The following is a 55,569-nucleotide window of genomic DNA, read 5'->3' on the forward strand; positions in this document are numbered from 1 at the left end:
GGACTGGATCAAAGCTGTCGGCGCGAAAACGGCTTACATCGAACCTGGATCGCCTTGGGAGAACGGATACTGCGAAAGCTTCAACGCCCGTTTCCGCGACGAGTTCCTGAATGGCGAAACCTTCTACAGCCTGCGCGAGGCGCAGATCCTGATCGAACAATGGAGGAAACACTACAACACGAAACGACCACACAGCGCATTAGGCTACCGCCCACCGGCCCCGGAAACCTTCGTCACGATGGACCGGAGGCCCGTCATGCACTAACAATCAAATTGGACCACTCAAGTGGGGCTGATCAGTCGACCCGACCTCGGCTTGCCGGATGGATCTGGTTGCCTCGACATCGACGATCACACCATGATCGGTATCGATCAGGTAATTGTCGGAATAACTGAAGAAGGCCGGCCCCTTACGTGCCGCTGTCCATTGACTGGCAGGATCGGAGTGAGAGGTGAACTTGGGTTCAACCTCGCTTGCTGCGCCGAAAGCAGCGTTATCGAGCCTTTCGAGATATTCCCGCACAGCGCGTAGCGCGTCGGCTGGATCAAGGGTCGATGGGTCTCAATCCTCCTTCGGTGTCGAGTTCTGTTTGTTCGCATCCGCTTCGATCAGGCTTGCATCAACCGCCAGTCGTTGGCCGCTGACCAGACCCTCTGCGATACAGCGTGCGACGGTCGTCTCAAACAGGTGCCGCAGCAGTTCGCTCTCCCGGAAGCGCCCGTGCCGGTTCTTTGAGAACGTAGAATGCTCGGGGATCTTGTCCGCCAGATCGAGGCGGCAGAACCACCGGTATGCCAAGTTCAGATGGACCTCCTCGCACAGCCGGCGCTCGGAGCGGATCCCGAAGCAGTACCCCACCAAAAGCATCCGGATCAGCAGTTCAGGATCAGCGGAAGGGCGGCCGGTGTGGCTGTAGAAATCTGCGAGGTAAGCCCGGATGCTGCTCAGGTCGACAAACCGATCAATGGATCTCAGCAGATGGTTTTGTGGGACATAATCTTCCAGCGAGAACTCGTAGAACAGCGCCGGCTGCGCTTCCTGCCTCGGCCCCATCATCGCTGATCCTCCCGCTCCACAAAAGAAGTGAATCAGCGAACGACACCTCAATCAAGCAAGAGTTTTTCAACAAAATACGCCCCCGTTCTGTGGAAAATTACCGTTTTGCGAGCGCAGAAATGGCGGGTTTGACGACGGCATGGGTACCTTTCTTATCAGGCTTCCCGCAGATGCTGCGGTGCGGGAAAGATCTTTGCGAGTTTGCGGAGGTTCTGGGCGGTTGCGGCGAGGAGGAATTCGTCGCTCGCGCCGTATGGGCCGCGTAATCGAAGTCGTCCCAGCCCGAGGATGCGTTTGAGATGGGCAAAGAGCATCTCGACCTTCTTTCGCAGCTTCATCGCGATGACATAGTCGTCGGTCTCGGCCAGATCCCGGGCGATCTGGCGGGCGTCTTCTTGCTCTTCGCGCGTGATCTGTCTGGCATCGGCGTTGGGGCAGCATCTGGCTTTCGAGGGGCACGCCTGACAGACGTCTTTTAGCGCGCGATAGCGGGCGGTGCCCTTGCCCGTCGGCCCCCGGTTCGGATCGGAATAGTTGCGGCGGAATTGCTTCAGCTCCTGACTCTCAGGACAATGTACTGGTCGCTCTCCGGATCCCACTCGAAGTCGGTTCTGGCCCATGTCCCGTCGGGGCGGGCGGCCTTCCCCGACATTGGTCCTGGTCTTGAGACTTGATGACGCCACTGAGGTGATGAACGATGAATGGATCGAGTGGCGGCGATGTTCTCCGTGTGAAGAACCATGGCAACGTGCAAACCAATGCAGGCTGGAGAGCCGCTGCGCTGTCGCGATTACCCGCATCCAAGCGCAAATTTGATGGCGGGGTCTTTGGCGGGTAACGCAGCCTAAATTTGAAATTCGATAATAAAATCGGTGGTATATGGCGGAGAGGAAGGCCGCCATGATATGATACTATAAGTTCCACTGAAGTCCTAATAATACAATGATAACAGTTCGATAATGGCTTCACTTGTGCAGTAACTTCCGGCAAGGTCCAATGCCATCCTCGCATTAGTGGGGGATGTTTTGGGGGATGTATAGTGACTTCAGGCGCCAGAAGGCCCGAACGAGCGTTGACCGCACGTTCCGTCGAATCCGTGACAAAGCCGGGTAAATACTTTGACGGTCAGGGGCTCTTTCTTCGCGTCGCAAAGAACGGCGCAAAGCAGTGGGTGCAGCGCATCACGATCCGGGGCAAGAGATGTGAGTTAGGGCTTGGCGCCCCGCCTGCTGTGTCGCTCGCGGTTGCGCGTAAGATGGCACTCGAAAATCGGGGGATCGCGATGACCGGGGGCGATCCCCTCGCGGAGAAGCGGAAGGCGCAAGGCGCCATGACATTCACCGACGCCACCGACAAGTATCTCGCGACGAAGTTATCGGAGTTCAAAAACGAGAAGCACCGGAAGCAATGGCGCGCCACCCTCGACACCTACGCGCTGTCAGCTATCGGCAATCGACTGGTCTCGGAAATCACGGTCCATGATATTTTCCGAGTCTTAGAGCCGATCTGGACAACCAAGACTGAGACCGCATCCCGGCTGCGTGGCCGGATTGAGAACGTGCTGTCATGGGCGACCGTTGCCGGACACCGCACTGGCGACAATCCCGCGCGCTGGCGGGGGAACCTGTCGGAGATGCTACCGAAGCCCGCGAAGATCGCCAAATCTGGAAACCAGCCCGCTCTATCGCTTGCGGATGCTTCGCGCTGGTGGAGCGATCTGCAAAAGCGCGACGGTATGGCGGCGCGGGCTCTGGAGTTCCTTACCTTAACGGCGGCGCGGTCAGGTGAGGTGCGCGGGGCAGTTTGGTCTGAAATAGAGATGCCTGCCGATGGGCGTGACGGCGGCATCTGGGCGATACCCGCCGAACGAATGAAAAATGGACGTCCGCACCGAGTCCCTCTCACGCAGGAGGCCGTCACGGTATTGAAGGCGCTACCCCACGCCGAAGGCTCACCCTACGTGTTCTGGGCGCCGCGTGGCGGGATGCTGTCTGACATGAGCATATCTGCCGTGATGCGCCGAATGCAGGCCACCGAAGAAAAGGCGGGCGGGACAGGCTATCTTGACCCGACAAGTCAGAGACCTGCGGTGCCGCACGGGTTGCGCTCAACATTTCGGCAATGGGCGGCAGAACGGGGCTATCCGCGAGATATGGCTGAAATGGCCCTCGCGCATTTTATCGGCAGTGAAGTTGAGCGGGCTTATCAGCGATCCGATCTAATTGAGCGGAGGCGCGATATGATGGCTGAATGGGCTCAGTTTCTGGCGGATTGATAGTTGCGAATCACCCTCAATTGCCTCTTTGAAGGTGCCAAGATCGGAAAACTGTAGTCGGAGTCATTGCTCGAAAGCGGGTTCTCCTTAGTTTTCCACAGGGTTGCACCAAGGCCAAACCCGTCAAAATCTCAACGTTAGTTCGTCAAGCCGAATCACGTGTGGAGAACCCTAAATTTTCCATTGCCAGCGCACTAGAGATTGAGTGTTCTAGAGGGAACCAAAGCTGAACACGGCATCGGCTGAGGTGGCTCCGCGATACTGTTGAAGCAGATCGCGAAGCCGGGGTGAAATGTCCTCTCCCGGAATTTCGCCTCTTAGCTAGCCGGACAACGAGCCAAGAGGCAAGCAGATTATGAGTAAGCAGGCAACGAACCAAGCAGAGCGTATTCTGAGGCGTCCTGAAGTTGAGTCACAGACCGGGCTGTCCCGATCAACGCTCTATGCGATGATCGCCGAGGGGACCTTCCCGCGCCCCGTGAAACTTGGGAAGCGCGCCGTCGGGTGGCATCAGTCACAGATCTCCGACTGGCTCAATAGTCGCGTCACGAACATCGCGTAAAGCCATGAAATTCGAACAGATGACCGGCGCGCAGGAATGCGTGACCGGGGCGGCGGAGCCTTGCCCTGCGAATGCGGCGGGCTCAACCGATCAAAGCGAATGGCAAGCCATTGGCGGTATTGCGGCGAAACTGGTCGCAGACGCTGCGCGGAAATATGCGGAGCGGTCCAATGCAGAGCGCTGAGGTAATGACTAAGAGCCTCGGAGGCAATTGGTACGGCAGTTACGGCGTCGCGCCTTGTCCGGTCTGCCAACCCGAACGACGCTCCGACCAGACCGCCTTGACACTTGGCGACGGTCACTCCGGGTTGCTGGCGCATTGCAAAAAATCAGGCTGCGAATTTGGCTCCATTCTTGCGGCAGCGGGAATAACCAAAGATGACGTCTGCCCTCCTGACCCGGCGGTGCGCGCCCGGCGGGACGCGGAGAGGCGCGCCGATATAGAACGGCGCGCGCGGCAGGCTCACGCCCTCTGGTGCGAGGCGAGGCCGATCATAGGCACCATCGCCGAGGGGTATCTGCGTGACGCGCGGGCAATCCATGGTCCGTTGCCTGATAGCCTCCGCTTTCATCCTGCGGCGTGGCATGGGGCAACGGCTTCGCGGTACCCGGCCCTAGTGGCGCGGGTGGATGGCGCCGATGGGTTTGCGGTCCACCGCACATACCTGGGGCCTGACGGTTTGGGCAAAGCGGATCTGACCCCGGCCAAGGCGATGCTCGGCGCAACCGCTGGCGGCGCTGTGAGGCTTCAGGAGGGCAATGACAGACTAGTTGTTGCTGAGGGTATCGAGACGGCACTTTCGCTCGCCTGCGGCCTTTTACACGGTCCTGCGGCGATCTGGGCGGCGCTGAGTACCAGCGGGATGACAGGGCTCAGGCTGCCGAATGAACCCGGACGGCTGGTCATCGCCCCTGATGGCGACCCGGTGGGCAAAAAGGCTGCACAAACACTGGCCGAAAGAGCCGATGCGCTGGGTTGGTCCGTGTCGCTGTTACCGGCGCCTGAGGGGTCCGACTGGAATTCGGTCATTCAGAAGCGGAGGTCTGGCAATGCACACTCCTGAGCCGATCCCGTTCGCGCCGGACTGGCCGGACCCGGCCCCGCGTTTTGTGCGCCTTGACCTACCACCGGCACCAGCATTGCCGCTGCGCGATGTTTTGGCACCGCGACTGGCGCAATGGGTCGAAGACGCTGCCGAAGCAAAAGGCGCGCCGCCGGATTATGTCTTTGCCGCGCTGCTGTCAGTTGCGGGGGCGACTATCGGAAATAGCAGATGGGTTTCGCCTTGGCGCGGATGGACGGAACCGCCGGTCATCTGGTCAATGTGCGTCGGGTTGCCCAGCGCGGGGAAAAGCCCCGCTATCGACGCTGTTTTGCAACCGCTCCGCGCCGCTGAGCGACCGTTGCGAGAAGCGGCAGAAGCTGAATTGCAGGCGTGGGCGGAAAAGGCCGAAGTCGCGAAAATTGCCGAGGCCGCTTGGAAAGAGGGGGTGCGGGCCGCGATGAAAGCTGGCGACAAAGCGCCCGATAAGCCCAACGGTGCCGACGCAGGCCCCATGCCGCACATTCCGCGACTTGTCGTCAATGATGGGACGATTGAACGCCTCGGCGCCATACTTGCGCGGCAACCGCGCGGCACATTGCAGATGCGGGATGAGTTGGCAGGATGGCTCGAAGGGATGGCGCGTTACTCCGGCGGCGGGTCGGATCGACCCTTTTGGCTGGAAGCCTATGGCGGACGGGGTTTCACCGTTGAACGCATGGGGCGGGAACCGTTGACCGTGGACCGGCTGACCATTGGCGTTATGGGAGGCATCCAGCCTGACCGCCTGAAAAGTCTGTTGTTCAAATCCGACGATGACGGGCTCTTAGCGCGCTTCCTCCCGATCTGGCCTGACCCCGCGCCATTGCGGCGCCCGGAAGCATGGGCAGATGAGGTGTTGATTGACCGCGTCTTGGCGCGGCTCCTATCGCTGGAAATGGTCAACGACGACGAAGGCACGCGGCCATGGGTCGTGCCGTTCTCTGAGGGTGCGCGGGGGATGATGGATGACTTCCGCGAGGCGGTTCGGGAATGGGAGGCGGGGACTGATGGGCTTTTGCTGTCGTTTATCGGCAAGTTGCCCGGACTGTCTGCCCGGCTGGCGTTAGTCCTGGCCCTTCTCGACTATGCGGCAGACGACGCAGAAGCCCCGCGCGAGATAACGGTCAACGCCTATGGGCGGGCTTGTCATCTGGTCGAGGCATATCTCCTGCCGATGGCACGGCGCGCCTATGCGGATGCTGCGACACCGAAAGCCGACCGGGCCGCGCGCAGATTGGTTACGCTGATCCGCGATCAAAAATGGCGATCCTTTTCGACGCGGGACGTCATGCGGCTCGACCGCGCGGGGTTGGCGTCCAAGCGGGATCTCGACCCCGCGCTGGCAGCGCTCGAAGATGGTGACTGCATCCGGTCTGTTGAGGCGCCACCGCGACCGCAAGGGGGAAGGCCGCAACGCCTCTATTCGGTCAATCCGGCTCTGCTGGCAGGGACGTCATGACGCGCTGGCTCGACGCTGCCCGGAAGGTTCAACAGACACTGACAGAACCGACAAAACCGACAAAACTCCGATCTGAGCCGGTTCTGTCAGTTAAATCGGTTTTGTCCGGGCAAGATGAGCGCGACGCCTCGCGCCAGATAAGCGACGCTGAAAGCGGGGGACCGGTGAAAGCTGGTTCCCGACCGCCGGACCCTAAGATCACCCTAAGGCTTAAAAAGGTTAGAGTTCAGAATCGACCGCAAGACGGCAGCAACGGCAGGTCGGTTGCGGGCAGGCCGCTCACGTGGACCGGGCGTCCCGTGAGTGAAACCGCTTGGCGCGGGTTGAGCGAATGGCAGCGGCATGGGCCGGGTTGGAAAGTCTGGTGTGCGCTACGGCGCGACTGGCTTGACCCGAATTAGATCAAGACTTGCGCCATCTGCCCGCTCAGGCCACCGCCGAGGCCTGCATGACGCTCAGAAGAACGCACCCGAGACAAAAGCGGCATGATCGTTGCATCTTGGGACTGCCCAAATGCGCCAAAGTCCGAGAAACATGCGGAAAACACAACTGCAGAGCCCTCGCAATCGATGATCTGGCACCCGACGCCGCCGTCAGAGTTGAAAACACCCACCAAAACGGTCAAGCTCCCGCTAAAACCAAGATACTTGGGAAATATCAAATAAAACCTACAATATCAGCAAGCTGGATAAAGCTATGAGCAAAGCAACGAACCACATTTACGTAAAATATTTTGCAGCATTCGCATTATGCTCTTTCATGGGCAACCCGGCTTCCTCTGAAAGCAATAAATTAGATTATTGGATTGAAAGTTTAGTCTATGAAATTAAACAGAATACCGTATTTGAAAAATCTGAACATACACACCCAAAGATTCTAGAAGAAACGGCAAAATTGGCTGGCTTTGAAAACACCGAAGACTTCCTAAATATAGCTAGGTCAGGATATGAAATATCTAAGAAACAAATAGAAATTTGGGACGTGTCTGCAGTTAACGAAAATATCTTGCAGGGAAGCGCAGAAAACTGGGATTGGGCTTTAGTTCCAATCTTGTCTAGGGCAAAAATGGTTCAAAGTGGGGATATGCTTCCAGACAGCTGCAATGTTCATTTGTTTTTTTGGAATCCAAAAGGATGGTATAGAACCAGCATATCTGGTCAAACTAGTAAAATCGCGACCGTGAGCGCAATACCAGAACTGCGTAAAGCGGTATATTCCACGCCCCCAACGTGCTTGGTTTCATCCACCAGTGATGCGGGCCAACAATCGCCCGTAAATGATGATGAAATAAATAAAAAGAAAGAATTATATGAAATCATTTACGGTAACTACCCTACAAACTGTACCCCCAAATTTTTAGTTCAGAAAAACTCGTGCATCGTTGAGCATATTTCTTTCTGCTCAAATGACACTATTTTTATCACACAAGACAAAGAAGGAAGCGCGGAAAAAGTAAATTATACCTATTCCAGTGATGGTAAAATTCAAATGTTGTGGGGGAGTTATCAAGGTTATCCAGTCTGGGTGGATATCCCCATCGAAGAACAAAACGGTTTTATTCCTATCGCCGCATTAAAGGAAAATAGGGATGGTTCTCTCACCGAAAGACGCCGTTTTCTGGCACCAATATCTAACGACGATTTGGAATACACATTAAAAGCCGAGTTCTCTTCAGGAGAGTCTCTAATATTAGATGGTGTCAAACTTTTATCCGTGACTGGAGAATACACCTATAATTACCCAGACAAAATTACCAATATGACCGAAGGCTTTTTCATAATGACTGATTATAATGTGATTATAGAAGGGACTAAATCCATAGGTCCCGTACGGGATGAAACACCTCGAGAAATACTGAGGACATCACAAGCAACATCGCGTGATGAAGCGGGTAAATATCAATGCCGTGATTAAGTGAGTTAGTCGAGGGCGCAGATCCCTTTTCCATTATGCCGCCGCACTCACATCAAACTCGAAGTGGATGCGGTCATAAGGGAACTTTACGCCCTTCTCTGTCCGATTAATCACCCCTTATAAAAAGCACTATCGAACACGAAACGCGACGACAGGCCGAACGGCGGCAATGAGACTAGCTTGTTAATCCATCATAGCGCAGCGAAGGTCTGCAATACCTATTTTTGATTGCCTCCACGGCGCTGGTCAAATTGAAAAATAGAAATTGAAAGGCTGCAAATAATGGAACCTTTTATAGTCTTCGTAATCGCTTGGTTGCTCCTACCCATCATTCTTTTGATATTTTGGCTTCGCGCGCGTGGTGCGAAGAACCGCGCCGAAAAGCGGATTACAGAAGCGGAATTGACTGCCGCATCGCTCAGGGAAAAATATGCGCCAATCACATCTGTTGAGAATGAAGTCTCGGCGCTCAGGGACAAAGCAACACAGTTACAGAAGCAAATCGACGAGACTCGCAGCTCCTATTCCGATAAGCGCGCCACGCTAAAAAAATTGGAGCAACAAGTCGCAATCTATGACGAAAAGCTCTCTTTCGCGGAGTTAGGTGTCTATGAACCCCATTTCGAGTTCAACGATGCTGACGAATACAAGCAAGAGATCAAACGTATCCGCGACCTCCAGAAAGCAATGGTTTCGGCCAAGACCTCGACTCTCTGTCCGACTGACTGGCAAGTAGACGGAAGCCGCGCCAAGGGTCAGACGATGATTAGCCGCCAGACCCGTCTGACCATGCGCGCTTTCAACAACGAATGCGAGGCCGCAATCGCAAACACGCGCTGGAACAATGTCAACGCGATGGAGAAGCGTATCCTCAATGCAGCCAAGCAAATCGACAAAACAAACGAGTCTATGAATCTGTTTATCAGCGAGGATTATGTCGGCCTCAAGCTGGACGAATTGCACGCGACTCACGAATATCGTGAACAGCTCAAGTTCGAGAAAGAAGAACGCGCAGAGTTGGCGCGCGCGGAACGCGAAGAGAGAAAGTTACTGGCGGAAGCCGAAGCGGCGGAACGTGAAGAGGAACGGTATCAGAAGCTATTGGATAAAGCGCGCTTAGAGGCGGGCAGAGATGAAGACCGCATTGCGGAGTTGGAAGCTGCATTGGCTGAAGCCCACGCGACAAGCGAGCGCGCCCGCGCAATGGCCGAGATGACAAAATCCGGCTATGTCTACATTATCTCGAACATTGGTTCCTTTGGCGAGGATGTAGTTAAAATTGGCCTGACGCGGCGGCTTGAACCAGAAGACAGGGTAAAAGAGCTAGGTGACGCAAGCGTCCCGTTCGGCTTCGACACCCACGCCATGATCTACTCGGATGAAGCCCCCACCCTCGAAAGCGCTCTTCACAAAGAGTTCGCGGACCGCCGAGTGAACGCTTCGAACCTGCGTAAAGAGTTCTTCCGGGTTGGCTTGGAAGAGGTCGAGGATGCGGTGAAGCGTCTTGCCCCATCCGCCAGTTTCTTCTCAGACCGTGAGGCGCAGGAGTGGCATGAAACCCTTTCACGCCGCAAAGAGGCGTTGAAGAACATGGTGCGACCATCAGACGAATTACCGCAAGCCATATGACCTTGAAAGCTAACGTTCGCGCAGTTGCAGCGATAGCTCACTTGGTTCGCACTCTTGCCATTGCTGCTACAACTAAGAATGGGAGGTGTCACTTCCGAGAGGGAAGTATCTAAATTTGAGAACAGCAGTAGCAAGCGACCGCAAGCAGTTCGCATATCTCCCCCCCCTAAAAAAAGGGGACATACCGGGCTGTGTAAAACCTGCTGCCCTCCTGCGCTTGCGCAGCCATGCCGCCCTAGCAAGGGGTAGGAATGTCTAGCGGCACGGCTTCCGTGTAAGATGCAGGGGGCGGTCTTACCTCTGAATTGATACCGGGTGAAACCGACTGACTCGTGCGCGGTAGCTAAACCGCAAGAAAATGTTGCGCTTCATATTCACGCAAGCCTGACGAACCGTCCGAAGCATTCCGAGACGATACAGGTCAATGCGGGGGATATTGTGGGGGATGAACCTCTTTGCACGCAAATTTTTCCGTTTGCAATCAGGTAGTTGCTTAATTTGGCTGGCGGAGAGGAAGGGATTCGAACCCTCGAGACGGTTTCCCGCCTACACACTTTCCAGGCGTGCGCCTTCGACCACTCGGCCACCTCTCCGAGGCCGCGTTTAGCGAAGAGTGATGGGGGAGTGCAAGGGGGCCTGTGGGGAATATCTCTCGATCCTCACGAAAAAAGATCAGCGGCCGTCCGCATCACCCTCTGGATCGGCGTGCTGAGCGGTGGACCGTACGCTTGAGATCGTCCCACTCTCAGGTTTTGCGGCGTGGTCACGATCCGACATCTCGCGCATCCAGACATCCCGCTGGGCGTAGGGAATCTCAATGCCTTCTTCAGTGAACCGCAGGATGATCTCGTGGTTCAGATCGGTCTCGACGTTCAGCAGAAAGTTCACATCCCGCAGGATTGTCCGCAGCTCGAATTCCAGCCCGTTCTCGCCCGCTCCTTTGAAATACACGAACGGCGCCGGGTTCAGGCTGACCATCGAGTGCCCTTCAGCGATTTGGGTGAGGATCGCTTCGACCCGCCGCGTATCGGTGCCAAAGGCGACCCGCACCGGAATAATCGCCCGACCCACATTGTTGCCATGGGTCCAGTTGGTGACCGTTCGGGAGACGAGATCTCCATTTGGAACAATCAGGTCTCGGCGGTCGAAAGTCTCGATCCGGGTAGAGCGGACGGAAATGTCGCGGACGTAACCCATCTGGCCGTTCACTTCGATCCAGTCCCCCTCCGTAATCGGACGTCCGATCAGCAGAATGATCCCGGACACGAAGTTCGACACGATGTTCTGGAGACCGAAGCCAATACCAATCGAAAGAGCCCCAGCGACAAAGGCGAGGCTTGAGAGGTCAATGCCGGCGCTGGTAAACGCGACAATGCCGGACAGGGCGATCCCCACGTATCCGACCCCAGCCACGATGGCATTGCGCGCGCCGATATCCAGTCGCGTCCGCGTCAGCACCTGATGGCGCAGGGTCAATTGGACAAAGCGGGTCAGCGCGTAACCGAGGAAAAAGACCAAAAGGATCGCCAGAATGTCCTGCGGCGAGATCCGGGTCTGACCGATTGTGATCCCCGCCCGGAAGGCAGACCAGACATCTGTCAGATCCGACACTCGTGCGCCCCAGATTAACGCCAGAAGCGGGATCGCGGCGAGGGTCAGCAAAAAGCCCAAAAGCACCGGCAGGAGACCTTCACGCTGGCTCTCGGGAACCCGCCGGGCCAGCGCGTACAAGTCATAGCTGAGCTTTTGGAGGATCAGGATCAGAGCGCAAAGCGCCAGAGTTAGGGCCTCGGCGCGCAGGAGATAGCCGGCGGCAGTCGAATAGCCAGCAACCGTCAGCACGGCTCCTCCGACAGAAACCACCAAAGCAGCGCGACCAAACAGCCCGGCAATGGTTTTCAGCAGGCTGCGTTCGTCGTCTTCGTCTTCTTCGTCCACCGTTGCAAAGGTGGACAGGTCCCGCCCGAGACGGATGAGGGACAGAGCCAGCAGTACATGGGGCACAAGCAACAAGGCGCCGGCTGCCGTCGAATCACATCCGCTGATCCGGATGACGGTCAGGGCAACCGCATTGAGGGAAGTTGCTATCGCGACCAGCCAGATGTTGCGCCTCGCGCGTGTGGCGAGACCGGGCTCCACGTCAACCGGGCTGGGGCGACCTTCGGGCAGGAGCATCGGAGCAATCCAGTTGCCCGCGATCAACGGCAGAAGGGTAGCCTGCACGCCCGTTACCAGAACATCCACCGCCTCACCCCGCAAACCACTCAGAGCCACTGCTGAGCCGAGGAGATGCAGGCCGATCAGAGCGGGAATGAGCTGACCCAAAGAGACAACAAAGGCGACGAGTCCCGGACGACGTCTGGCTGCCCCAAACCCGTCCAGCCAGCCCTCAATCCAGCGACGCCAAGTTCCCGCGCGCAACAACAGAATTAGCCCAATCAAGAGCACCGGGAGCGCTAGTATCACGCCGTCAGTCACATTGCTCCGCCAGCCTTCGCTGGAGAAATGAGCGCGAGTGTCCCGGCCAATGGCAGATGCCGTATCGAACACAGCCTGAACTGCACCGGGCCATGAGGTCGGGAACAGCGGCGACGGGGTGCGGTCGAGGAATTGCTCCTTATAGCTCTTGCGGATCTGCTGATCGAGCGCCGCGATCAGCGCGTTCGCGTCCGCAAAGGCCTCTTGCGCGGCCAGAACCGGCTCATAGAGCGTTTCCAGCTCGCTGTTCAGGTAGTCACGTCGTTGCCGGATCTGAGGCAACTCGGGCGCCTGCCCATCCGCTGGCGGAGCGCCGAGGGCGTTGAGCATGCCCCGGAGCACTTCTATCTGTGCATCGTTGATGCTTTGCGCTTCGAGGAAGGCCTCGCGCCTCTGGGCCAGATCCGCGCGAACCGCCTCCAGACGGGCCACGTCCTGCTCCCGGTCGAGGAGATCCCGAACCTGGTCCGCGACCTTCGGCCACTCGCGCAGGCCCGGGATCTGGTCCAGCACAGCCTGCTCGATGGAAGGCGACGCGGCCTCAGAAAGCGGAACGTCCCCCCCCTGATCCTGCGCCACTCCAGCGACCGCCAGAGACAGCCATAAGAGCAGTGCGCCGAGAAACCGTATCATACGTCAGCAAAGACTTTCGGCAGATCCATAGTAGCGGTGTCCAGCAACCAATCAGGCTGCGGCAGGCCCTTCTCCGCAAGGAACTCCGGGTTGAAAATCTTGGACTGATAGCGCGTGCCGTAATCGCAGAGGATCGTGACGATGGTGTGGCCGGGACCGAGTTCACGGGCGAGCCGCATGGCCCCCGCCACATTGACGCCAGTGGATCCGCCCATGCACAGACCTTCGTTCTGCAACAGATCAAACACCACGTTCAGCGCCTCCGCATCGGGGATGCGGTAGCAGAAATCGGGAGTCAGGCCTTCGAGATTGGCCGTGATCCGGCCCTGCCCGATGCCCTCCGTGATCGAATTGCCGGGGTTGTCCTCGCCCGTGTAGATCTTGAACATGCCCGCGCCCTCGGGATCGGCGAGACCGATCTTCACGCCTTTGCCCTGCAACGCCTGCGCCACGCCGGCCAGCGTCCCGCCAGAGCCTACCGCACAGATGAACCCGTCCACCTTGCCGCCGGTCTGCTCCCAGATCTCCGGCCCGGTGGTCTCGGTATGGGCCTGCCGGTTGGCCGTGTTGTCGAACTGGTTGGCCCAGATCGCCCCGTGGGGCGCCGTCTTCGCCAGCTCCGCCGCCAGACGGCCGGAATATTTCACATAATTGTTGTCGTTCTTGTAAGGCACCGCCGGAACCTCAACGAGCTGTGCGCCCGCGAGCCGGACCATATCCTTTTTCTCCTGACTCTGGGTCTCGGGCATCACGATAACCGATTTGAAGCCCATGGATGTTCCGACCAAGGACAGCCCGATCCCGGTATTGCCCGCCGTGCCCTCGACAATGGTGCCGCCCGGCTCCAGCAGTCCCTTCTCCACCGCATCGCGGATGATGAACAGCGCCGCGCGGTCCTTGACCGACTGGCCCGGATTCAGGAATTCGGCCTTGCCGAGGATCGTGCACCCTGTGGCCTCGGAGGGACCCTTCAGCCGGATCAGAGGCGTTCCGCCGACCGCTGCGGCCAAATCGCTGTGAATCTTCATCTCCGGCACTCCATTATCTCAGTTGGACAATATGAGTATGGTGCCCGGAGGCTGAACTCAAGAGAAGGTGCCGTCCTCACGCGCCCGTTGCAACCACAAGGCCGAGACCAGCAGCGGGCCGTTATTGGCCTCCCCGGTCCGGATCAGCTCCATCAGCTGGTCAAAAGAGATGAGGTGCAGCCGCAGATCCTCATTCTCTTCGGCAAGCCCGCCCAGACGCGGCAGCGTATCGGGCAAATCGGCCTCGGCCACGTAAGAGACCAGATATTCGGCCAGCACGCCGGGGCTGGGGTAGTAATTACCGATCTTGTGCAGGCGCGTCAGGGTCAGGGCCGCCTCTTCCCCCGCCTCGCGATGGGCTGCCTCCTCAAAGCTCTCCCCGGCATCGACCCGGCCCGCGATAGGCTCAAGCGACCAGGGATACGTGTCGCCCCGCAGCCAGATCCCATAGCGGAACTGTTCGACCAGCAGCACCCGGTCGCGCTGGGGATCATAGGGCAGCACGGTCACCGCGTCAGCGGCATGCAGCCCCGCCCATTCCACCTCGGTGCCTGCCCCTCCATCGCTGTGAGGGATGCGCATTTGGGTCTGTCCGACCGCGAAATAGTGGCAATAGGGCACCTCGTGTTTGAGGATCTCGACGCTCGCCCGAAGGGCGGGATTGCGGAGCAATTCCGGGCGCGGACTCCGGGCCGCGCGGATCGCCGAGTGCGCGCGGGCGCGGATTTGCGGCATCCGATAGTGCAGGGCTGCGCCGTCGATCTGGCCAAAGAACCGCATCGCCTCACCGGCCGCCAACCGAGTCATGGGTCCGCTTGTTTCCTGCCACTCCGCCAGATCCCAGGGCACCCCGGCCCCCTGCCCCTCTGGCGCGCGATAGAGCATCACCGGGCGTCCGTTGCTGAGCCGTGCGGTGTGCCGGACATAGGCAAACCCGGCCTCATAGTAATCGAGCCGCGCCACCTGTTCGGAAGTCAGCCGCACCACAGCGCCTTGGGCCACCGCCCCGGGGCGCTCCACGAGGATCGGCCAATCGCCAGCTGCGGCGCGCTCAATGGCATGCCATGGCAGCGCACCCACTTCCTGCATTACAGGACCACCGGCCACGCGCTCCAGCAGTTCGGGATCGCGTAACGTCCCGAACAGAAACACGTCGGTCATGCGGGGCGCTCTACGGTGATCTGGGTCACATCACAGTTGCCGCTGTGAAAGGTCGCCGCGCAGGAGGTCAGGTAGAAATTCCACATGCGCCGGAACCGGTCATCGAAGCCCATCGCCGCGACCTGCTCCCACTTGTCGTTGAATGTATCGAACCAGCGCCGCAGGGTCAGGCTGTAGCTTTCGCCGAATTCCAGTGAGCGCAGTACCGTCAGTTCCGCATGGCGAATCTGCTCGCGCAACACCGTGGGGCTAGGCAACATGCCGCCCGGAAAGATGTATTTCTGAATGAAATCAGGGGCACGGCGGTAGGTTTCCCATCGGCTGTCTTGCACGGTGATGATCTGCAGCGTTGCCCGCCCGCCGGGCTTCAGCCGCTCGCGCACCGCGTTGAAGTAGACCGGCCAGTATTTCTCGCCCACCGCCTCGAACATCTCGATGGAGGCGATTCCGTCATAAGTTCCCGTCTCATCACGATAATCCTGAAGCTTGATCTCCACCCGGTCCGACAGCCCCGCCTTTGCGATCCGCTCCACCGCGTATTTATACTGCTCCTCGCTGATCGTCAGGCAGGTCACCCGCAAGCCGCGCTCACTGGCCGCGTATTCCGCAAATCCACCCCAACCGCAGCCGATCTCCAGCACGTGATCGCCCGGCTGTGCCCCCATCTGGTCCACCATAGAGGCATATTTGGCAATCTGCGCGGCCTCGAGGCTCTCTTGTCCACTCTCGAACAAGGCCGACGAATAGGTCATGGTCTCATCAAGCCACAGGGCGTAGAAATCATTTCCCAGATCGTAATGGGCGGCGATGTTCTTCTTCGCCTGCCGCTTCGTATTGCGGTAAAACCAGAACCGCAGCTGCTCAAAGAGACGCACCAGCCCCATCACCGGGAAACCGTCATAGATCTCGTCATTATCGGCGTGGAACAGATCCAGCAGCGCTTGCAGGTCGGGGGTACTCCACCATTCGTCCAGATAGGCTTCGCAGAAGCCCAGATCTCCCTCGCGGATCAACCGGGCAAAGATATCCGAGTTGTGGATCACGAGTTCCGCCACCGGCCCCGGATTACGCCCTTCGGCACGGAATCGGCGCCCGTCCGGCAGCACAAAGTCCAGCCGACCGTGCTCCATCCGATCTGCCATATGGAACACTTGCGTAAAGTAACGTGGCAGATGGGACTGGCCTTCGACGCGCGTCAAAACGGTCATGAAATCTCCCCGGAAACCTCTTTTCAAACAGGTTAACCGGCTCCGGGAGAGGGTGCCACGGTGAATTGCCCAAGCCGTCCATTTGGTCGCGCTCCGAACCCGTGCACAAAGAAAAACGCCGCCTCCCGCAGGGGGAGACGGCGCCGATCCGAAGTGTATCCGTGACTTGGATCAGGCCTTGCGGCGCGACAGCCCAGTGACCGCAACAGCAGCAAGGACCGCCTTGATCGCATCACCGATGAGGAATGGCAGCACCCAGCCCGTCCAGAGCGTCAGAGCCGAGGTCGAAGCCCAGGCGGCCTCGACACCGAAGGCAGAGGCCACTGCAAAGGGCCATGCCACGCCCGGGATATAGAGCATGGCTGTGGCGTAGAGGCTACAGACGGCTGTCGAGATGACACCGCGCGCCAGTCCACGCTCAATCGCAAAGCCTGCGAACCAAGCCATTGCCACGTAACCGAGCAGGAAGCCGCCCGTGGGTCCAGCCATGTAGGCAAGACCCGCGCCACCATTCGCAAAGACCGGCAGACCCATGGCGCCCTCGGCCAGATAGGCCAGAACAGTCATCGCGCCGAGACGCGAGCCGAGCGTCAGGCCCACCATCAGGATGGCCAGCGTTTGCAGCGTCACCGGCACCGGCCAGAGCGGGACAGCCACCTGAGCGGCCACGGCGATGAGGGCCGAGCCCCCCAGCACAAGGGCAGCCTGCTGCCAGAACGCGCGATCCTGACCGCGCAGAAGGGGCGTTGCTTGGGTCATCTTTTACTCCTCATAGGGCTTTGCGCTATTTCTCGGCCTTCCCCGGCCCCACGTCAATCCCTTGCCAATCGATCCCTTTGGTTCCATGACGCTAACATGACAAAGATTGCACTGATCACCGGCGCCTCCCGGGGGCTTGGGGCGGCGCTGGCCGAAGCGCTCAGCCCGGATTATCACATCGTGGCGGTCGCCCGCACCACTGGCGCGCTCGAAGAGCTCGACGACCGGATTCAAGCCAAAGGCGGCGCTGCTACGCTGGCACCAATGGACATAGGCAACCGCGACGCCATGGCCCATCTGTGCCGTGGCATTCACGACCGCTGGGGCCATGTGGATCTCTGGTGTCACGCCGCAATTCATGCTGCCCCCCTGACGCTGGCCTCGCACATCTCGCAAAAGGACTGGGACAAGAGCCTCTTGGTGAACGTCAACGCCACCCAGACCCTGATCGCCATGGTCGAGCCGCTGCTGAAAGCCGCGCCCGAAGGTCATGCGGTGTTTTTCGAGGACCCGCGCGGCGGTCAGAAGTTCTTTGGCAGCTACGGTGCAAGCAAGGCCGCGCAGATGGCGCTGGTCCGCTCCTGGCAGACCGAAACGCAGAGTACCGGTCCGAAGGTGTCAGTCGTCGCGCCCAACCCCATGCCAACGGCCACCCGCGCGCGGTTCTTCCCCGGCGAAGATCGGGACGCCCTGACAGCCTGCACCGATGAGGCCGCGCGTATCGTAGAGCAGCTCGGCCAGACCACCGCCTGACCGATCCTTCGGTCACATAAGACCCAACGCTCTAAAACGCGCCTGCATATCCGCCTGCGGGCGCGGCCCCACATGGCCGATCACCTCGGCAGCACAAGTCACGCCCATGCGTGCGGCCGTCTCCAGATCTGTGCATGTGACATAGCCGTAGAGGAACCCCGCAGCGAATTGATCTCCCGCCCCCGTGGCGTCCACCGGAACGACCCGTTCCACCGGCGCCGCGATCCGGATGTCACCTTGTCGCACCACCACCGGATCGCCTGAACGCGTGCAGACCACCGTCTTGCAGACCTTCGCCGCGCGGATCAGCGCGTCTTCAAGATCGCACTCATAAAGCGTCGTCCACTCCGCCTCATTACCGATCACCAGATCCATCTCATTCTCGATCAGATGCTGGAAATCGGCGCGATGGCGGTTCACGCAGAACGGATCCGACAGAGTAATCGCCGTCTCGCCCCCCGCCTCATGCATCAACTGCGCAGCCCGGCGAAAGGCCGATTTGCCCTCATCCTTGTCAAAGAGATAGCCTTCGAGAAACACCAGCTTTGCGCCCGCGAACACATCCCGCGGGACATCATCGGCGTCGAAATCCGCACCGGCGCCCAGATAGGTGTTCATCGACCGCTCCCCATCCGGGGAGACAAAGATCATCGAGCGCGAGGTCGGCGCAGCCACGTCCCCGGAGGGCGGGTTCGGAAATGCGCCCCCATTGGCCGTCATGTCATTGACATAGAATCGCCCCAGCGCATCGTCCTTCACCTTGCCCAGGAACGCCGTGCCCAGACCCAGATGACCGATCCCGGCGATGGTGTTGGCCACCGACCCACCCGCCGCCTGCGCACGGTCATTCATTGCCGCATAGAGCAACTCGGCCCGATCCTTCTCCACGAGCTGCATGATGCCTTTTTCGATCCCCATATTGTCGAGAAACTGGTCATCGGCATGGGAAATCACGTCGACAATGGCGTTGCCGATCCCGATCACATCGTGGGTCATTCTTGGGTCTTCTCCTCAAAGGGGCAGAGGTCGCGGATCAGACAAGCCGGACATTTCGGCTTGCGCGCGACGCAGGTGTAACGGCCATGCAGGATCAGCCAGTGATGGGCATGGCGCTGAAATTCGGCGGGGACGTTGTCCTCGATGGCACGCTCGACAGCGACGACATCCTTGCCCGGTGCGAGCCGCGTGCGGTTGCCGACGCGAAAAATATGGGTGTCCACCGCCTGCGCCGGATGGCCCCACCACATGTTCAGCACAACATTGGCGGTCTTCCGCCCCACGCCCGGCAGGCTTTCCAGCGCCGCGCGGGATGACGGCACCTCTCCGCCATAGTCCTCCACAAGGATCCGGCTGAGCTTAATGACGTTCTTCGCCTTGTTGCGGTAAAGACCAATGGTCTTGATATGCGCGATGACGCCCTCTTCGCCCAACTCAAGCATCTTTTCGGGCGTATCCGCCACCGCGAACAGCCCCCGCGTGGCCTTGTTCACCCCGACATCGGTCGCCTGCGCAGACAGCGCCACAGCCAGCACCAGCGTATAGGCGTTAACGTGCTCTAGCTCGCCCTTCGGTTCCGCCTCAGCGGCCTGAAAGCGGTGAAAGATCTCGACCTGGGTCTGATATGGCAAGGCTTTGGACATGGGCTCAGCTTCTGCCTCCGAACGCGCCCCGATTGCAAGCACCCTTCATCTTTCCACAAATACCCCGGGGAGCCGCGTCAGCGGCGGGGCAGAGCCCCAAATTGCGCAAGCTTCGGGTCGCGCGACACGTATGCTGCGGCTAAACCGAACCCATGACCGACTCTATCGACACCAGCTATCATTGGCATCTCATGCGCCGGGCCATCGACCGGCTCGATTCCGGGCGCGACCTCACCCTTGAGGAGATCGCCACGGAGATGAACCTCAGTCCGGCCCATTTCCAGCGGCTGTTCTCCCGCTGGGCCGGGATCAGCCCCAAGCGGTTCCAGCAGTTCCTCACGCTCGGCCATGCAAAACGGCTGCTGGCCGAGCGCCATTCCCTGCTCGACACCGCCGATGCGGCGGGGCTCAGCGGCACCGGGCGGCTCCACGACCTGTTCATCCGCTGGGAGGCCATGACCCCCGGCGAATTCGCCCGCAACGCCGAGGGCCTCACCCTGCGCTGGGCCAGGGGTGACAGCCCCTTTGGTCCCGTTCTGGCCATGGCCACCGATCGCGGGCTCTGCGGGCTTGCCTTCATTGCCGAAGATGGCGAGGAGGCGAGCTTTGCCGATCTGGCGCGCCGCTGGCCTGCCGCCCGGATCATACATGACCCCGAGGCTCTCGCGCCCCATCTGGGCAACATCGCGAGACAGACCCGAGTGCACTTGCACATCATGGGCGGACCGTTCCAAATCAAGGTCTGGGAAGCGCTGCTGCACATCCCTGAGGGCCACGTGACGACCTATGGCGATATTGCCCGCGTCATCGGCCATCCCAAGGCCCATCGCGCGGTCGGCTCTGCGGTGGGGCGCAACCCGATCAGCTGGCTCATCCCCTGCCACCGGGCGCTGCGCAGCACCGGAGAACTGGGCGGATATCACTGGGGCCTCCCGGTAAAACGTGCACTTCTCGCCGACGAAGCTGCCCGGACCGGCTTCTGACGGGCGGAAACGCGCCGAAACAAGAAGGTGATTTGGCCTCGGTCAAGTTTTGGGTAAACACTGTCATCGTAAGTGGTGTGACCCAAAAATATGAGCAGAGGACAAAATGACCACCCGAATTTCCCTTCTTCTGGCCACGACCGGCGTTGTCGCCTTGTCAGCCTGCGTGACCTCAACCGGCCCCGAGGATCCGAACCGGACTCGTCAGGGCGCGCTCATTGGCGCCGTCGGCGGCGCCATCGCCGGTGCTACTGTTGACAATGACGACCGTCTGAAAAACGCCGCCATCGGCGCGGTCGTGGGCGGCGGCGTGGGCGCCACCGTTGGCGCCTATCTCGACCAGCAAGAGCGCGAACTGCGCGCCCAGCTCGGCACGGGCATCGTGATTGAGAACACCGGCTCAGAACTGATCGTTCGCCTCCCGCAGGACATCCTGTTTGCCGTCGACAGTGCCGCCGTTCAGCCTGGCCTGCGCGGTGATCTGCAATTGCTGGCCAACAGCCTGAACAAGTACAGCGCGTCTTCGGTCGAAATTCAGGGCCACACGGACAACACTGGCGATGCCGGCTACAATCAGGGTCTGTCCCAACGCCGTGCTCAGTCCGTGACATCGGAACTGATCGCCTACGGTGTCGCTCCGTCACGCCTGCGTCCCGTCGGTTATGGCGAGAGCCGCCCGATTGCCGACAACCTCACCGATGCGGGCCGCGCCCAGAATCGTCGCGTGCAGGTGGTCATCCGCCCCACCGGCTGATGGGCCCGCCGAGGGGCCGAAACCGGCCCCTCCTCAGCGCATAAAACAAAAAACCCCGGAGCCGTCGGCACCGGGGCTTTTTTCATTTCAAAGTGCTCTGGTCGGAGCGATCAGTGCAGTTTCTGGCTGATCGTCTCGATGGAACGGTCGAACAGGGCACCGGAGCGCTCCGCGTTCATCTGCTCAGCCAAGACCTGACGGGCAGCGGCGACGGCGACCTCGACCGCACGGTTCCGAACCTGACGCTTGGCGTCTTCCTCGGCCTGAACGATCTGCTCCTTGGCGGCCTTGACGCGGCGCTCGACAGAGAGGGCAAGCTCCTTCTCGGCCTCGACCTTGTCGTTCTGCGCCTGCTCACGCGCTGCGGCAACAATGCGATCAGCGTGCTCCTGCACTTCCTTCTGCTTGCGCTCGTAGCTGGCCAGCAGAGATTGCGCCTCTTCACGCAGGGCGCGGGCTTCGGCGAGATCCGATTTGATGCTCTCCGCGCGGGCATCCAGCATCTCGGTGATCTTGGCTGGCACCTTCATGTAGACAAGCACACCAACAAAGATCAGAAAGCCAAGCGACACCACGAAGTCGGTATTGTTCAGCGAAAAGAACGGGCCGCTCGCGGCAAATGCAGGAACCGGCAGCAGCGCCAGCGCAAGGATTGCGATCCGGGTCATCAGCGGCCTCCCATCTTCGAACTTACCACGCCAGCGATCTGACCACTGTCAGCCTGACCACCCAGATGGGCAACCAACGCTTCAGCGGTGTCTTTGGCCACGGCTTCGACATTGGCGGTCGCGCTGTCGCGGATCTCACCGATCCGGGCGGCGCTCTCTTTTTGTTGTTCTGCGATCTCGGCATCAGCTTTGGCCAGCGCCGCATCAAGCTCAGCCTGCATGGAGGCCTTGGTCTCCGCCGTGATCTCCGCTGCTTCGGCGCGGGCGTCGGCCAGCGCCTTATCATAGGCCTTTTCGGCCTCGGCAGCTTTGAGCTTTAGCTCTTCGGCGGCCGCGATGTCATTGGTGATCGCCCCCTGACGCTCGGCCAGAACGGCCCCGATCCGGGGCAGCGCGACGCGGGACAGTAGGAGATAGATCGCCACGAGCGCCAGGACCAGCCAGAAGATCTGGTTGGAATAGGTGCTGGGATCCAGCTGCGGCATGCCGGATGCAGATTCGGCACCATGTGTTTCGGTTGCCATCGGCGTCCTCCAGAGGTGTGAGTTAACGGGGCCGCGTCAGCCGCGGCCCCGATCTCGGAGAGGTAAGCGCTTGGCTCAGACGGCGAACATCAGCAGCAGCGCAACGAGGAACGAGAAGATCCCCAGCGCTTCGGCAAACGCGATGCCGATGAAGAGCGTAGCGGTCTGGCCAGCGGCGGCCGACGGGTTGCGCAAGGCGCCCGACAGGAAGTTACCAGCAACGTTGCCCACACCGATGGCGGCGGCACCAGAGCCGATGCCAGCCAGACCAGCACCGATGTATTGTCCGAGGTTTGCGATATCGCCTTCCATGGTCTCTCTCCTTGAATTGGAAGTTTTCGTAGCGTTGTAGGATGAGGCGCGCACCGCAGCGGTGCGCGTCGTCATTAGTGTGACGGGTGCAGTGCGTCTTTCAGATACACGCAGGTCAGAATGGTGAACACATAGGCCTGGATGAAGGCCACCAGCAGTTCGAGGGCGTAGATCCCGGTGATCGCCAGGATCGGGATGAACGAGAACAGCCCCAGTGCGCCGGCAAAGCCCGCGAAAACTTTCAGCACCGCGTGGCCCGCCATAATGTTGCCGGCGAGACGGACAGAGTGACTAACCGGACGCACAAAGTAGGAAATCAGCTCGATCACGGCCAGAATCGGGCGCAGCACCAGAGGCGCGGAACTCACCCAGAACAGGCCGAGGAACTTGCTGCCGTTCAGAACGAAGCCGAGCACGGTCACGGCGATGAACACCGAGAAGCCGAGCACCGCTGTCACCGCGATCTGGCTGGTGGGCGAGAATGACATGGGCAGCAGCGCCAGCATGTTAGAAAACGCGATGAACAGAAACAGCGTCATGATGTAGGGAAAGAACTTCAGCGCGTCCTTACCAGCCACATCCTCGACCATTTTGTGCACGAAACCGTATGCCAGCTCGGCCACGGACTGAACGCGGGACGGGACCACCGCGCGACCACGGGTGCCGACCACCAGAAGGAGCGCGACGCCCAGCACGGCGAGCGCCAGCCAGAGCGTGGAATTGGTCACGGTGAACATGTGCACCGGGCCGTCGGAGAAGAGCGGCTCGACCACGAACTGATCCATCGGATGGATGTTCAGGCCCGAACCCCCTTCTGCCGCGTGACCCGCAGCCTCGGCCGCGTGGGATGCGCCTTCACCCGTCGCCTTGTCCGCCATTCTCGTTCCTCATCTCGCCTTCGGGGGAAGCTTCCCCCAGGTTCACATCTTTGGCTGTTCGCATCATCACGTTGATGCCGGCCGCAAAGCCCAGAAATATGAATATCACCAGAAAAACGGGCATGGTCCCAAGCAGGAGATCCAGTCCGTATCCGATGCCGAACCCGATCCCCAAACCGACGACCAGCTCGATGACCATCCGCCAGGCAAGTTCCGCCCCCGAATAGCCACTTGATGGGGAAGAGGCCGGAGCGTCCGCTTTGCGGCGCTCCGAGAGCTTTTGCTCCAAAGCCTCCATGCGGGCCCGTGTCGACTCATCAACCATGGACACCCCCAATCGTTGGCCGGAACCTAGGCTTAGCGCCCCATGTGGTCAAGACAGCAAAGACAAAGCTGTTTCAGCTACTTAACTGAAATCATACCAGCAAATAAGGCGGGCCCAACATTCAACGTTTTGGTTGAGCATCTTGACCGGGCCCACGTTTCCGGCGCATCCCGGAGCCATGTCTGACCCGCTCGACACTATCTTTCAGGCCCTCGCCGATTCGACCCGGCGCAGCATTCTGACACTGCTGCTCGAAGACGATATGAGTGTGACCGATGTGGCGGCGGGGTACAGCATGTCCCTTGCCGCGATCTCTAAGCACCTGCGTATTCTGAACCAGGCGGGTCTTATCTCTCAGGAGAAACGGGGACGTGTGATCTGGTGCAAGATTGAGCCTGATTCTCTGCGCGATGCGTCGGTCTGGATGCAGGGGTTCGGGCAATTTGAGCCCGTCGAGCTCGACAGCTATGAAGATTTCCTTCGGCGGGAAGGCGTCATAACTGACGAAGCCCGGTGACCACTCCGAGAGCCCCGCAAAGATCTACTCTGAAAATCAGTCATTAGCCCAAAAGAAGGGGCACCCGAAAGTGCCCCTTCCACAAATCTGTTTCAGGCCTCAGCCAGAAAAACAGTATTAGTCTTCTTCGGAGGACGAGCTCGAGGAGCTGCCGTCGGAGTCATCATCATCATCATCGTCGTCCAGAGCGGCGGCGATCAGAGCAGCGGCAACCACGCCACCTGCGATGGCAGCGGCGGTACCAGCGGTACCCATTCCACGGATGCCCGAAGAACCGGTAGCCGCGGGAGCGTAGACAACCGACTGACACTCAGGGGCGTCGGGGGTCACGTCACAATCAACGGCGGGCGCAAAACCACCGGCCAGAGCGGCCTGGGCAGAAACGAGCGCCACGGAGGCGGCAGCGGCGAGGGTCGTACGGAAGTTCATCATAGGCTCCATGTTCAAATGATCGCCCCCTCGATAATCAGAAAATTCTCTGGATGCAATGGATCAAACCCCAATCAGGGCAAGAACCCGCGCAACTCCGGCGGGTGTTGCAGCTCTGCACTAATATCCCGTCAAGTCGACGTATTACGGTGAAAAATGGGTCTTCAGCGCGTTCAGAGCGGCCTGTACCTTCGCACTACGATGAAGGTCGACGTGGGAGACCAGCCACAGCGGCGCCTGCCATTCGTCGCGAGTGTCAAAGATCTCGATGAGATCTGACCAATTTTCTCCGATATTCTTTGGCAGGAAGCCTAAGCCGGCACCGGCCCGAATCGCCTCGACGACCTGCTCTGTCCACTGGACCCGTTGCCGGATCGCATGAGGCGGCACCGTATGCTCCAGCCAACGATAGAACGGAGCCCGGGCGAGCGCATCGACAGCGCCGATAAAATGATGCCTATCAAGGTCCTCCCAATGCTCTGGTGGCGCGTTCTCTGTGAGATAGTCCCGACTGCCGAACAGCCCCATCTCAAGGTGCCCCAGCCGCTGCACGACATTGTCAGGTTCCTGCGGCGACGGGCCAGCCCGCACGGCCACATGAGCTTCGCCATATTCCAGCCGGAAGACCCTTGGATCCGTCCGGAGATGAACGATGAGGCCGGGATGCTGTTTCTGCAACGTCGTCAGTGCCCGCAGAACGGGTTTGCCCAGAGCGTCGATTGTCGTCACGACCAAATCGCCAGACAGATCCTCACTCTGGCCGCGGAGCCGGGCCTCAAGCTGGGAAAAGAGATCATCTGCCACCTGTCCCACCCGCAAGAGGTCCTGGCCAGCGTCCGTCGCCACGTACCCGCGGGCGTGTCTGTGAAACAGCCGCAACCCCAGTCGCGCCTCCAGAGCGTCAACGTGGCGAATCACGGTCGCATGATGGACACCCAATGCATCGGCTGCACCGCTGACGGTGCCAACCCGCGCCACGTGATAAGCGGTCTTCACCTCATCCCAAGAGCCGATCGACATTCTGCTTCCCCGCTGCCTCTTGCGCGCCGCGTTCGGCGGCTCCATAGCAAAACTAGCGCGAACAAGGAGCACTATGGCACAGCAAAAGAGCCTGATCAGTCGATTTCTGACCGTCGGAGGCTGGACCTTTGCCTCTCGGATCCTTGGATTCGTCCGCGACATCATGATCGCGGCCTTTGTCGGCGCGGGTCCGGTGGCCGAAGCGTTCTTCGTCGCCTTCTCCCTGCCCAACATGTTCCGCCGGTTCTTTGCCGAGGGCGCATTCAATATGGCCTTCATCCCGCTCTTCTCCAAGAAGCTGGCGGGACAGGAAGATGCCCATGACTTTGCCCGAGATGCGTTTTCCGGGCTGGCGGGAATCCTGATCATATTCACGCTGATCGCCCAAATCGCCATGCCGCTCCTCGTTCTCGCCATGGCCAGCGGCTTTGCCGGAGATGAACGATTCGACCTCGCGGTGCTCTACGGGCGCATATGCTTTCCGTATATCCTGCTCATTTCTCTCGCCGCGCTCCTGTCGGGCGTTCTCAACGCCGCCGACCGCTTTGTCGCCGCAGCCGCCGCGCCCGTACTCCTGAATGTCGCGATCATCGGCGCGCTGACGGCGGGATGCTGGGCGGGCTGGGATCCGGGGCTGACGCTGGTCTGGACGGTCCCCGTGGGCGGCGTACTGCAACTGGGCCTCGTCTGGATCGCCGCCGCACGGGCCGGTTTCCCGCTCATTCCCCGGATGCCCCGCCTGACCCCGGATCTCAAACGCCTCGCCATCATCGCCCTGCCCGCCGCGCTTTCGGGCGGCGTCGTGCAGGTGAACCTTCTGATTGGGCGACAGGTCGCGAGCTTTTTCGACGGCGCGATCGCGTGGCTTAGCTATGCCGACCGTCTCTATCAGCTGCCACTCGGCGTGGTGGGAATCGCCATCGGCGTGGTACTCCTGCCCGACCTGTCCCGCAAATTGCGTACCCAGGATGTGGAGGGCAGCCGCCATGCCCTGTCGCGCGCGGGCGAATTCGCCCTGATGCTGACCGTCCCCTCCGCCGTGGCCTTCCTCGTGGTGCCGGGCCCGCTCGTGGCCACCCTCTTCGAGCGCGGTGCCTTCGACGCCGCCGACACACGCGCTACCGCTCTGGCTCTGGCGATCTACGGGCTCGGCCTGCCCGCGTTTGTTCTGCAAAAGGTCTGGCAGCCGCTCTATTTCGCCCGCGAAGACACCCGCACCCCGTTCCGCTACGCTCTCGGAGCGCTGATCATCAACGCGGTGATCGCCATCGGCCTCGCCCCCGTCTTCGGCTACCTCGCCGCCGCTCTAGGGACGACGCTGGCAGGCTGGGGCATGGCCTTTTTGCTGATCAGAGGCACCGGTGGCATGGGCGAAGCGGCACAGATCGACACGCAGATGCGCCGTCGAACCCCACGAATTATCGCCGCCTCAGCCCTGATGGGCGCCGTCGTCTGGGTCGCTGCGCGCCTGATGGAGCCGCTCTTTGCCGGGGCCTTCGCAATTCCCGCGCTGATCGCCCTGATCCTTCTCGCCGCCGTCACCTATTTCGGTGGGGGCCACGCGATCGGGGCCTTCTCCCTGCGCGATCTCAAGCGCGCGCTCCGCCGCTGATTTCAGTCAAGCCGCTCCGGCAGATCAAACCCCCGGAGCGCCGCCTCCACCGGCTGCGCCCGACGCCCTTCGAGCTGAACCTCAACCAGCTCCAACGCTCCGTCCCCGCACGCAATCCGCGCCCCGGACAACACCTGCCCCGGCGCTCCCGCGCCATCGGCCAGCGAGGCGCGCAGGATCTTCATCCGCACATCCCCCGCCCGGCACCACGCACCGGGAAAGGGCGACAAGCCGTGAATATGCCGCACCAGCTCCGTCGCCGGACGCGCCCAGTCGATCCGGGCCTCAGCCTTGTCGATCTTGACGGCGTATGTGACGCCCTCTTCGGCCTGCGCCACAGGCTCCAGATCCGCCAGTTCTGCAAGTGCCACCACCACTTCGGACGCGCCCAGAACCGAGAGCCGGTCATGGAGATCACCTGTGGTCTCTTCCGCCCCGATGGCCACGGCAGCCCGGCGCAGGACCGGCCCGGTGTCCAGCCCCGCCTCCATCTGCATGATGCAGACGCCTGTTTCCGAATCTCCGGCCATGATCGCGCGATGGATCGGTGCCGCCCCGCGCCAGCGCGGCAGCAGCGACGCATGGATGTTCAGACACCCAAAACGCGGCGCATCGAGAACCGCCTGGGGCAATATCAGCCCGTAGGCCACCACGACTACCACATCGGCTCCCAGCGCCGCGAACTCCGCCTGCGCCGCATCATTGCGCAACGACACCGGATGACGCACGGCAATCCCCACCGCCTCGGCCGCGCGCTGGACCGGCGAAGGGCGCTCCTTCTTGCCCCGCCCGGCAGGGCGTGGCGGCTGGGTGTAGACACAAACGATCTCGTGCCCCGCGGCGATCAAGGCCTCCAGAGCCGGCACCGAGAACTCCGGCGTTCCCATGAACACGATCCGCATGGCGCCCCCTGCTTCATCTTTTTGTCCAAAAATACCCCAATCCCGCCACACCAACGGGATCAGGCGCCCGCAAGATTCAGGCCCGCGCCAGCTCGCGCTTCAGCTTCTGCATCCGCCGGGTGATCATCTGCCGCTTCATCGGGCCGAGGTAATCGATGAACAGCTTGCCATCGAGGTGGTCGATCTCATGCTGCACACAAGTCGCCCAGAGTCCGTCGAAATGCTGGCTCTGCGGGTTGCCGTCGAGATCGGTCCAGGTCACATCGACCTCACGGGGCCGCGTCACCTCGGCGTACTGATCGGGGATCGACAGGCAGCCTTCCTCATAGACATTCGTCTCTTCGGACCGCCCAGTAATCACCGGGTCAATCAGCACCATGGGCTGGCGCGGAGCGGTCTCGTCCTTGACGCAATCCATGACCAGAATGCGCTTCATCACGCCAATCTGCGGCGCGGCCAGTCCGATGCCAGGCGCATCATACATGGTCTCAAGCATATCGTCAGCCAGCGCCCGGATCTCATCATCCGGGGCACCTACTTCGTCCGCCCGGGCCTTCAGCCGCGGATCGGGATGGATCAGGATCGTGCGTAACATGCGCTCCATTTAAGGCAGCCGTCGCGCCTTCGCAACGGCGCGGATGGGGGACCGCTTGCGCTGTCCGGACATTCGCGCAAGGTAGGGCAAGACGAGGGAAGGTTTGGCCATGGATTTCGACAAGATCATCGACCGGCGCGGCACGGGATCGGTAAAATGGGACAAGATGGAAGCCCTCTATGGTGTCTCACCCGAGGATGGTCTCTCCATGTGGGTCGCGGATACGGATTTCCGGGCGCCCGATCCGGTCCAGCGCGCCTTACAGGCTATGGTCGATCACGGCGTCTATGGCTACGGAAGCGACGAGGCGGCGTATCATGACGCGATCACCTGGTGGATGGCGGAGCGCCACGGCTGGGAGGTTGATCCGGCCCATATTCTGACGAGCCACGGGCTGGTGAATGCGGTCGGGCTGTGCCTCGATGCGCTGACCGCGCGGGGCGACGGGATCGTGCTGTTCACCCCGATCTATCACGCCTTTGCCCGGGTGATCCGGGCCGCCGGGCGAGATTTGCGCGAGGTCGAACTGGCACAGGACGCCACTGGCCTCTACCGCCTTGACATGGACGCCGCCGAAGCCGCCCTGACCGGCAATGAGAAAATGCTGATCTGGTGCTCCCCGCACAACCCCGGCGGGCGGGTCTGGAGCCGCGACGAACTGGAGCAGGTCGCAGAGTTTGCACGGAGGCACGATCTGATCCTGATCTCCGATGAGATCCATCACGATCTGGTCTTCCCCGGCCACACTCACATCCCGATGACCGCGCTCGATGACCTGTCGGACCGGCTGATCATGCTCACCGCGGCGTCAAAGACCTTTAACATCGCGGGTGGCGAGACCGGCAATGTCATCGTGGCCGATGACACCCTCCGCAATCGGATCAAGGGCCGCATGGCCGCGCTGGGCCTGTCGCCCAATATCTTTGGAATGGAGATGATCCGTGCCGCCTATTCTCCCGAAGGCGCGGTTTGGGTTGATGAGCTGGTCACCTATCTCGATGGCAACCGGCGCCTGTTCGACCGAGGCATCGCCGAGATCCCCGGCCTGCGCTCCATGGCGCTGCAATCGACTTATCTCGCGTGGGTTGATTTCTCCGGCACCGGAATGCCGCGCATGGAGTTCACGTCCCGCGTCGAACAAGGCGCCAGGATCGCCGCCAATCACGGGCCGACCTTCGGCACCGGCGGCGACAGCTGGCTGCGCTTTAACCTCGGCACTCCCCGCACGCGGATCGCAGAGGCCGTATCCCGACTGCAGCAGTCCTTTGGCGATTTACAGTGACGCGCACCCTCTTTGGGTGCGACATCTTGACACAATCTCGCTTAGCGTGTACAGTTTTCGATGTCTGAAGCCGTGCGGATACGTGCCCATCCGCAAATATGCCGGTCCCTTTTTGTCGCAATAGCACACCCGGTCCAGACATCGTGGCACCTCTGAATGTCCTGTAGGGCCAAGGGGTGAGTGTGAGGTGTCCGCTTCAAAAAATCATAAAACTGGACCTGCGACCTCATGCGTCTGTCAGCGCATGCAGACGCCGCAGGCCATTTCCCAAATTCAACAGATTTTCCCATGACCCACTCAATACATCGCGCCGATCGTCCCGAAAGTCTTTTGCAGTTCCGCAACTATATGGAATGTCCCGTCGAATCGCGGGATCTGTCTTTCATGTCAGGCGAAGCCCTCAACAGCGACACGAGGCCGACGCGACCGCACGCTGACCTGCATCTGTTGGGCGGACGCTGGCAGCGGGACTGGCTGGGGGAACGCTGGGACGACTAAGCCTCGCTCAGTGGTTGTCCCGCGGCAGTTCCTTTGAGATGCGCTGATAGGCTGTGGCCAATTCCAGACAGCCCCCCCGACCGAGCTGCCCCACGGTCTGGCGATAGATCTCCTGCCACGGGGTCTGATGGGTGAGTTCCGGCCGCTGCCAGGCGGCGCGCCGGGCCTGCCACTCAGCATCCTCGACCAGCGCATTCAGCGTTCCCGCCTCCAGATCGAGGCACACCCGGTCGCCGGTCTGCAACAGCGCCAGCCCCCCGCCGACAACCGCCTCGGGCGTGGCGTTCAGGATCGAGGGGCTCTCGGAGGTGCCGGACTGCCGCCCGTCACCAACGGTCGGCAGATGGCGGATGCCCTCCATAAGCACCGCATCCGGCGGCTGCATATTCACCACCTCGGCCGAGCCAGGATAGCCCACGCAGCCCACATTGCGGATAAAGAGGATTGTGTGCTCATCAATGCCGAGGCTCTCATCATTGATCCGGTGATGATAATCCTCGGGCCCCTCGAACACCACCGCCCGCGCCTCGAACTTGCCGTTCCTCAGGAACCGCTGGCGGAAATCGTCGGAGATCACGCTGGTTTTCATGAGGGCCTCGTCAAAGAGGTTGCCAGAGAGCACGAGGAACCCGGCCCGCTCCCGCATCGGCTGGTCAAAGGGGCGGATCACATCCGTGTCGAGACTGCCGAGGCCGGAGATGTTCTCTCCGACGGTTCTACCCGAGGCGGTCATCGCGCCTTCATGCAGTCGCCCAGCACGGCGCAACTCTTCCATCACCGCCGGCACACCGCCCGCTCTGAAAAAGCTCTCGCCCAGATACTCGCCCGCGGGCTGCATGTTCACCAGCAACGGCACATCATAGCCGTAGGTCTGGAAATCCTGCGTTGTCAGGTCCACCCCGGCATGGCGCGCGATGGCCACCAGATGCGGCGGCGCGTTGGTCGAGCCGCCGATGGCCGTGTTCACGACGATGGCATTCTCAAAGGCCTCGCGGGTGAGGATATCAGACGGTTTCAGGTCCTCATGGGCCATTTCTACGATGCGACGCCCCGTCTCGTAAGCGGCTTGCATCCGCTCGCGGAAGGGCGCCGGAATCGCCGCCTGACCGGGCAAGGACATACCCAAAGCCTCGGCGATCGCGTTCATGGTCGACGCGGTACCCATGGTGTTGCAATGGCCGAGCGACGGCGAGGAAGAGCAGGCGCGCTGCATGAATTCCTCGTAGTCGATCTTGCCCTCGGCCAGTAGCCGGCGGCTCTCCCAGATCATTGACCCGGAGCCCGAGCGCTTCCCCTGCCACCAGCCGTCGAGCATAGGCCCGCCGTTCAACGCAATGGCCGGAATATCCACCGTAGCGGCCCCCATGAGGAGCGCCGGCGTGGTCTTGTCGCAACCTGTGGTCAGAACGACTGCGTCGATCGGATAGCCATGCAGAACTTCAACAAGGCTCAGATATTGCAGGTTGCGGTCCAGCGCGGCCGTGGGACGCTTGCCGGTCTCCTGAATAGGATGCACCGGGAATTCCATCGGCACCCCGCCCGCGTCGCGGATGCCCGCCTTAATCCTGTCCATCAGGAAGACATGGATCTTGTTGCAGGGCGCCAGGTCCGAACCGGTCTGCGCGATCCCGATGATTGGTCGCCCGGATTGCAACTCTTCGCGGGTGAAGGTCTGGTTCTGGTACCGCTCCAGATAGAGCGCGGTCATTCCGGGATTATTTGGATTGTCGAACCATTCCTGCGACCGGAACCGGCCATTCGCGCGCGTATCGCCCATGAGATCCTCCTGCTTCGCGCGGAGTTGTCGCGCTAACACAACCTCGATGCAAGTGGTCTTGCCAGTTCCCTTCAATCAGAGCGGCCCTGAGAAGTTTTGAAAGCCTCCAATCCGATTTCTATGCTGGAAATCGCGCCCCGGATCAGAGGTCACACCCAGTTCACCCGACTGATGTCAGAACGCGCCAGCAACAGCCGCCACGACGACCATCGCCCCGGCTCCGAGACCGGCGGCCAGCAAGGGATGCATCCGCGAATGCGGCGGCGCGGTCCGGGGCTCGATGCCCCGGATCAGCGCCTGCTCCGCCATCTGCGGCAGTTTCGGGCCAAAACGGGACAGCACCCGCGCCGTCCGCGTCAGATCCCGGAGGAGCGCCTTCGGCCCAACATTCTGCTTGATGTAATCGGCCACCACCGGCTGCGCCGTATCCCAGATGTTGATCTGCGGGTTCAGCGAGCGCGCCACCCCCTCGACCACCACCATGGTGCGCTGCAACAGGATCAGCTCGGTCCGTGTCTCCATGCCAAAGCGCTCAGTCACTTCGAACAGATAATTCAGTAGCCGTCCCATGGAGATCTGCGTGGCATTCATACCGAAAATCGGCTCCACAACCGAGCGCAAAGCACGAGCAAATTCGTCCACATCGCGATCGGGCGGCACATAGCCCGCTTCGAAATGCACCTCAGCCACGCGACGGAAATCGCGGCGGATGAAACCGAACAGGATCTCCGCATAGACCCGGCGCGTGTACTCATCGAGCCGTCCCATGATCCCGAAATCCAGTGCAATGATGTCGCCATTGCGCCCGATCTTCAGGTTCCCCTGATGCATGTCGGCGTGGAAAAATCCGTCCCGCAGCGCATGTTGCAGGAACAGCCGCAGCACCCGGTCGCCGAGCTCCGCGCGGTTCAACCCTGCGGCATCGATGATGGCGAGGTCGTTGGCGGGAATACCCTCAGCCCATTCCAGCGTCATCACCCGCCGCGCCGAGAGGAACCAGTGCACTTGAGGAACGCGAAAGCCTTGGTCATCCGCCGTGTTCGCGGCGAATTCCGCGCAGGAGGAGGTCTCCAGCCGCAAATCCAGTTCGGCCCGCGTCACACCGTTGAAATGGTCGATCACGTCCATGGGCTTCAGCCGACGGGCCGCGGGTGCGAGGACCGAGACCAGCCGCGCGATTAGATAGAACGCGTCCACATCCTTGCGAAAGGCGCGTTCGATGCCGGGCCGCAGCACCTTCACCGCGACCTCTTCGCCACTATCGGCCAGCCGGGCGCGATGGACCTGCGCGATGGAGGCCGCCGCAATGGGTTCGGAAAACTCCGCGAAGATCACATCGGGATCAACCCCCAGCTCCTTGCGGATCTCCGCCAGCGCTTCGTCCCGTGAAAAGGGCGGCAGCTTGTCCTGCAACACCTTCAACTGCCCGGCGAGTTCCGGCCCCACCACGTCGGGCCGGGTCGATAGAACTTGCCCGAACTTGATATAGGCGGGACCCAGCGCGGTCAGCGCCCGGGTCACCGGCGGCATGGCCGGATCGCCCTTATAGCCCAGCCACTTGAACGGCCAGCCCAGCGTTCGCGCGGCAATCCGCAGCGGCTTGGGCGCCTCGAACGCATCAAGCACCACGGTCATGGCGCCCGTACGCTCCAGCGTGGCGCCGGTGCGGATCAGGCGCCAGATGTTATGGGGACCCCGCAACGCTCAGATCTTCCAGCCGGAATGGAGCGCGGCGATGCCCATGGACAGGTTGCGGTATTTCACCTGCCCAAAGCCTGCCGTTTCGATCATCGCGGCGAATGTCTCCTGATCGGGAAACTTGCGGATCGATTCCACCAGATACTGGTAGCTGTCCCGATCCCCCGCTATCACTTGCCCCATGCGCGGGATCACGTTGAAGGAATAGAGATCGTATAGCCGTTGCAGCATGTCATTTGGGATCTGGGAAAACTCCAGCACCATCAGCCGCCCGCCGGGACGCAGCACCCGGTAGGCCTCCGACAGGGCATCTGGGATACGCGTCACGTTCCGGATGCCAAAGCTGATCGTGTAAGTGTCGAAGCTGTTATCCTCAAAGGGCAGCTTCATCGCGTCGCCCACCACCCAGTCGAGGCGGTCGGCCATGTCTTCGGCCTCGGCGCGCTTGCGGCCCTCCACCAGCATCGATTCGGTCAGGTCCAGCACCACCGCCTCGGAGCCCGGCGCGCGTTTAAGGAAGCGGAAGGACACATCTCCCGTTCCCCCCGCCACATCAAGAAGCCTTTGGTGCGGGCGCGGTGCCAACCAGTCCATCATCGCGTCCTTCCAGACGCGGTGGATGCCGACGCTCATCACATCATTCATGATGTCATATTTCGAGGCGACCGAGGAGAAGACCCCATGTACGAGCCCCGCCTTCTCGGATTCGGGGACGGTCTGAAATCCGAAGCTGGTGGTTGCGTCGTCTTTACTGGCCATGTGCTCTTGCGATCCTGCGCTGTGTTGGCTTTCTTATAGAGCCCATGCGAGGCGATACAATGCGGCCTCTGCGCAGCCGAGGTCCGAAATGCCCGAATTACCCGAAGTCGAGACTGTTCGTCGCGGTCTTGAGCCTGCCATGACCGGCAACAGAATCACCCGCGCCGAGGTCAGACGCCCCGATCTGCGCTGGCCGTTTCCGCCGCGCATGGCCGAGCGGCTGACCGGAGCGGGCATTCTGCGGCTGGGGAGGCGGTCGAAATACCTGCTGATCGATCTCGACACGGGCGAGACACTGATCGTGCATCTGGGCATGTCGGGCCGGATGCAGGTGGATACGGCGCCCACGGCGGAGTTCGTCCACAGCCACGGCGCCCTGCCCGCCCATGACCATGTTGTGCTGCATCTGGACAGCGGAGCCACGGTGACTTTCAACGACCCGCGACGGTTCGGGGCCATGGACCTGACGCCGACCGCGGCGATAGACGACCATTGGCTGCTGGCGAAACTGGGGCCAGAGCCGCTTGGGAACCAATTCGACGAGACCTACCTGACCGCAGCCTTTGCCGGACGCCGCAGCCCGGTGAAAACCGCCCTGCTTGACCAGCGCATCGTGGCAGGACTGGGCAACATCTACGTCTGCGAAGCGCTCCATCGCGCCGGGATTTCCCCTCTCCGCAAAGCCGGTCACATCAGCAAGGCCCGCCTGCGCCGTCTCGTTCCGGAGATTCGGGAGACGCTGGCGGAGGCAATCGAGGCGGGCGGATCCTCTCTGCGCGACTACCGTCAGGCAGACGGTGCGCTTGGCTATTTTCAGCACAATTTTAGGGTGTATGGCCGCGAAGATGCGCCCTGTCCGTCACCCGGCTGCGACGGGACGATTCGTCGAATCACTCAATCGGGACGCTCCAGCTTCTATTGTCCGCAATGCCAAAGATAGCTTGAACCACGGCGCCTGACTGCTATGGCTGTCAATTCGACCGAAACCTGCGAGAGCGGAAAATGGCCTATAACACCATCATCGTCGAGATCGAGGACCACATCGCCCTGATCCGGCTTAACCGTCCTGACGCCATGAATGCCCTGAACAGCGTGTTGCTGTCGGAACTGGCGCAGGCCGTGAGCGAAGCCGAAGCCAATGAAAAGGTGCGCTGCATCGTCGTCACCGGCTCTGAAAAGGCTTTTGCAGCAGGCGCCGATATCAGTGAGATGGCCGAAAAGACCTATGTGGATGTATTCACCAGCGGCCTCTTTGCCGATTCGGTGAAGGTTATCGAGGATTGCCGCAAGCCGATCATCGCCGCTGTCGCAGGCTACGCGCTCGGCGGGGGCTGCGAACTGGCGATGATCTGCGACATCATCATCGCAGCCGACAGCGCAAAGTTTGGTCTGCCTGAAATCAATCTTGGGGTGATCCCCGGCATCGGCGGGACCCAGCGTCTGCCCCGCGCCATCGGCAAGGCCAAGGCCATGGATATGGCGCTGACGGGCCGGTTTATGGATGCCGAGGAGGCCCTGCGGTCCGGGCTCATCAGTCGTGTGGTCCCGGCCAAGAAGCTCATGGACGAAGCCACGAGTACCGCGCAAAAGATCGCGGAAAAGAGCCAGATTGCCGTGATGGCAGCGAAAGAAGCGCTGGACCGCTCGTTCGAAACCTCCCTAACCGAAGGCCTCGCCCATGAGCGGCACCTCTTCCACGGGATGTTCGCAACCGAGGACCAGAAAGAAGGCATGGCCGCCTTCCTGGACAAGCGCGAGGCCCAATTCCGCGACCGCTGACCCCTTTTCAAACGCGGCTTGATGCTGTATCCGACCGCTCGAACATGCGTGTGAGGCCCGCTCTGGCCGGATCGTCCCGGTAATGAACCCGGGCCTGACGGGTCTTCCGCACGTACAGACATACTATGTGACCCGAAAGGCAGAGATCCCATGGCAAATACGCCCCAGTCCAAGAAACGCGCCCGTCAGAACGAGCGTCGCTATGCCGTAAACAAAGCCCGCCGTTCGCGCATTCGCACCTATCTGCGCAAAGTTGAGGAAGCCATCGCGTCCGGCGATTCGGCTGCGGCCAAGGACGCGCTCCGCGCCGCCCAGCCCGAACTGATGCGCGGCGTCACCAAGGGTGTGATGCACAAGAACACCGCTGCACGCAAAATGTCACGCCTGTCGGCTCGGGTGAAAACACTCGGCTAACCGTATCGGTGATTGAATATCGCCTGACAAAGCGCGCCACTGGCGCGCTTTTTTTGTGGCTGGAAAACCACGCCGTGTCCCCCGGAAACAGGGCTGATAACTTGGCTCATAGATTCGCGTGCGGGAAAGATCCTTGTCAATCGCTTTGATCTGTTGCGCCGGATCGCCCCCCCTCGCTAATGTCCGAGGGCGATTCACGAAATGGGGCACAAGAGGCCGAGCGGATCAGAGACAAGGCTGCTAAAAAACGAACTCTGATATCCGCTCCGACGATTAAAGCGGCGAAGCATTAGTCGATCCGGCCACACTGTATAGACCATGCTGGCAGGGAGTCACCCGGGCGTTTATGCCGGGATATTTCTTGTTTTTCACTCGGCAGGCGACCGCCTGGCCGACATGGTATCCGTGTGCTTCATCGTCGTGGTCGGCGGAGGTTCAGAGTCAGTTTGCAGGCTCTGATGTGACAAACACGACGGGGTATGGGGCGAGATAATGACCGACGACATCTGGGGTGTGGCGCAGAATCGGCTAAAGACGCAGGTTGGTCAGAACAACTATGTCACGTGGATTGAACCGCTACGCTTCCGGGATCTTCAAGATGGCATCCTGACGTTCGACGTCCAATCGCAGTTCATGGGAAATTGGGTCGAGCGCTATTTCGGCGATGCCATTCTGCGCGAAGTCGCCGCCATGGGTGAGGCCGTTGACCGCCTGAGCTTCGTCGTCAATCGCAGCCCGCGCCCTCCGAAGAGCGCCCCAGCTACGGCCCAGGAGCCCGTGCCCGCCCGCCCTGCGGCCCGCAGCAGAATGGGGCAGGAGAACGGTCTGCCGCTGGAGCCGCTCTACACCTTTGACACTTTCGTGGTCGGCAAATCCAACGAGCTGGCCCACGCCGCGGCCCGCCGCGTTGCGGATAGCGATGAGGTGAGCTTTAATCCCCTCTTTCTTTATGGTGGTGTAGGCCTTGGCAAAACGCACCTGATGCATGCCATTGGCTGGGAGTTGCGCAACCGCCGCCCCGACGCCAAGATCGTCTATGTCTCCGCCGAAGACTTCATGTACCGCTTCGTCCGCGCGCTGCGCGAAAAGGACATGATGGGCTTCAAGGAGATGTTCCGCTCCATCGACGTGCTCATGGTCGATGACGTGAAATTCATTGCTGGCAAGGATGCGACGCAGGAGGAATTCTTCCACACGTTCAACTCGCTGGTCGAACAGAAGAAGCAGATTATCCTCAGCTCGGACGCTGCTCCGGGGGAGATTGACGGGCTGGAAAAGCGCATCGTCAGCCGGTTGAACTCCGGTCTTGTCATCGACATCCACCCCACCAGCTACGAGCTGCGGCTGGGCATTCTGCAGCGCAAAGTCGAGGTCTTTGGCGACCGCTGGCCCGGCGCCCGGATCGGCGATGGCGTGCTGGAATTTCTCGCCCACAAGATCTCGTCCAATGTGCGGGAACTCGAAGGCGCGCTGACCAAGCTCTTTGCCCATTCCTCCTTCCTCGACAGGGAGGTTGATCTGGAACTGGCGCAGGAATGCCTGCGTGACATGCTGAAAACCGTGGATCGACGCACGACGATCGACGAGATCCAGCGCAAAACGGCAGATCATTACGGGATCAAGCTCGCCGATCTGATCGGCCCCCGTCGCAATCGCGTGTACGCCCGTCCGCGTCAGGTGGCCATGTATCTGGCCAAAGAGATGACCGACCGGTCACTGCCGGAGATCGCACGCAAATTCGGCGGCAGGGATCACACAACGATCATGTACGGCATCCGCCAGATCGAAAAGCTGTCGGCCACCGATTCGGCCTTATCCGAGGATCTGGATCTGCTGCGCAAAGCGCTGCGCTGGTCTTGAACCGGGCCGATCCGGAGAAAACAGCCCAATCCCCCTTGAACACGCCGAGAATGCGGATAGCGTGACGCTCCCGGATCTGCGGTGGAGGATGAAATGAAAGTCAGCATCGAACGGAACGCATTGCTTCGTGCGGTGGCCCGCGCGCAATCCGTTGTGGAACGCCGGAACACAATCCCGATCCTATCCAATGTCCTGATTGAAGCCGATGGCGATGAGATACAGTTCCGGGCCACCGACCTCGATATCGAGGTGGTGGACAAAGCACCGGCCAAGGTCGAGCGCGCCGGATCCACCACCGTCAACGCGGTGCTGTTTCACGAGATCATCCGCAAACTGCCCGATGGCGCGCTGGTTAACCTCAGCGAAGATGGGGCCAGCGGGCGGCTGGATGTGCATGCGGGCCGGTCAAGCTTTCACCTCGCGACCCTGCCGCGGCAGGATTTCCCGGTCATGCAAACCGGCGACTATCAGGCGAATTTCAACGCCCCTGCCCCCGTGCTGCGGCGGCTGTTTGACAAATCCAAATTCGCCATCTCGACCGAGGAGACCCGCTATTATCTGAACGGCGTCTATATGCATGTGGCCGAGGGCGAGAGCGGGCGCGTGCTGCGCTGCGTGGCCACCGATGGTCACCGTCTGGCGCGGATCGATGCAGGTCTGCCGGAGAACGCAGAAACCATGCCAGGCGTCATCGTGCCCCGCAAGGCAGTGGGCGAGCTGCGCAAACTGCTCGACGATGACGAGGCAGAGATTGCGGTGTCGGTGTCGGAGACCAAAATTCGCTTCGCCACGCCGGATATTACCCTGACGACGAAGGTCATTGACGGGACCTTCCCGGATTATCACCGGGTGATCCCGGCCAATAACACCCGTAAGCTCGAAGTGGATGCGAGCGACTTTGCCCATGCGGTGGACAGGGTGGCCACAGTGTCGTCCGAGCGGTCGCGCGCTGTGAAGCTCCAGATCGAGGAAGACAAGCTGACCCTCTCGGTCAAGGCGCCCGATTCGGGCAATGCCGAGGAGGAGCTGGTAGTCGCCTATGGTGACGAGCCTCTGGAGATCGGCTTTAACGCCAAATACCTGCTGGAGATCGCCGGTCAGGTGGATCGGGAAAACGCGGTGTTTCTGTTCAATTCCCCCGGCGACCCGACCTTGGTGCGCGAGGGAAGTGACACATCGGCGGTTTATGTCGTGATGCCGATGCGTGTGTGACGGACCTGGGCTGGGGCTCTGCCCCGCCTGCCCTGATGGGCAGACTCCCCGTGGTATTTTTTAGACAAAAAGAGAGGGGGGCGCGGGGGTGTATCTGACGCGTCTCGATCTCAGCCATTTCCGGTCTCATAGACGTTCTGTGCTGGAGGTGGACAGTCGCCCTGTGGCCATTTGGGGACCGAACGGGGCGGGCAAGACCAATCTCATCGAGGCGGTATCCCTCTTGTCCCCCGGGCGGGGACTTCGGCGCGCGGCGGCGGAGGAACTGGTGCGACGACCGGAAGCGCTGGGTTGGCGTGTGGCGGCGGAGGTGACGCAGGGCGGGCTCGGCGAGGAGGTAGAGACCCGGGCCGAGCCGAACCATGGGCGCACGGTGCGGATGAGCGGCAAGCTGGTCCCACAGGCGGCGCTGGGGCGGCTGGTGCGGGTGTTGTGGCTGGTGCCGAGCATGGACAGGCTCTGGATCGAGGGCGCCGACGGGCGGCGGCGGTTTCTGGACCGGATGACACTGTCCTTTCGCCCGGAGCATGCGGAAGTATCGCTGCGTTATGAGAAGGCGATGCGCGAGCGCAACCGGCTCCTGAAGGATCAGGTGCGCGATCCAGCCTGGTACCGGGCGCTGGAAGTCACGCTGGCTGAGGATGGGGCGCGGATTACTGGTGCGCGTCAGGAGGCGGTGACGCGGCTTAGGGCGGCGCAGGACGATGCGGAGACGGGCTTTCCAGTATCAGAGCTGGAGATTGTCGAGGCGGAGGGGCCGGAGTTATCGGCCGAGGCGCTGGCGGAGGGCCGAATGCGGGACATGGCCGCCGGGCGGACCCTGATCGGGCCGCACCGTGCGGATTTGCGGGCAACCTATCGCGAGAAGGGCGTCCCGGCGGCGCAGTGCTCAACCGGCGAGCAGAAGGCCCTGCTTATTTCGCTGATCCTCGCCAATGCGCGTTCGCTGCGAGATGAAACCGGGGAGGCTCCGATCCTACTACTCGACGAGGTGGCGGCCCATCTGGATGCGGGGCGGCGGGCGGCGCTGTATGACGAGATCGAGGGGCTTGGTGCGCAGGCTTGGATGACCGGAACGGGACGGGAGCTGTTCGAGGAGCTGGGGTCGCGCGCGCAAGGGGTTGAAGTTTCGGAAACCGGCGGTGAAAGCTGCGCCGTTCCAAGGGACCTCCAACTATGACCCTCTCGCCCCTCGACCTGTCGCTCTACGCGGTCGCGTTGTTTGTGCTGTTCCTCACCCCCGGTCCTGTCTGGGTAGCGATGCTGGCGCGGTCGCTCTCGGGCGGGTTCCACGCGGCATGGCCGCTGGCGCTGGGGGTGGTCGTCGGCGACGTGCTCTGGCCGCTGCTGGCGATCCTCGGCGTATCCTGGGTGTTGTCGCTCTATGGCGGGTTTCTGGATGCTCTGCGCTGGGTAGCGTGCGGGGTCTTTTTGCTGATGGGCGCGCTGATCCTGAAGAACCGCGATGAAACCATCGCCAGTGACAGCCGCCTGACGCGGCCCGGCGTCTGGGCCGGATTTCTCGCCGGACTGGCGGTGATCATCGGTAACCCCAAGGCGATCCTGTTCTACGCGGGCATGTTGCCGGGCTTTTTCGATCTGACGGCGCTGACCCGCTGGGACATCCTCGCAATCTGCGCGATTTCGGCCCTGGTACCGTTCTGCGGCAACCTCCTGCTGGCCCTCGGCGTGGATCAGGTGCGCAAGCTCCTGTCCTCTCCCGCCGCCATCCGCCGGACCAATACCGTCGCGGGCGGATTGCTGATCGCGGTGGGGCTCGCAATCCCCTTTATCTGACACAATATCTGGTGGGTTCAGCGTGACATTTCCCCCACCAGACCGTAGAAGCGGGGGACAAGAACAAGCAACGGAACACCATGACCGACAGCACCGCAAAGCGCGAAGAGTACGGCGCCGATTCCATCAAGGTTCTCAAGGGCCTGGAGGCCGTTCGTAAGCGCCCCGGCATGTATATCGGGGACACGGATGACGGCTCCGGCCTGCACCACATGGTTTACGAGGTGGTCGATAACGGCATCGACGAGGCGCTGGCTGGTCATGCCGACCGCGTTGTGGTGACGTTGCATGCCGATGACAGCGTCTCGGTCCACGATAACGGGCGCGGAATTCCGGTGGGCATCCACGAGGAAGAGGGTGTGTCCGCCGCCGAGGTCATTATGACCCAGCTCCATGCGGGCGGCAAATTTGACAGCAACTCCTATAAGGTGTCTGGCGGTCTGCACGGGGTCGGTGTGTCAGTGGTGAACGCTCTGTCGGACTGGCTCGACCTGCGCATCTGGCGCGACGGCAAGGAGCACGTCGCACGCTTCGAGCGTGGCGAGACGGCGAAGCATCTGGAGGTCGTGGGCGACTCGGACAAGACTGGGACGGAGGTGCGCTTTCTCGCCTCGACGGACACGTTCTCGAACCTCGATTACAGCTTCAAGACGCTGGAAAACCGCTTGCGGGAGCTGGCTTTCCTGAATTCCGGAGTCCGCATCATTCTGCGCGACGAGCGCCATGCCGAGTATGTGGAAACCGAGCTTTTCTACGAGGGCGGTGTCCGGGAGTTCGTGAAATATCTGGACCGCTCGAAAACGGCGATGATCGACGAACCGATCTTTATCATCGGAGAGCGTGAGGGGATCACCGTCGAAGTCGCCATGTGGTGGAACGACAGCTACAACGAAATGGTACTGCCCTTTACCAACAACATCCCCCAACGGGATGGCGGCACCCATCTGGCGGGCTTTCGCGGCGCGCTGACGCGGACGCTGAACCTCTATGCCGGGCAGTCCGGGATTGCCCGCAAGGAAAAGGTGAACTTCACTGGCGACGACGCGCGTGAGGGGCTGACAGCGGTGCTGTCGGTCAAGGTGCCGGACCCGAAATTCTCCAGCCAGACCAAAGACAAACTCGTCTCCTCCGAGGTACGCCCGGCGGTCGAGGGGCTGATGAACGAAAAGCTCTCGGAGTGGTTCGAGGAGAACCCGAACGAGGCGCGGACCATTGTGACGAAGATCGTCGAGGCCGCCTTGGCCCGCGAGGCGGCGCGCAAGGCGCGGGAAATGACGCGCAAGAAGTCGTCCCTCGACGTGGCCAACCTGCCCGGCAAACTCGCCGATTGTCAGGTGAAGGACCCCGCCCAGCGTGAAGTCTTCCTCGTGGAGGGCGACTCGGCAGGTGGATCAGCAAAACAGGGCCGCGCGCGGTTCAATCAGGCGGTGCTGCCACTGCGGGGAAAAATCCTCAACGTAGAGCGCGCGCGGTTCGACCGGATGCTGTCCAGTCAGGAGATCGGCACGCTGATCACCGCGTTCGGCACCGGGATCGGACGCGACGAGTTCGACATCTCGAAATTGCGCTACCACAAGATCATCATCATGACCGACGCGGATGTGGACGGCGCCCATATCCGGACGCTCCTGCTGACCTTCTTCTTCCGCCAGATGCCGGAGATCATCGAGGGCGGGTATCTGTACATCGCCCAGCCGCCGCTGTTCAAAGTGATGCGCGGCAAGTCGGAAGTGTATCTGAAGGACGAGGCCAGCCTTGAGGATTATCTGATCCAGCAGGGCGCGGATGGTGCCGTGCTGCGGCTAAACAATGGCGACGAGATCGCGGGCAATGACCTGCTGCGGGTCATCGAAGAGGCGCGCACGGTCAAGCGGGTGCTCGGCCAGTTCCCGACCCATTACCAGCACACGATTCTTGAACAGGCTGCGATTGCGGGGGCATTTGAACCCGGCGCGGTGGACGCGGATCTGCAAGGCGCCGCCGACCGCGTGGCAGACCGGCTCGACCAGATCGCTGCCGAGTATGAAAAGGGTTGGTCCGGCCGGATCACACAGGATCACGGCATCCGCCTGTCGCGCGTTCTGCGCGGGGTGGAGGAGTTGCGGACGCTGGATGGCGCCGTGCTGCGTTCCAGCGAGGCCCGGCATCTCGGCGCGCAGACCGAGGCGCTGCAGGGGATCTATGCCGAGGAGGCCAAACTGGTGCGCAAGGAGCGCGAGCAGCTCATCCACGGACCTTTGGATCTGGTCAAGGCGATCATGGATGAAGGTGAGCGTGGCCTAACACTCCAGCGCTACAAGGGTTTGGGCGAGATGAATCCGGATCAGCTCTGGGAGACAACGCTGGATCCAGAAGCGCGGACGCTGTTGCAGGTGAAGGTCAATGACGTAGCCGAGGCCGATGACATCTTTACCAAGCTCATGGGCGACGTCGTCGAGCCCCGCCGGGACTTCATCCGGTCCAACGCGCTGAACGTCGAAAATCTCGACACCTGATCTACACAGAAAAAGCGCCCCGGTTTCCCGGGGCGCCCGTCACTCTCTACACACCAAAACTTCAGGCGAGACCAAAGATATCGACGGCGGTGGTCATGCTCATATCGGGGATGCCGTCCTGATTATCGTCAAACCGGATCGTCAGTTCCGCAGTATTCAGGTCGCCGAAATCAGCGTCCAGCCCCGACGCGGCCAGATCGAGCTGGAGACCATAGACCGTATCCACGAAGGCGTCAGGGTCCAGGCTTTGCGCGTCAATCATGGCACCGCTGGTGTCATAGGTGGTCAGGGTCGCCTCCACGATGCTTCCATCCGGGATTGGAGAGGCCAGCAGTGCTTCGCGCAACTCATCGCTCGAGAACACCTTTTCGGCGCCGCCCGTGTTGTCGATCCGCTGGAGCTCGACGAGGCTCGAACCGGCACCGACACCGATCGCCGTCACCTGAGCACGATCCTGAAGGCCGGCAATAGTCGCATCACTGAATGCTCCTCCGTAGCCGTCGGTTAGGAACATCACAACGTTGCTCTCGGGGTTGGCCGGATCATCGTCTAGCTCATTGATCAACCTCAGGGCTTCCTGCCCAGCGCGATCAAAGTTTGTCCCACCAGCGGCCTGCATCGTCTGCAATTCGGCATCAATCGCATCGCCTGTAGCCGACATGCTTGCAGCATCACCGTCCAGCGTGAATGTTTCAGTCGCCGAATCCCAGGTGATGGTGTTGGATGGTGAATACGCGTTGAAGAACACGGTTCCGATCGTCACCTGCCCGGGTCCGAAGCCCTCTCCGGCAATCTCCCGATCCACGATCGACTCGGTTACAGCGTTCAGCCCCGCGATCTCAGCGTCGAGGATGGTGTTTGCCATACCGTCGCCATTCAGATCGCCAACCGGCGTACCGGCGAATGTGTTGAACGTACTACCAGACGTATCGACAACGTAGATCACATTGAGAGTCGGCTGGATCACCGCACCGAAGCTGATCTGCACCTGACCGTCGGTCGTACCGTCCTCAGTAGTGCCGTTCAGGAAGAGAGAAACGCCAATCTCCTGATTTGTGTTGGGGGTGATCCCGCTCACCACAGACATGGTCTGGGAACTGCCCTCACCATAGATCGTTACGTCGACGGTCGCCGTCTGGGTTTCACCCTGACCATCCTCGATCGTGTAGGTGAAGGTGTCGGTCACCGATTGCCCATCGCCCATCGCAAGGAATGCGGGGTCGATCGCATAATCGAGGCCGTCGGCCGTTATGGTCGCCAGCCCAAAGCCACCGTTGACCGAGATCACCTGAATAGCCGAGCCGTCCGGGTCGGAGTCATTCGCCATGACGTCAAGCATCTCGGATCCCAGCGCACTTGCGGTGATCGAGTAGGCATCATCGCCGGCCACAGGCGCCTGGCTGCTTCCGACAATGTCGACCGTCACGGTCTGTGTCACCGCCGACCCATTCGAGTCCGTGATCGTGACCTCGTACGTCTCGGTGATGGTTTCCCCGAGTGTCAGAAAATCGACTTCAGCGTTGGCCACCGAGAAATCCCACGTGACCTCGCCGAGCGAATCTCCGGTTGCCGAGTTCGAAATCGCCGCGGTCAGATCACCGTATTGAGTGCCGGCACTCGAGCCGACATAACTGACGGCCACCGTATGCACGTCGTTCGTATCGGGGTCGACAAAGCCAATGACGCCGCTATCCACCAACGTCACGGACGGGTCGAGATCTTCTGTGACCGAGCCTGAACTGTCCGCAGCCAGAAGGGCCACGTCGTCATTCTCGCCCATAATCATCAGTTCCACCGTCACGGTGTACACACCCGGCTCACCGCTGTCGTGGTCATGCAGGCAGATGCGGTGTCCGATGCCGAGGCCGTTGGCATCGGTGTGCCCGCGCCCGATCTGATGGCCGATGCGGTTGGTCAGTTCCGTTTCATCTACAGTCCCCTCAACGGTAAACGTGAAGCTCTCTACGGCGAACTCGCCAGAGGAGAGATAGTCGAACTGGCCCAGGGGATTGTAGCTCAGCTGCCCGTCCGCGGTCAGGCTGATATCGCCACTCGTCAGACTGCGATCCGTCAACGAGAAGATCAGCGAGTCGGTCGTCGCGAGGCCGTCTGTCAGTGATGTGAGCAACGCCACATTTTCGCCGGTGGACAAGGACATCAACTCAGGAAGCTGAGGCTCGTCACCGCAATCATCGAGGGTCTTGCCGGTCTGCGCCAGCCACTCCGCAAACATCGCGTCCCAGTCTTGGGTGGTGGTTGCGTCAGAGCTTCCTACAATAGTGCTTTCAGTTGTATCTAATGCCATTTTTGCCTCCAAATACGTCGAGGCATACCGGTCAGAATCGCCAAAAAATCCTTTGGCATCCTATCTTAAAAAAACTTGGCGACCAGTATGCTGCCGCAGAATAAATACCCGTAAGGGTCAAACAATATCCAAAGTGATATATGAAAAGACACGGTATTGCTAGTGTTTTTTATAAATTCACAGTCGAAGAAAAAGCCATTTTTAATACAGTGGCTTGCTTCTGAATGGTTCACTGGTCTTCACAGCCGACCGTACGAGACAGGCTCTGAAGACCGGCGCTGGCGACGCACACATCTTGGGGACGCACCGAACTCATCGTCGCCCCCAAGGACTGGAACATCCCAGTCTGGCGTATCCGACCTGAACATGCTGCTTCGTGTGATCCGCCGCCCGTGCACGCCCGTGAGACAAGGGCGACAGAGCATTCGGCATCCCGAGTGACCGACCGTATGGATGTGCCCGGAACTATCTTGCGCAACTGACGAACTACGCTGTGGGTCGTTCACCACATATGATCAGGGACGGCTAGACCCGCCGCCCTCGCTCAATCGCCACGAAGGCTTGCACCCCGCGACCGACAGGTTCGGGCTGCCTGCGAGACCAGACATTCCCCATCGTCTTGCTCCAGGATTTCTGAGCACGTCGTCTCAGCGTCTCATATCGCCGCAGCCGCCCCGCGACCTGCCGCCCAAAGCCTGAATCGATCACATGTTTCGCCATAGTATCCTCCCAGACGCTGTGGGCGTTCACCATAACACAATGACAAAAGATCAGACCCTCCCCTTTTGGCTAAAGTTGTTCAGACCCGCCATGACGCACGCCGAGCTTGCCAGACTCAGCATTTTAGGATTTTAATTTACATATGAGTGTACATTTTGAATTACATCCTGATCGCAGCCTGCCCGAACCGACCGCGTTGCTCCGGTTGATCAAGCCAATCACATGGTTTCCGCCTATGTGGGCGCTGCTGTGCGGGGCCATCTCCTCCGGCGCACCGCTGCTCCCGAACTGGGCGCTGGTTGCAGTGGGGCTGATCCTCGCAGGACCGCTGATCTGCGGTATGAGCCAGGCCACGAATGACTGGTTCGACCGCCATGTGGACGCGATTAACGAGCCCGACCGTCCGATCCCGTCAGGCCGGGTGCCCGGGCGCTGGGGGCTGTATATCGCCATTGCCATGACGCTGGCGGGCCTCGCGGTCGGCGCGACGCTGGGACCGTGGGGCTTTGGCGCGACGGTGGTCGCCGCCGTGGCCGCGTGGGTCTACTCCGCCCCACCGTTACGTGCCAAACAGGACGGGTTCTGGGGCACACTCCTCGTGGCGATCTCCTACGAAGGACTGCCTTGGTTCACCGGGGCCGCGATCCTTTCGGCGGGCGCGCCCTCGTTCTTCGTCATCGTGATCGCGACGCTCTACGCCTTTGGCGCTCAGGGCATCATGATCCTCAACGATTTTAAGGCCATCGAAGGCGACCGCCAGATGGGCATCCGCTCCCTCCCGGTGATCAAGGGTCCCCTCGTCGCCGGACGCATGGCCTGTACGATGATGATCCTGCCGCAATTCCTCGTCATCATGATGCTGATGATCTGGGACCGGTCGCTTTACGCACTGGCGATCAATGGGCTGGTCGCGGTGCAAATCCTGATGATGCGCCATTTCCTCAAGGACCCCACGGGCCGCGCGCTCTGGCTCTCGGGACTGGGCGTGCCATTCTACGTCAGCGGCATGATGATCGCGGCCTTTGCCATAAGGGGGCTCACCCTGTGACACTTTCGTGGCTGTCCATCTTTCGCCTCGGCGCGGTGCAGATGTGCCTCGGGGCGATTGTCGTTCTGACCACCTCGACCCTGAACCGGCTGATGGTGGTCGAGCTTGCGCTCCCTGCGGTTCTGCCCGGCGCGCTGGTGTCGCTCCATTACGGCATCCAGATCACCCGGCCGTCCTGGGGGTTCCTGTCGGATACCGGCGGTCACCGGACCCGATGGATCATTGGCGGCATGGCGGTGCTGGCAGCGGGGGCCTATCTCGCCGCGACCGGCGTCGCGCTGATGGGCAGCCACGCACTGGGCGGCCTGCTGCTGTCCATCCTCGCCTATGCGCTGATCGGCCTTGGAGCAGGCGCTGCGGGGACCTCCGTGCTGGCCTTGCTGGCCACCGCGACCGCACCCCGCAGGAGGGCCGCGGCGGCGACAATTACGTGGCTGATGATGATCCTCGGCATCGCGCTGACCGCGGGCATCGTCGGCGGCATGCTCGACCCCTATTCTCCCGCGCGGCTCCTGAAGGTCGCGGGCGGGCTCTGTATCCTCGCGCTGACTCTCGCCGCGCTGGCGGTCTCGGGAATCGAGCGGCGGGTCGTGGCCCGCGCCGAGCCTGATCCCATGCCCTTCTTCGAAGGGCTGTCGGAGATCTGGGCGGAACCGAGAGCGCGGCTGTTCACCCTGTTCGTGTTCCTCTCCATGACCGCCTATTTTATGCAGGAGCTGATCCTGGAGCCGTATGCGGGACTGGTCTTTGGGTTCACGCCGGGGCAATCGACGCAGCTTTCAGGCATGCAGAATGGCGGTGTTTTCATGGGGATGCTGCTGGTGGGGGTAGCTGCCACGGGACTCGGGATCGGGCGGCTGCGGACATGGGTCGTCGCGGGCTGCATCGGCTCGGCGCTGGCGCTGATGGCGATCGCGGGGATCGGCCTGATGGCCGTTCCGCTCCTGCCCGCCACCACCGTCGCGCTAGGCTTCTTCAACGGGATGTTCGCTGTCGCCGCCATCGGCGCCATGATGCAGCTCGCGGGCGAAGGACGCGGCGCAAGAGAGGGCACCCGGATGGGCCTCTGGGGTGCGGCGCAGGCCATCGCGGCAGGATTCGGCGGCTTTGCCGGGGCGCTCGGGGTGGACCTGCTGCGGCTCGCCCTCGCCGATGCGCCAGCCTTTGGCAGCGTGTTCCTGTTCGAGAGCGCCCTGTTCCTCGCCGCCGCCCTGATGGCTGCCGCGATCATCGACCCCCGCTCGCACCACGCGAGACATACCGACAGAGGAGACACGGCCCATGCCTGAAGAACGGACAGTTGATGTGGTCGTGGTGGGCGGCGGGCCTGCCGGAGCAACGGCCGCCGAAGATCTGGCGCGCTCGGGCGTGCGGGTTGCGCTCCTCGACCGGGATGGCCGGGTCAAGCCCTGCGGTGGCGCCATCCCGCCCCGGCTGATCCAGGACTTCCACATCCCCGACAGCCAGTTAGTGGCCAGGATCCGCACCGCCCGCATGATCTCCCCCACCGGGCGCAAGGTCGATATTCATATCGAGGGCGGCTTTGTCGGAATGGTGGATCGGGGACCCTTTGACAGCTATCTGCGCGACCGGGCGGAACAGGCAGGGGCACTGCGTCTCCACGGTCAGTTCCTGCGGATCGACCGGGAAAATGGCACGGCGGTGGTCTATCGCGATGCCTCGGATGGCAGCGAAAAGCGGATCGCCACGCGGCTTATCATTGGCGCCGATGGGGCCCGGTCTCGGGTGGCGCGCAACGAGGTGCCGGGGGGCGACACGATCCCCTATGTGATCGCCTACCACGAGATCCTTTCCGCGCCCGAAGGCCCCGCCGCGCAGATGGCGGATTACGAGCCTGACCGCTGCGACGTGATCTATGACGGGCGGATTTCGCCGGATTTCTATGGCTGGGTCTTCCCCCACGGTCAGACACTGAGCGTCGGCATTGGGACGGAGGTGGACAGCGTGAACCTGAAACACGCAACCGAAGCCCTGCGCGCGCAGGCTGGGTTGACGGGGTGCGAGACACTCCGGCGCGAGGGGGCACCGATTCCGCTGAAACCTCTCGACCGCTGGGACAATGGGCGCGATCTGGTGCTGGCGGGAGACGCAGCAGGGGTGGTCGCCCCGTCTTCGGGCGAGGGGATCTACTACGCCATGGCCGGGGGCCGGGTCGCGGCGACGGCGGCCGCGGCGACGCTGAAATCGGGCCGGATCAAGGACCTCCGACTGGCCCGGCAGCTCTTTATGCGCGAGCACAAAACGGTGTTTCGGGTCTTGCGCTCCATGCAGGATGCCTATTACCGCTCGGATGAGCGGCGCGAGCGGTTCGTCTCGCTGTGCCACGATCTCGACGTCCAGCGGCTGACCTTTGAGGCCTATATGAACAAGTCCCTCGTCAAGGCGCGCCCGATGGCGCATCTGAAAATCGGCGCCAAGAATATCGCCCATCTCCTGCGGCTGGTGCCGGAAACATCTGTATGACAGAGACGCTGATCCCGGCCTGGGTGGACGGCGAACTCACGCCCGTTGAAAAGCTGGAGGTCCACCAGCGCGGACTGCGCCATCAGGCGATCTCGGTCTTTGTGATGCGCGACGGCAAGGTGCTGATGCAACGGCGCGCACTCGGTAAATACCACACGCCGGGGCTTTGGGCGAACACCTGCTGTACCCATCCCCATTGGGGCGAGCCCTCGGAGACTTGCGCCCTGCGCAGGCTTGGAGAGGAGTTAGGTCTCTCCGGCATACCGCTCACCCCCCGGGGTACTGTGGAATATCGGGCCGACGTGGGCGGTGGGCTGATTGAGCACGAGGTCGTCGACCTGTTTATCGGCGAGGCCCCCGCAGGAATGGAGCCGAACCCGAACGCGGATGAAGTCTGCGACACCGCTTGGATGGCACCTGATGACCTGACCCGCGATGTCGCCGAGCAGCCAGACCGATATGTTCCGTGGTTGAAGATCTATCTGCGGGACCATGCGGACAGAATTCTGGACACAGTCGGTGCCTCATAGATAGGCTAAGATGCTATTGAAAACTCCGTGTGCATCTATTTCTATGATTTCGTGTCAAAGGTGAACAAACTTGCGTGAGCATTTCCGCCGATACGCGACTCACACGTTGCACCGCGCGCCAAGTCGATTAATAGACGTTTTCAGGTTTACACAGGAGTCCGCCATGCTGACGAGACGACACTTTATCGTCACCGGCCTTGCCGCTGCCGCGACCCCCGCCGCTGTTTTGGGGCATAATGGCCTGCCCCATGAAAACCGCGGATCGATGATCGCACGGGACGTGGCTGTGCGGGGCGATATCGAGGTTGGGTCGATCCATATCTTCCCGAAGTATTTTTCGCTCTACCACGTACGCGCGCCGGGAATGGCACGCGAATATCACTGCGCCGTCGGCGAAGACGGGCGCAACCTCGTCGGTGATACCGTGGTCAAGCGGATGGTCGAATGGCCGTCCTGGACCCCGACGGCCAACATGATCCGTCGCGAACCCGACCTGTACGGCAAATTCGCCGGTGGCATGCCTGGTGGTCCGGAGAACCCGCTCGGCGCGCGCGCCATGTACCTGTACAAAGGTGGGCGGGACACGAAGTACCGCATTCACGGCACGCCGCAACCGTGGTCCATTGGCCAGGCGGTGAGCTCGGGTTGCATCCGTCTGACGAATGACGACGTGGTCGAGCTTTACAACCGGGTGACCATCGGGACGCGCGTGAAGTCCTACGCCTGATCCTCGTCAGTACGAAAAAAGCACCGCACCGGAGGTTGGAGTCCGGGCGGTGCAGTTTCCTGTAGCCAACAGGAAGGGAACCGGGGCCGTAGCCCCAAGTGACCCGCGCCGGGAATGGCGCAGGACGGCGTGACGGGGACCCGCAAGCCCCCGGCATCTCTCACCCCAACATTGTCAGTGCCGGTGCCACGAACTCCATCGCGGCAAAGGGATCCTTGGGCAGCAGATGGCTGACAGCCCGGATGATCAGGATGAAGGCAATCACTCCGAAAAACACCGCCGCCGCATAGACCGCACCAAGGGTCATCTGGGTGAAGATCCACATGCGCAGGGAGGGCGGATTTTCGTGGTACCAGGGTTTCTGTGTGTCACTCATGATCCTCACTCCTTTGCAGGCGGGCTGTAGATGGTGAACTCTTCGGGCGTACGGGCGGGAACGTAGTTGTTCTCGGCCCCATAGCCGTGCTCTTGCGCCCAGACGAACCAGTTATCCACGACCGTGCCGGTCAGCAGGATGCCGATTCCGCCCGTCAGTGTGGTCAGCACCGCGAACCACCACGCCCAGCGGTGGATGCCTTCCATGGTGGCATTAAAGCCCATGGTCCAGCGCCAGAACAGACCCGCGCGCTCAGACGCCGTGCCGCGATCCGCGATCTGGTCCAGCTCCCGGTCGCCGCCATAGCGGCTGACGGCAAGGATGGTCCCGCCATGCATGGCGAACAGCAGCGCCGAGCCATAGAGGAACGCGATGGAGAGCGCGTGGAACGGGTTGTAGAACAGGTTGCCGTAGGTGAGCGAGAACAGGTTGGTCCAATCGAGATGCGGGAAGATGCCATAGGGCACCGCTTCGGACCACGACCCCATGAGCATCGGACGGATCAGACCCAGCACGAGGAACAGCCAGACCGCAGAGGCAAACGCCCAGAAGACGTGCTTGCCCATCTTGAGCTGGGCCGCCAGTTGCCAGCTCCGCGCCAGCCAGGCCAGCACCGAGACCAGCAGGAAGGCGGAGGCGATCACCCAGAGGCCCCCTTCCCAGAGCGGTGCCATCCCGAGCCCATATTCCGGCGAAGGCGGCTCCAGCGCCATGTAGAACAGGTCGCGCATGAACACCGCCGGGTTGAACTGCGCCTGCACCCAGAAGCTTATCCCCACGAGGAAGAACCACGCGCCGCCGGTGATCAAGCTGAGGACGCCGAACGGCCCCAGATAGACCGGCCCGAGCTGGGCGTTGCCGAGCCAGCCGAAGACGGTCGCAAAGCGCGTGCCTTCGGTCCGGTCCCGCAGATCCACGTCCTCAACCATGCCCATCTCGGGCGGGCCCTGAACCTGTACCTGGGTGAAGATATTCTGATATTGACGTGTACTTGCCATGTCACATCCCTCCCTTACAGGTCAGCCCACCAGGGCAGATTGAGATACCAATCCCACCACGCGACCCACTGGTCGAACCAGATGGTCCCGGAGATGACGATACAGATCGCCGACCAGAAGGCCGCGTTGATCGCCAGCAGATAGCCCAGACGGTGGATGCCGAGCGGCCCGATCGAGTAGCCGATATAGTCGCGGAAGAACGTGTCTTCGTGATCCGGCTGCTTCATCTCCTCGCCCTTCTCGGGATTGGCGGCGGACAGGATCAGAGACCCGTGCAACGCCAGCGCGAGGCAGGTGGTAAAGAACAGCGAGACCGCGACCATGTGGGCCGGGTTATAGTGGAAGTTGCCATAGAGATAGCCGGTGTAGCTCACCCAATCGAGGTGGCTCCAGATCCCGTAAGGGAAGGCATGACCCCAGGCGCCCAGGAGCACAGGCCGGATGACCTGCAGCGTGGTGTAGGCGAGAATCGCAAAGCCGAAGGCCACGGGGATATGCAGCCCCATGCCCAGCTTGCGACAAATCTCGACCTCCCGCAGCGCCCATGAGATGAACGCCCCGTGGGCACAGATGGTGATGATCTGCCACAGCCCACCCATATCCAGCGGCGCGGCCCCGAGCCCATAGGAGATCGGCGGCGGGTTCACAGAGATCAGCCAGGGGTTCCAGACCCCTTGCATGGCGGCGGTATAGAAGATCAGGATCGTGCCCAGACCGGCAAAGAAGGCGGTCGTCACACCGAAAAAGCCGACATAAAACGGGCCGACCCAGAAATCGAACAGATCTCCGCCGATGAGCGTACCGCCCGGCACGCGATATTTACGTTCGAAACTGAGAAGGGCCATGGCCGTGCTCCCGGTTATAAATGGATGGCGTCGGGCGGGCAGACCCGCCCGACGCGTTGGCTTTCGGGGTCAGGTCACTCGCTGGATTCGGCCCCCGGCACGCCATATTTGGCCGCCGAAGTCTCGAACCAGTTGTACCGATCCGTGCTGAGCAGGACGAGATGAATCATCGCTGCCAGCAGGAACAGGAACACACCCTGCGCGACGAATACGCGGCGCGGGTCGAAGACCAGCCAGATCTTGTAGAATTTTGCCATTCTCTAGATCCTCCTCAGAACCACGGACGCCAGATGAACACCGCCAGATGGGCGAGGACCGCAACGGCCGAGAACAGCCAGAGCCCGCTCATGTAGACGGAGTGCAGTTCTTGCGCCTGCTCGTCGGTAAGACCCGTGAAGGACAGGTCGGTTCTATCAGCCATGGTAGACCTCCTTATGGAGTCAAGCTGACGCCGCGGAGCCCCGCGGCCGGGTTCCGGCGGATGCCGGATCTCCCCCGGAGAGATGCCCCCGGGTGGAACCTCATGCCGAAAAGATCATCGGCGTGATGATGCGCGCCTGGGTCCAGGCACGTGCGATCGGTCCCCGGTCAGGCCAGTGGCCCGAGCGCAGCAGGCGGAGCGCCCAGGTCAGGCAGGCCAGCGGCAGAGTCGCCAGAAAGATGATCGCGAAATAGATGAGGAATTCCGTCCGGAGCCCTTCGGCCCTGTGGATCGGCTCGGCCACGTGGGCGCTTGTCGAGATATCAGTCATTCTCCGTCCTCCTCAGTGATCGGTTTTGCCCCGGCGGGGCTCAGCCCCCGCAC

At 61.2% G+C, this 55,569-nt stretch carries 55 protein-coding genes, 1 tRNA gene and 2 pseudogenes (1 of these 58 only partly in view); 27 read left to right on the plus strand and 31 right to left on the minus strand.

The features are described from left to right. Positions 1-265 (plus strand): integrase core domain-containing protein (locus FEV53_RS04580; RefSeq protein WP_142833644.1); only part of this gene is annotated, 265 nt, incomplete at its 5' end. A gap of 33 nt (positions 266-298) precedes the next feature. Here FEV53_RS04580 and FEV53_RS04585 read toward each other — a convergent pair. Both FEV53_RS04585 and FEV53_RS04590 read right to left on the minus strand, forming a co-directional pair. After that, a pseudogene (locus FEV53_RS04585) lies at positions 299-1,057 on the minus strand (transposase); the annotation flags it as partial. Between the two features lie 155 nt (positions 1,058-1,212). Beyond that, positions 1,213-1,712 (minus strand): annotated as a pseudogene (locus FEV53_RS04590) (transposase); the annotation flags it as partial. A gap of 417 nt (positions 1,713-2,129) precedes the next feature. On the opposite strand from FEV53_RS04590, the gene FEV53_RS04595 reads away from it, so the two are divergent. From FEV53_RS04595 to FEV53_RS04630, 7 genes are all read left to right on the plus strand, one after another. Then, entirely contained in the window at positions 2,130-3,332 is a 1,203-nt protein-coding gene (locus FEV53_RS04595) for a tyrosine-type recombinase/integrase (RefSeq protein WP_142833645.1), read from the plus strand. A 355-nt stretch (positions 3,333-3,687) separates the two neighbouring features. Beyond that, entirely contained in the window at positions 3,688-3,894 is a 207-nt protein-coding gene (locus tag FEV53_RS04600; protein ID WP_142833646.1) for a helix-turn-helix transcriptional regulator, read from the plus strand. Between the two features lie 4 nt (positions 3,895-3,898). Beyond that, positions 3,899-4,078 carry a hypothetical protein gene (locus FEV53_RS04605; RefSeq protein WP_142833647.1) on the plus strand — a complete coding sequence of 60 codons (180 nt, stop codon included), beginning with the start codon at positions 3,899-3,901 and terminating at the stop codon, positions 4,076-4,078. Then, complete coding sequence (locus FEV53_RS04610) at positions 4,065-4,958, plus strand: DUF7146 domain-containing protein (protein ID WP_142833648.1); 894 nt, start codon at positions 4,065-4,067, stop codon at positions 4,956-4,958. Before FEV53_RS04605 ends, FEV53_RS04610 begins: the two co-directional genes overlap by 14 nt. Then, positions 4,945-6,438: a DUF3987 domain-containing protein gene (locus FEV53_RS04615; RefSeq protein WP_185962105.1), complete on the plus strand. Its 1,494-nt coding sequence runs from the start codon at positions 4,945-4,947 to the stop codon at positions 6,436-6,438. The genes FEV53_RS04610 and FEV53_RS04615 overlap by 14 nt, the downstream gene beginning before the upstream one ends. A 696-nt stretch (positions 6,439-7,134) precedes the next feature. Continuing rightward, the gene (locus FEV53_RS04620) at positions 7,135-8,352 is read left to right on the plus strand and encodes a hypothetical protein (RefSeq protein ID WP_142833650.1); all 1,218 of its coding nucleotides are present in this window, start codon (positions 7,135-7,137) and stop codon (positions 8,350-8,352) included. Between the two features lie 282 nt (positions 8,353-8,634). After that, on the plus strand, positions 8,635-9,981 hold the full coding sequence (locus tag FEV53_RS04630; protein ID WP_142833651.1) for an SNIPE associated domain-containing protein: 1,347 nt from the start codon (positions 8,635-8,637) through the stop codon (positions 9,979-9,981). Positions 9,982-10,484: 503 nt separating this feature from the next. Here FEV53_RS04630 and FEV53_RS04635 read toward each other — a convergent pair. From FEV53_RS04635 to FEV53_RS04660, 6 genes are all read right to left on the minus strand, one after another. Further along, positions 10,485-10,574, minus strand: a tRNA-Ser gene (locus FEV53_RS04635). A gap of 79 nt (positions 10,575-10,653) precedes the next feature. Then, on the minus strand, positions 10,654-13,092 hold the full coding sequence (locus tag FEV53_RS04640; RefSeq protein WP_142833652.1) for a DUF3772 domain-containing protein: 2,439 nt from the start codon (positions 13,090-13,092) through the stop codon (positions 10,654-10,656). Further along, on the minus strand, positions 13,089-14,120 hold the full coding sequence (locus tag FEV53_RS04645; RefSeq protein ID WP_142833653.1) for a cysteine synthase A: 1,032 nt from the start codon (positions 14,118-14,120) through the stop codon (positions 13,089-13,091). The genes FEV53_RS04640 and FEV53_RS04645 overlap by 4 nt, the downstream gene beginning before the upstream one ends. A gap of 57 nt (positions 14,121-14,177) precedes the next feature. Then, the gene (locus tag FEV53_RS04650; RefSeq protein WP_142833654.1) at positions 14,178-15,281 is read right to left on the minus strand and encodes an NUDIX domain-containing protein; all 1,104 of its coding nucleotides are present in this window, start codon (positions 15,279-15,281) and stop codon (positions 14,178-14,180) included. After that, on the minus strand, positions 15,278-16,489 hold the full coding sequence (locus FEV53_RS04655; protein ID WP_142833655.1) for an SAM-dependent methyltransferase: 1,212 nt from the start codon (positions 16,487-16,489) through the stop codon (positions 15,278-15,280). Before FEV53_RS04655 ends, FEV53_RS04650 begins: the two co-directional genes overlap by 4 nt. A gap of 171 nt (positions 16,490-16,660) precedes the next feature. Further along, positions 16,661-17,248, minus strand: coding sequence for a biotin transporter BioY (locus FEV53_RS04660; protein WP_142833656.1), 588 nt, complete (start codon positions 17,246-17,248; stop codon positions 16,661-16,663). 96 nt (positions 17,249-17,344) lie between these two features. On the opposite strand from FEV53_RS04660, the gene FEV53_RS04665 reads away from it, so the two are divergent. Then, positions 17,345-18,001 carry an SDR family NAD(P)-dependent oxidoreductase gene (locus FEV53_RS04665; protein ID WP_142833657.1) on the plus strand — a complete coding sequence of 219 codons (657 nt, stop codon included), beginning with the start codon at positions 17,345-17,347 and terminating at the stop codon, positions 17,999-18,001. Between the two features lie 12 nt (positions 18,002-18,013). On the opposite strand, the gene FEV53_RS04670 is transcribed toward FEV53_RS04665, so the two are convergent. Then, positions 18,014-18,997 carry an adenosine kinase gene (locus FEV53_RS04670; RefSeq protein WP_142833658.1) on the minus strand — a complete coding sequence of 328 codons (984 nt, stop codon included), beginning with the start codon at positions 18,995-18,997 and terminating at the stop codon, positions 18,014-18,016. Continuing rightward, a complete protein-coding gene (nth, locus tag FEV53_RS04675; RefSeq protein WP_142833659.1) occupies positions 18,994-19,641 on the minus strand; it encodes an endonuclease III in 648 nt (215 codons plus the stop codon). Before nth ends, FEV53_RS04670 begins: the two co-directional genes overlap by 4 nt. A 152-nt stretch (positions 19,642-19,793) precedes the next feature. Here nth and FEV53_RS04680 point away from each other — a divergent pair, with 152 nt between their 5' ends. Together FEV53_RS04680 and FEV53_RS04685 are read left to right on the plus strand one after the other, a co-directional pair. Then, a complete protein-coding gene (locus FEV53_RS04680) occupies positions 19,794-20,624 on the plus strand; it encodes a methylated-DNA--[protein]-cysteine S-methyltransferase (protein WP_142833660.1) in 831 nt (276 codons plus the stop codon). 106 nt (positions 20,625-20,730) lie between these two features. After that, positions 20,731-21,378, plus strand: coding sequence for a YiaD family glycine zipper/OmpA-like lipoprotein (locus FEV53_RS04685; protein ID WP_142833661.1), 648 nt, complete (start codon positions 20,731-20,733; stop codon positions 21,376-21,378). Between the two features lie 110 nt (positions 21,379-21,488). Here FEV53_RS04685 and FEV53_RS04690 read toward each other — a convergent pair whose 3' ends face one another. The 5 genes from FEV53_RS04690 to FEV53_RS04710 form a co-directional block, all read right to left on the minus strand. Next, a complete protein-coding gene (locus FEV53_RS04690) occupies positions 21,489-22,046 on the minus strand; it encodes a F0F1 ATP synthase subunit B family protein (protein ID WP_142833662.1) in 558 nt (185 codons plus the stop codon). Continuing rightward, entirely contained in the window at positions 22,046-22,570 is a 525-nt protein-coding gene (locus FEV53_RS04695) for a F0F1 ATP synthase subunit B' (protein WP_142833663.1), read from the minus strand. Before FEV53_RS04695 ends, FEV53_RS04690 begins: the two co-directional genes overlap by 1 nt. A 75-nt stretch (positions 22,571-22,645) precedes the next feature. Beyond that, positions 22,646-22,882, minus strand: coding sequence for a F0F1 ATP synthase subunit C (locus tag FEV53_RS04700; RefSeq protein ID WP_142833664.1), 237 nt, complete (start codon positions 22,880-22,882; stop codon positions 22,646-22,648). A 74-nt stretch (positions 22,883-22,956) separates the two neighbouring features. Beyond that, positions 22,957-23,760, minus strand: coding sequence for a F0F1 ATP synthase subunit A (locus FEV53_RS04705; RefSeq protein WP_142833665.1), 804 nt, complete (start codon positions 23,758-23,760; stop codon positions 22,957-22,959). Next, positions 23,738-24,085 (minus strand): AtpZ/AtpI family protein, encoded by a 348-nt coding sequence (locus tag FEV53_RS04710; RefSeq protein ID WP_142833666.1) that lies wholly within the window; start codon positions 24,083-24,085, stop codon positions 23,738-23,740. The genes FEV53_RS04705 and FEV53_RS04710 overlap by 23 nt, the downstream gene beginning before the upstream one ends. 178 nt (positions 24,086-24,263) lie before the next feature. Between FEV53_RS04710 and FEV53_RS04715 the strand changes: the two genes are divergently transcribed. Further along, positions 24,264-24,602 carry an ArsR/SmtB family transcription factor gene (locus tag FEV53_RS04715; RefSeq protein ID WP_142833667.1) on the plus strand — a complete coding sequence of 113 codons (339 nt, stop codon included), beginning with the start codon at positions 24,264-24,266 and terminating at the stop codon, positions 24,600-24,602. A 117-nt stretch (positions 24,603-24,719) separates the two neighbouring features. Here FEV53_RS04715 and FEV53_RS04720 read toward each other — a convergent pair whose 3' ends face one another. Both FEV53_RS04720 and FEV53_RS04725 read right to left on the minus strand, forming a co-directional pair. Beyond that, complete coding sequence (locus FEV53_RS04720) at positions 24,720-25,031, minus strand: hypothetical protein (protein ID WP_142833668.1); 312 nt, start codon at positions 25,029-25,031, stop codon at positions 24,720-24,722. A 144-nt stretch (positions 25,032-25,175) separates the two neighbouring features. Next, positions 25,176-26,051: a LysR family transcriptional regulator gene (locus FEV53_RS04725; protein ID WP_342778274.1), complete on the minus strand. Its 876-nt coding sequence runs from the start codon at positions 26,049-26,051 to the stop codon at positions 25,176-25,178. A gap of 73 nt (positions 26,052-26,124) precedes the next feature. Between FEV53_RS04725 and murJ the strand changes: the two genes are divergently transcribed. After that, positions 26,125-27,663, plus strand: a complete 1,539-nt coding sequence (murJ, locus tag FEV53_RS04730) for a murein biosynthesis integral membrane protein MurJ (protein ID WP_142833669.1) — start codon at positions 26,125-26,127, stop codon at positions 27,661-27,663. 2 nt (positions 27,664-27,665) lie between these two features. Here murJ and fmt read toward each other — a convergent pair whose 3' ends face one another. Then, on the minus strand, positions 27,666-28,565 hold the full coding sequence (gene fmt / locus FEV53_RS04735) for a methionyl-tRNA formyltransferase (protein WP_142833670.1): 900 nt from the start codon (positions 28,563-28,565) through the stop codon (positions 27,666-27,668). Positions 28,566-28,641: 76 nt separating this feature from the next. Then, positions 28,642-29,160: a peptide deformylase gene (gene def / locus FEV53_RS04740; protein ID WP_142833671.1), complete on the minus strand. Its 519-nt coding sequence runs from the start codon at positions 29,158-29,160 to the stop codon at positions 28,642-28,644. 109 nt (positions 29,161-29,269) lie between these two features. On the opposite strand from def, the gene FEV53_RS04745 reads away from it, so the two are divergent. After that, positions 29,270-30,442 (plus strand): MalY/PatB family protein, encoded by a 1,173-nt coding sequence (locus FEV53_RS04745; RefSeq protein WP_142833672.1) that lies wholly within the window; start codon positions 29,270-29,272, stop codon positions 30,440-30,442. A 505-nt stretch (positions 30,443-30,947) separates the two neighbouring features. On the opposite strand, the gene FEV53_RS04750 is transcribed toward FEV53_RS04745, so the two are convergent. From FEV53_RS04750 to ubiE, 3 genes are all read right to left on the minus strand, one after another. Next, positions 30,948-32,717, minus strand: a complete 1,770-nt coding sequence (locus FEV53_RS04750) for an IlvD/Edd family dehydratase (protein ID WP_142833673.1) — start codon at positions 32,715-32,717, stop codon at positions 30,948-30,950. Positions 32,718-32,891: 174 nt separating this feature from the next. Further along, positions 32,892-34,418, minus strand: a complete 1,527-nt coding sequence (ubiB, locus tag FEV53_RS04755; RefSeq protein WP_142833674.1) for a 2-polyprenylphenol 6-hydroxylase — start codon at positions 34,416-34,418, stop codon at positions 32,892-32,894. A gap of 3 nt (positions 34,419-34,421) precedes the next feature. Further along, entirely contained in the window at positions 34,422-35,174 is a 753-nt protein-coding gene (gene ubiE, locus FEV53_RS04760; RefSeq protein WP_142833675.1) for a bifunctional demethylmenaquinone methyltransferase/2-methoxy-6-polyprenyl-1,4-benzoquinol methylase UbiE, read from the minus strand. 88 nt (positions 35,175-35,262) lie between these two features. On the opposite strand from ubiE, the gene mutM reads away from it, so the two are divergent. The 8 genes from mutM to gyrB all read left to right on the plus strand — a co-directional run bounded on the left by mutM (position 35,263) and on the right by gyrB (position 44,731). Next, positions 35,263-36,114 carry a bifunctional DNA-formamidopyrimidine glycosylase/DNA-(apurinic or apyrimidinic site) lyase gene (gene mutM / locus FEV53_RS04765; protein ID WP_142833676.1) on the plus strand — a complete coding sequence of 284 codons (852 nt, stop codon included), beginning with the start codon at positions 35,263-35,265 and terminating at the stop codon, positions 36,112-36,114. Positions 36,115-36,176: 62 nt separating this feature from the next. Continuing rightward, positions 36,177-36,953: an enoyl-CoA hydratase gene (locus tag FEV53_RS04770; protein WP_142833677.1), complete on the plus strand. Its 777-nt coding sequence runs from the start codon at positions 36,177-36,179 to the stop codon at positions 36,951-36,953. A gap of 150 nt (positions 36,954-37,103) precedes the next feature. Next, positions 37,104-37,367: a 30S ribosomal protein S20 gene (gene rpsT, locus FEV53_RS04775; RefSeq protein ID WP_142833678.1), complete on the plus strand. Its 264-nt coding sequence runs from the start codon at positions 37,104-37,106 to the stop codon at positions 37,365-37,367. A 492-nt stretch (positions 37,368-37,859) separates the two neighbouring features. Next, positions 37,860-39,227: a chromosomal replication initiator protein DnaA gene (gene dnaA / locus FEV53_RS04780; RefSeq protein WP_142833679.1), complete on the plus strand. Its 1,368-nt coding sequence runs from the start codon at positions 37,860-37,862 to the stop codon at positions 39,225-39,227. A gap of 93 nt (positions 39,228-39,320) precedes the next feature. After that, positions 39,321-40,439 (plus strand): DNA polymerase III subunit beta, encoded by a 1,119-nt coding sequence (dnaN, locus tag FEV53_RS04785; RefSeq protein WP_142833680.1) that lies wholly within the window; start codon positions 39,321-39,323, stop codon positions 40,437-40,439. 88 nt (positions 40,440-40,527) lie between these two features. After that, positions 40,528-41,619: a DNA replication/repair protein RecF gene (gene recF, locus FEV53_RS04790; RefSeq protein WP_142833681.1), complete on the plus strand. Its 1,092-nt coding sequence runs from the start codon at positions 40,528-40,530 to the stop codon at positions 41,617-41,619. Beyond that, positions 41,616-42,236 (plus strand): LysE family translocator, encoded by a 621-nt coding sequence (locus FEV53_RS04795; protein ID WP_142833682.1) that lies wholly within the window; start codon positions 41,616-41,618, stop codon positions 42,234-42,236. Before recF ends, FEV53_RS04795 begins: the two co-directional genes overlap by 4 nt. An 80-nt stretch (positions 42,237-42,316) precedes the next feature. Next, positions 42,317-44,731 (plus strand): DNA topoisomerase (ATP-hydrolyzing) subunit B, encoded by a 2,415-nt coding sequence (gene gyrB / locus FEV53_RS04800; RefSeq protein ID WP_142833683.1) that lies wholly within the window; start codon positions 42,317-42,319, stop codon positions 44,729-44,731. 61 nt (positions 44,732-44,792) lie between these two features. Here gyrB and FEV53_RS04805 read toward each other — a convergent pair whose 3' ends face one another. Then, entirely contained in the window at positions 44,793-47,036 is a 2,244-nt protein-coding gene (locus tag FEV53_RS04805) for an Ig-like domain-containing protein (RefSeq protein ID WP_142833684.1), read from the minus strand. A 525-nt stretch (positions 47,037-47,561) separates the two neighbouring features. Then, the gene (locus tag FEV53_RS04810; protein ID WP_142833685.1) at positions 47,562-47,756 is read right to left on the minus strand and encodes a hypothetical protein; all 195 of its coding nucleotides are present in this window, start codon (positions 47,754-47,756) and stop codon (positions 47,562-47,564) included. A gap of 142 nt (positions 47,757-47,898) precedes the next feature. Between FEV53_RS04810 and chlG the strand changes: the two genes are divergently transcribed. From chlG to FEV53_RS04835, 5 genes are all read left to right on the plus strand, one after another. Continuing rightward, positions 47,899-48,804: a chlorophyll synthase ChlG gene (gene chlG, locus FEV53_RS04815; RefSeq protein ID WP_142833686.1), complete on the plus strand. Its 906-nt coding sequence runs from the start codon at positions 47,899-47,901 to the stop codon at positions 48,802-48,804. Then, positions 48,801-50,093 (plus strand): BCD family MFS transporter, encoded by a 1,293-nt coding sequence (locus FEV53_RS04820; RefSeq protein ID WP_142833687.1) that lies wholly within the window; start codon positions 48,801-48,803, stop codon positions 50,091-50,093. Before chlG ends, FEV53_RS04820 begins: the two co-directional genes overlap by 4 nt. Then, positions 50,086-51,288 carry a geranylgeranyl diphosphate reductase gene (locus FEV53_RS04825; RefSeq protein WP_142833688.1) on the plus strand — a complete coding sequence of 401 codons (1,203 nt, stop codon included), beginning with the start codon at positions 50,086-50,088 and terminating at the stop codon, positions 51,286-51,288. The genes FEV53_RS04820 and FEV53_RS04825 overlap by 8 nt, the downstream gene beginning before the upstream one ends. After that, positions 51,285-51,818, plus strand: a complete 534-nt coding sequence (gene idi / locus FEV53_RS04830; RefSeq protein WP_142833689.1) for an isopentenyl-diphosphate Delta-isomerase — start codon at positions 51,285-51,287, stop codon at positions 51,816-51,818. Before FEV53_RS04825 ends, idi begins: the two co-directional genes overlap by 4 nt. A gap of 163 nt (positions 51,819-51,981) precedes the next feature. After that, positions 51,982-52,545, plus strand: a complete 564-nt coding sequence (locus tag FEV53_RS04835; RefSeq protein ID WP_246100732.1) for a L,D-transpeptidase — start codon at positions 51,982-51,984, stop codon at positions 52,543-52,545. Between the two features lie 160 nt (positions 52,546-52,705). On the opposite strand, the gene pufX is transcribed toward FEV53_RS04835, so the two are convergent. The 7 genes from pufX to bchZ form a co-directional block, all read right to left on the minus strand. Further along, positions 52,706-52,921, minus strand: coding sequence for an RC-LH1 core complex protein PufX (gene pufX / locus FEV53_RS04840; RefSeq protein WP_142833690.1), 216 nt, complete (start codon positions 52,919-52,921; stop codon positions 52,706-52,708). 5 nt (positions 52,922-52,926) lie between these two features. Continuing rightward, on the minus strand, positions 52,927-53,919 hold the full coding sequence (gene pufM / locus FEV53_RS04845) for a photosynthetic reaction center subunit M (protein ID WP_142833691.1): 993 nt from the start codon (positions 53,917-53,919) through the stop codon (positions 52,927-52,929). Between the two features lie 14 nt (positions 53,920-53,933). Next, positions 53,934-54,764 (minus strand): photosynthetic reaction center subunit L, encoded by an 831-nt coding sequence (gene pufL / locus FEV53_RS04850; RefSeq protein WP_142833692.1) that lies wholly within the window; start codon positions 54,762-54,764, stop codon positions 53,934-53,936. A 74-nt stretch (positions 54,765-54,838) separates the two neighbouring features. After that, entirely contained in the window at positions 54,839-55,021 is a 183-nt protein-coding gene (gene pufA / locus FEV53_RS04855) for a light-harvesting antenna LH1, alpha subunit (RefSeq protein WP_142833693.1), read from the minus strand. A 14-nt stretch (positions 55,022-55,035) separates the two neighbouring features. Beyond that, entirely contained in the window at positions 55,036-55,185 is a 150-nt protein-coding gene (pufB, locus tag FEV53_RS04860) for a light-harvesting antenna LH1, beta subunit (protein ID WP_036177768.1), read from the minus strand. Between the two features lie 100 nt (positions 55,186-55,285). Then, entirely contained in the window at positions 55,286-55,516 is a 231-nt protein-coding gene (gene pufQ / locus FEV53_RS04865) for a cytochrome PufQ (RefSeq protein ID WP_142833694.1), read from the minus strand. After that, positions 55,513-55,569: the final stretch of a chlorophyllide a reductase subunit Z gene (gene bchZ, locus FEV53_RS04870; protein WP_142833695.1), read on the minus strand. The gene runs 1,422 nt beyond the window's last position; 57 of the gene's 1,479 nt are visible here — the last part of the coding sequence; the start codon falls outside the window, past its right edge; the stop codon is at positions 55,513-55,515. The genes pufQ and bchZ overlap by 4 nt, the downstream gene beginning before the upstream one ends.

The organism is Palleronia caenipelagi (assembly GCF_007004065.1).
Lineage (GTDB): Bacteria > Pseudomonadota > Alphaproteobacteria > Rhodobacterales > Rhodobacteraceae > Palleronia > Palleronia caenipelagi.

What these genes read in the sequence shown, in the direction of transcription:
- FEV53_RS04600 (WP_142833646.1), top strand. Translation starts at nt 3,688, where the DNA reads ATGAGTAAGCAGGCAACGAACCAAGCAGAGCGTATTCTGAGGCGTCCT.
- FEV53_RS04605 (WP_142833647.1), top strand. Translation starts at nt 3,899, where the DNA reads ATGAAATTCGAACAGATGACCGGCGCGCAGGAATGCGTGACCGGGGCG.
- FEV53_RS04610 (WP_142833648.1), top strand. Translation starts at nt 4,065, where the DNA reads ATGCAGAGCGCTGAGGTAATGACTAAGAGCCTCGGAGGCAATTGGTAC.
- FEV53_RS04615 (WP_185962105.1), top strand. Translation starts at nt 4,945, where the DNA reads ATGCACACTCCTGAGCCGATCCCGTTCGCGCCGGACTGGCCGGACCCG.
- FEV53_RS04620 (WP_142833650.1), top strand. Translation starts at nt 7,135, where the DNA reads ATGAGCAAAGCAACGAACCACATTTACGTAAAATATTTTGCAGCATTC.
- FEV53_RS04630 (WP_142833651.1), top strand. Translation starts at nt 8,635, where the DNA reads ATGGAACCTTTTATAGTCTTCGTAATCGCTTGGTTGCTCCTACCCATC.
- FEV53_RS04640 (WP_142833652.1), bottom strand. Translation starts at nt 13,092, where the DNA reads ATGATACGGTTTCTCGGCGCACTGCTCTTATGGCTGTCTCTGGCGGTC.
- FEV53_RS04645 (WP_142833653.1), bottom strand. Translation starts at nt 14,120, where the DNA reads ATGAAGATTCACAGCGATTTGGCCGCAGCGGTCGGCGGAACGCCTCTG.
- FEV53_RS04650 (WP_142833654.1), bottom strand. Translation starts at nt 15,281, where the DNA reads ATGACCGACGTGTTTCTGTTCGGGACGTTACGCGATCCCGAACTGCTG.
- FEV53_RS04655 (WP_142833655.1), bottom strand. Translation starts at nt 16,489, where the DNA reads ATGACCGTTTTGACGCGCGTCGAAGGCCAGTCCCATCTGCCACGTTAC.
- FEV53_RS04660 (WP_142833656.1), bottom strand. Translation starts at nt 17,248, where the DNA reads ATGACCCAAGCAACGCCCCTTCTGCGCGGTCAGGATCGCGCGTTCTGG.
- FEV53_RS04665 (WP_142833657.1), top strand. Translation starts at nt 17,345, where the DNA reads ATGACAAAGATTGCACTGATCACCGGCGCCTCCCGGGGGCTTGGGGCG.
- FEV53_RS04670 (WP_142833658.1), bottom strand. Translation starts at nt 18,997, where the DNA reads ATGACCCACGATGTGATCGGGATCGGCAACGCCATTGTCGACGTGATT.
- nth (WP_142833659.1), bottom strand. Translation starts at nt 19,641, where the DNA reads ATGTCCAAAGCCTTGCCATATCAGACCCAGGTCGAGATCTTTCACCGC.
- FEV53_RS04680 (WP_142833660.1), top strand. Translation starts at nt 19,794, where the DNA reads ATGACCGACTCTATCGACACCAGCTATCATTGGCATCTCATGCGCCGG.
- FEV53_RS04685 (WP_142833661.1), top strand. Translation starts at nt 20,731, where the DNA reads ATGACCACCCGAATTTCCCTTCTTCTGGCCACGACCGGCGTTGTCGCC.
- FEV53_RS04690 (WP_142833662.1), bottom strand. Translation starts at nt 22,046, where the DNA reads ATGACCCGGATCGCAATCCTTGCGCTGGCGCTGCTGCCGGTTCCTGCA.
- FEV53_RS04695 (WP_142833663.1), bottom strand. Translation starts at nt 22,570, where the DNA reads ATGGCAACCGAAACACATGGTGCCGAATCTGCATCCGGCATGCCGCAG.
- FEV53_RS04700 (WP_142833664.1), bottom strand. Translation starts at nt 22,882, where the DNA reads ATGGAAGGCGATATCGCAAACCTCGGACAATACATCGGTGCTGGTCTG.
- FEV53_RS04705 (WP_142833665.1), bottom strand. Translation starts at nt 23,760, where the DNA reads ATGGCGGACAAGGCGACGGGTGAAGGCGCATCCCACGCGGCCGAGGCT.
- FEV53_RS04710 (WP_142833666.1), bottom strand. Translation starts at nt 24,085, where the DNA reads ATGGTTGATGAGTCGACACGGGCCCGCATGGAGGCTTTGGAGCAAAAG.
- FEV53_RS04715 (WP_142833667.1), top strand. Translation starts at nt 24,264, where the DNA reads ATGTCTGACCCGCTCGACACTATCTTTCAGGCCCTCGCCGATTCGACC.
- FEV53_RS04720 (WP_142833668.1), bottom strand. Translation starts at nt 25,031, where the DNA reads ATGAACTTCCGTACGACCCTCGCCGCTGCCGCCTCCGTGGCGCTCGTT.
- FEV53_RS04725 (WP_342778274.1), bottom strand. Translation starts at nt 26,051, where the DNA reads ATGTCGATCGGCTCTTGGGATGAGGTGAAGACCGCTTATCACGTGGCG.
- murJ (WP_142833669.1), top strand. Translation starts at nt 26,125, where the DNA reads ATGGCACAGCAAAAGAGCCTGATCAGTCGATTTCTGACCGTCGGAGGC.
- fmt (WP_142833670.1), bottom strand. Translation starts at nt 28,565, where the DNA reads ATGCGGATCGTGTTCATGGGAACGCCGGAGTTCTCGGTGCCGGCTCTG.
- def (WP_142833671.1), bottom strand. Translation starts at nt 29,160, where the DNA reads ATGTTACGCACGATCCTGATCCATCCCGATCCGCGGCTGAAGGCCCGG.
- FEV53_RS04745 (WP_142833672.1), top strand. Translation starts at nt 29,270, where the DNA reads ATGGATTTCGACAAGATCATCGACCGGCGCGGCACGGGATCGGTAAAA.
- FEV53_RS04750 (WP_142833673.1), bottom strand. Translation starts at nt 32,717, where the DNA reads ATGGGCGATACGCGCGCGAATGGCCGGTTCCGGTCGCAGGAATGGTTC.
- ubiE (WP_142833675.1), bottom strand. Translation starts at nt 35,174, where the DNA reads ATGGCCAGTAAAGACGACGCAACCACCAGCTTCGGATTTCAGACCGTC.
- mutM (WP_142833676.1), top strand. Translation starts at nt 35,263, where the DNA reads ATGCCCGAATTACCCGAAGTCGAGACTGTTCGTCGCGGTCTTGAGCCT.
- FEV53_RS04770 (WP_142833677.1), top strand. Translation starts at nt 36,177, where the DNA reads ATGGCCTATAACACCATCATCGTCGAGATCGAGGACCACATCGCCCTG.
- rpsT (WP_142833678.1), top strand. Translation starts at nt 37,104, where the DNA reads ATGGCAAATACGCCCCAGTCCAAGAAACGCGCCCGTCAGAACGAGCGT.
- dnaA (WP_142833679.1), top strand. Translation starts at nt 37,860, where the DNA reads ATGACCGACGACATCTGGGGTGTGGCGCAGAATCGGCTAAAGACGCAG.
- dnaN (WP_142833680.1), top strand. Translation starts at nt 39,321, where the DNA reads ATGAAAGTCAGCATCGAACGGAACGCATTGCTTCGTGCGGTGGCCCGC.
- FEV53_RS04795 (WP_142833682.1), top strand. Translation starts at nt 41,616, where the DNA reads ATGACCCTCTCGCCCCTCGACCTGTCGCTCTACGCGGTCGCGTTGTTT.
- gyrB (WP_142833683.1), top strand. Translation starts at nt 42,317, where the DNA reads ATGACCGACAGCACCGCAAAGCGCGAAGAGTACGGCGCCGATTCCATC.
- FEV53_RS04805 (WP_142833684.1), bottom strand. Translation starts at nt 47,036, where the DNA reads ATGGCATTAGATACAACTGAAAGCACTATTGTAGGAAGCTCTGACGCA.
- FEV53_RS04810 (WP_142833685.1), bottom strand. Translation starts at nt 47,756, where the DNA reads ATGGCGAAACATGTGATCGATTCAGGCTTTGGGCGGCAGGTCGCGGGG.
- chlG (WP_142833686.1), top strand. Translation starts at nt 47,899, where the DNA reads ATGAGTGTACATTTTGAATTACATCCTGATCGCAGCCTGCCCGAACCG.
- FEV53_RS04825 (WP_142833688.1), top strand. Translation starts at nt 50,086, where the DNA reads ATGCCTGAAGAACGGACAGTTGATGTGGTCGTGGTGGGCGGCGGGCCT.
- idi (WP_142833689.1), top strand. Translation starts at nt 51,285, where the DNA reads ATGACAGAGACGCTGATCCCGGCCTGGGTGGACGGCGAACTCACGCCC.
- FEV53_RS04835 (WP_246100732.1), top strand. Translation starts at nt 51,982, where the DNA reads ATGCTGACGAGACGACACTTTATCGTCACCGGCCTTGCCGCTGCCGCG.
- pufX (WP_142833690.1), bottom strand. Translation starts at nt 52,921, where the DNA reads ATGAGTGACACACAGAAACCCTGGTACCACGAAAATCCGCCCTCCCTG.
- pufM (WP_142833691.1), bottom strand. Translation starts at nt 53,919, where the DNA reads ATGGCAAGTACACGTCAATATCAGAATATCTTCACCCAGGTACAGGTT.
- pufL (WP_142833692.1), bottom strand. Translation starts at nt 54,764, where the DNA reads ATGGCCCTTCTCAGTTTCGAACGTAAATATCGCGTGCCGGGCGGTACG.
- pufA (WP_142833693.1), bottom strand. Translation starts at nt 55,021, where the DNA reads ATGGCAAAATTCTACAAGATCTGGCTGGTCTTCGACCCGCGCCGCGTA.
- pufB (WP_036177768.1), bottom strand. Translation starts at nt 55,185, where the DNA reads ATGGCTGATAGAACCGACCTGTCCTTCACGGGTCTTACCGACGAGCAG.
- pufQ (WP_142833694.1), bottom strand. Translation starts at nt 55,516, where the DNA reads ATGACTGATATCTCGACAAGCGCCCACGTGGCCGAGCCGATCCACAGG.